General features: G+C 52.9%; 47 protein-coding genes, 5 tRNA genes, 1 other RNA gene, 1 pseudogene and 1 riboswitch. Of the genes and pseudogenes, 34 read left to right on the top strand and 20 right to left on the bottom strand.

Features of this window, described 5'->3' with window-relative positions; genetic code table 11:
* The first annotated feature begins 76 nt into the window (after window positions 1–76).
* The 12 genes from Q3F21_RS22795 to Q3F21_RS22740 all read left to right on the top strand — a co-directional run bounded on the left by Q3F21_RS22795 (window position 77) and on the right by Q3F21_RS22740 (window position 7,477).
* Window positions 77–153: transfer RNA gene (locus Q3F21_RS22795), tRNA-Asp, on the top strand.
* Window positions 154–334: 181 nt separating this feature from the next.
* Window positions 335–410 (top strand) — tRNA-Phe (locus Q3F21_RS22790).
* Window positions 411–416: 6 nt separating this feature from the next.
* Window positions 417–492: transfer RNA gene (locus Q3F21_RS22785), tRNA-Lys, on the top strand.
* Between the two features lie 8 nt (window positions 493–500).
* A tRNA-Gly gene (locus tag Q3F21_RS22780) sits at window positions 501–576 on the top strand.
* A 215-nt stretch (window positions 577–791) separates the two neighbouring features.
* Window positions 792–2,477: a tetratricopeptide repeat protein gene (locus Q3F21_RS22775; RefSeq protein WP_340258167.1), complete on the top strand. Its 1,686-nt coding sequence runs from the start codon at window positions 792–794 to the stop codon at window positions 2,475–2,477.
* 58 nt (window positions 2,478–2,535) lie between these two features.
* Window positions 2,536–3,495: a thioredoxin-disulfide reductase gene (gene trxB / locus Q3F21_RS22770; RefSeq protein WP_340258165.1), complete on the top strand. Its 960-nt coding sequence runs from the start codon at window positions 2,536–2,538 to the stop codon at window positions 3,493–3,495.
* A 238-nt stretch (window positions 3,496–3,733) separates the two neighbouring features.
* Window positions 3,734–4,615, top strand: coding sequence for an RNase adapter RapZ (rapZ, locus tag Q3F21_RS22765; protein ID WP_340258163.1), 882 nt, complete (start codon window positions 3,734–3,736; stop codon window positions 4,613–4,615).
* 83 nt (window positions 4,616–4,698) lie between these two features.
* A complete protein-coding gene (locus tag Q3F21_RS22760; RefSeq protein WP_340258161.1) occupies window positions 4,699–5,709 on the top strand; it encodes a uridine diphosphate-N-acetylglucosamine-binding protein YvcK in 1,011 nt (336 codons plus the stop codon).
* Between the two features lie 6 nt (window positions 5,710–5,715).
* Window positions 5,716–6,666 carry a DNA-binding protein WhiA gene (whiA, locus tag Q3F21_RS22755; RefSeq protein WP_340258159.1) on the top strand — a complete coding sequence of 317 codons (951 nt, stop codon included), beginning with the start codon at window positions 5,716–5,718 and terminating at the stop codon, window positions 6,664–6,666.
* Between the two features lie 53 nt (window positions 6,667–6,719).
* Window positions 6,720–6,977 carry an HPr family phosphocarrier protein gene (locus Q3F21_RS22750; RefSeq protein ID WP_003392520.1) on the top strand — a complete coding sequence of 86 codons (258 nt, stop codon included), beginning with the start codon at window positions 6,720–6,722 and terminating at the stop codon, window positions 6,975–6,977.
* Between the two features lie 126 nt (window positions 6,978–7,103).
* Window positions 7,104–7,277, top strand: a complete 174-nt coding sequence (locus Q3F21_RS22745) for a hypothetical protein (protein WP_340258175.1) — start codon at window positions 7,104–7,106, stop codon at window positions 7,275–7,277.
* A gap of 20 nt (window positions 7,278–7,297) precedes the next feature.
* Window positions 7,298–7,477 carry an H-type small acid-soluble spore protein gene (locus Q3F21_RS22740; RefSeq protein WP_340258157.1) on the top strand — a complete coding sequence of 60 codons (180 nt, stop codon included), beginning with the start codon at window positions 7,298–7,300 and terminating at the stop codon, window positions 7,475–7,477.
* Window positions 7,478–7,622: 145 nt separating this feature from the next.
* On the opposite strand, the gene Q3F21_RS22735 is transcribed toward Q3F21_RS22740, so the two are convergent.
* From Q3F21_RS22735 to Q3F21_RS22710, 6 genes are all read right to left on the bottom strand, one after another.
* Window positions 7,623–8,108 carry a QueT transporter family protein gene (locus Q3F21_RS22735; RefSeq protein WP_340258155.1) on the bottom strand — a complete coding sequence of 162 codons (486 nt, stop codon included), beginning with the start codon at window positions 8,106–8,108 and terminating at the stop codon, window positions 7,623–7,625.
* Window positions 8,109–8,116: 8 nt separating this feature from the next.
* Window positions 8,117–8,161: riboswitch (PreQ1 riboswitch) on the bottom strand.
* A gap of 145 nt (window positions 8,162–8,306) precedes the next feature.
* Window positions 8,307–8,903: an ATP-dependent Clp endopeptidase proteolytic subunit ClpP gene (gene clpP, locus Q3F21_RS22730; protein WP_340258173.1), complete on the bottom strand. Its 597-nt coding sequence runs from the start codon at window positions 8,901–8,903 to the stop codon at window positions 8,307–8,309.
* A 121-nt stretch (window positions 8,904–9,024) separates the two neighbouring features.
* Window positions 9,025–10,155 carry a hypothetical protein gene (locus Q3F21_RS22725; RefSeq protein WP_340258153.1) on the bottom strand — a complete coding sequence of 377 codons (1,131 nt, stop codon included), beginning with the start codon at window positions 10,153–10,155 and terminating at the stop codon, window positions 9,025–9,027.
* 1 nt (window position 10,156) lies between these two features.
* Complete coding sequence (locus Q3F21_RS22720; protein WP_340258151.1) at window positions 10,157–10,717, bottom strand: anti-sigma factor family protein; 561 nt, start codon at window positions 10,715–10,717, stop codon at window positions 10,157–10,159.
* Window positions 10,704–11,309 carry an RNA polymerase sigma factor gene (locus Q3F21_RS22715; RefSeq protein ID WP_340258149.1) on the bottom strand — a complete coding sequence of 202 codons (606 nt, stop codon included), beginning with the start codon at window positions 11,307–11,309 and terminating at the stop codon, window positions 10,704–10,706. Before Q3F21_RS22715 ends, Q3F21_RS22720 begins: the two co-directional genes overlap by 14 nt.
* A 123-nt stretch (window positions 11,310–11,432) precedes the next feature.
* A complete protein-coding gene (locus tag Q3F21_RS22710) occupies window positions 11,433–11,684 on the bottom strand; it encodes a hypothetical protein (RefSeq protein WP_340258147.1) in 252 nt (83 codons plus the stop codon).
* A gap of 480 nt (window positions 11,685–12,164) precedes the next feature.
* Between Q3F21_RS22710 and Q3F21_RS22705 the strand changes: the two genes are divergently transcribed.
* Window positions 12,165–13,406, top strand: a complete 1,242-nt coding sequence (locus tag Q3F21_RS22705) for a branched-chain amino acid ABC transporter substrate-binding protein (protein WP_340258145.1) — start codon at window positions 12,165–12,167, stop codon at window positions 13,404–13,406.
* Between the two features lie 254 nt (window positions 13,407–13,660).
* Here the strand turns inward: Q3F21_RS22705 and Q3F21_RS22700 are convergent, their stop codons facing one another.
* From Q3F21_RS22700 to Q3F21_RS22680, 5 genes are all read right to left on the bottom strand, one after another.
* Window positions 13,661–13,798 carry a DUF4023 domain-containing protein gene (locus Q3F21_RS22700; protein ID WP_340258143.1) on the bottom strand — a complete coding sequence of 46 codons (138 nt, stop codon included), beginning with the start codon at window positions 13,796–13,798 and terminating at the stop codon, window positions 13,661–13,663.
* Between the two features lie 66 nt (window positions 13,799–13,864).
* Entirely contained in the window at window positions 13,865–14,215 is a 351-nt protein-coding gene (locus Q3F21_RS22695; protein ID WP_340258141.1) for a hypothetical protein, read from the bottom strand.
* A 322-nt stretch (window positions 14,216–14,537) separates the two neighbouring features.
* A tRNA-Arg gene (locus tag Q3F21_RS22690) sits at window positions 14,538–14,612 on the bottom strand.
* A gap of 222 nt (window positions 14,613–14,834) precedes the next feature.
* Window positions 14,835–15,860 carry an ABC transporter substrate-binding protein gene (locus Q3F21_RS22685; protein ID WP_340258139.1) on the bottom strand — a complete coding sequence of 342 codons (1,026 nt, stop codon included), beginning with the start codon at window positions 15,858–15,860 and terminating at the stop codon, window positions 14,835–14,837.
* 40 nt (window positions 15,861–15,900) lie between these two features.
* Entirely contained in the window at window positions 15,901–16,923 is a 1,023-nt protein-coding gene (locus tag Q3F21_RS22680; protein WP_340258137.1) for an ABC transporter substrate-binding protein, read from the bottom strand.
* Between the two features lie 212 nt (window positions 16,924–17,135).
* On the opposite strand from Q3F21_RS22680, the gene Q3F21_RS22675 reads away from it, so the two are divergent.
* The 12 genes from Q3F21_RS22675 (at window position 17,136) to Q3F21_RS22620 (ending at window position 30,955) form a co-directional block, all read left to right on the top strand.
* Window positions 17,136–18,146 (top strand): FecCD family ABC transporter permease, encoded by a 1,011-nt coding sequence (locus tag Q3F21_RS22675; protein WP_340258135.1) that lies wholly within the window; start codon window positions 17,136–17,138, stop codon window positions 18,144–18,146.
* Window positions 18,139–19,179, top strand: a complete 1,041-nt coding sequence (locus Q3F21_RS22670; RefSeq protein WP_340258133.1) for a FecCD family ABC transporter permease — start codon at window positions 18,139–18,141, stop codon at window positions 19,177–19,179. Before Q3F21_RS22675 ends, Q3F21_RS22670 begins: the two co-directional genes overlap by 8 nt.
* Before the next feature lie 200 nt (window positions 19,180–19,379).
* Window positions 19,380–20,756 (top strand): RNA polymerase factor sigma-54, encoded by a 1,377-nt coding sequence (rpoN, locus tag Q3F21_RS22665; RefSeq protein ID WP_340258131.1) that lies wholly within the window; start codon window positions 19,380–19,382, stop codon window positions 20,754–20,756.
* Between the two features lie 8 nt (window positions 20,757–20,764).
* A complete protein-coding gene (locus Q3F21_RS22660; protein WP_340258129.1) occupies window positions 20,765–21,049 on the top strand; it encodes a glutaredoxin family protein in 285 nt (94 codons plus the stop codon).
* Window positions 21,050–21,401: 352 nt separating this feature from the next.
* Window positions 21,402–22,427 (top strand): sugar-binding transcriptional regulator, encoded by a 1,026-nt coding sequence (locus Q3F21_RS22655; RefSeq protein ID WP_340258171.1) that lies wholly within the window; start codon window positions 21,402–21,404, stop codon window positions 22,425–22,427.
* A 19-nt stretch (window positions 22,428–22,446) separates the two neighbouring features.
* Entirely contained in the window at window positions 22,447–23,808 is a 1,362-nt protein-coding gene (locus tag Q3F21_RS22650) for a Na+/H+ antiporter NhaC family protein (protein ID WP_340258127.1), read from the top strand.
* Between the two features lie 19 nt (window positions 23,809–23,827).
* Window positions 23,828–24,832 carry a type I glyceraldehyde-3-phosphate dehydrogenase gene (gene gap, locus Q3F21_RS22645; protein WP_340258125.1) on the top strand — a complete coding sequence of 335 codons (1,005 nt, stop codon included), beginning with the start codon at window positions 23,828–23,830 and terminating at the stop codon, window positions 24,830–24,832.
* Window positions 24,833–24,936: 104 nt separating this feature from the next.
* Window positions 24,937–26,121 carry a phosphoglycerate kinase gene (locus tag Q3F21_RS22640; protein WP_340258122.1) on the top strand — a complete coding sequence of 395 codons (1,185 nt, stop codon included), beginning with the start codon at window positions 24,937–24,939 and terminating at the stop codon, window positions 26,119–26,121.
* Window positions 26,122–26,135: 14 nt separating this feature from the next.
* Entirely contained in the window at window positions 26,136–26,888 is a 753-nt protein-coding gene (tpiA, locus tag Q3F21_RS22635; protein WP_340258120.1) for a triose-phosphate isomerase, read from the top strand.
* Window positions 26,889–26,900: 12 nt separating this feature from the next.
* Window positions 26,901–28,442: a 2,3-bisphosphoglycerate-independent phosphoglycerate mutase gene (gpmI, locus tag Q3F21_RS22630; protein WP_340258118.1), complete on the top strand. Its 1,542-nt coding sequence runs from the start codon at window positions 26,901–26,903 to the stop codon at window positions 28,440–28,442.
* Between the two features lie 126 nt (window positions 28,443–28,568).
* Window positions 28,569–29,855: a phosphopyruvate hydratase gene (gene eno, locus Q3F21_RS22625; protein ID WP_340258116.1), complete on the top strand. Its 1,287-nt coding sequence runs from the start codon at window positions 28,569–28,571 to the stop codon at window positions 29,853–29,855.
* Window positions 29,856–30,130: 275 nt separating this feature from the next.
* Window positions 30,131–30,955, top strand: a complete 825-nt coding sequence (locus Q3F21_RS22620) for a hypothetical protein (RefSeq protein WP_340258114.1) — start codon at window positions 30,131–30,133, stop codon at window positions 30,953–30,955.
* Between the two features lie 99 nt (window positions 30,956–31,054).
* Here the strand turns inward: Q3F21_RS22620 and Q3F21_RS22615 are convergent, their stop codons facing one another.
* From Q3F21_RS22615 to Q3F21_RS22600, 4 genes are all read right to left on the bottom strand, one after another.
* A complete protein-coding gene (locus tag Q3F21_RS22615) occupies window positions 31,055–31,261 on the bottom strand; it encodes a DUF4083 family protein (protein ID WP_340258112.1) in 207 nt (68 codons plus the stop codon).
* A gap of 184 nt (window positions 31,262–31,445) precedes the next feature.
* Window positions 31,446–32,297: an ABC transporter ATP-binding protein gene (locus tag Q3F21_RS22610; RefSeq protein WP_340258110.1), complete on the bottom strand. Its 852-nt coding sequence runs from the start codon at window positions 32,295–32,297 to the stop codon at window positions 31,446–31,448.
* Window positions 32,298–32,318: 21 nt separating this feature from the next.
* The gene (locus Q3F21_RS22605; protein ID WP_340258108.1) at window positions 32,319–33,356 is read right to left on the bottom strand and encodes a FecCD family ABC transporter permease; all 1,038 of its coding nucleotides are present in this window, start codon (window positions 33,354–33,356) and stop codon (window positions 32,319–32,321) included.
* On the bottom strand, window positions 33,353–34,363 hold the full coding sequence (locus Q3F21_RS22600) for a FecCD family ABC transporter permease (RefSeq protein WP_340258106.1): 1,011 nt from the start codon (window positions 34,361–34,363) through the stop codon (window positions 33,353–33,355). The genes Q3F21_RS22605 and Q3F21_RS22600 overlap by 4 nt, the downstream gene beginning before the upstream one ends.
* A gap of 217 nt (window positions 34,364–34,580) precedes the next feature.
* Here Q3F21_RS22600 and Q3F21_RS22595 point away from each other — a divergent pair, with 217 nt between their 5' ends.
* Together Q3F21_RS22595 and Q3F21_RS22590 are read left to right on the top strand one after the other, a co-directional pair.
* On the top strand, window positions 34,581–35,597 hold the full coding sequence (locus tag Q3F21_RS22595) for an ABC transporter substrate-binding protein (RefSeq protein WP_340258104.1): 1,017 nt from the start codon (window positions 34,581–34,583) through the stop codon (window positions 35,595–35,597).
* A gap of 222 nt (window positions 35,598–35,819) precedes the next feature.
* Window positions 35,820–36,071 carry a hypothetical protein gene (locus Q3F21_RS22590; RefSeq protein ID WP_340258102.1) on the top strand — a complete coding sequence of 84 codons (252 nt, stop codon included), beginning with the start codon at window positions 35,820–35,822 and terminating at the stop codon, window positions 36,069–36,071.
* Between the two features lie 53 nt (window positions 36,072–36,124).
* Here the strand turns inward: Q3F21_RS22590 and Q3F21_RS22585 are convergent, their stop codons facing one another.
* Together Q3F21_RS22585 and Q3F21_RS22580 are read right to left on the bottom strand one after the other, a co-directional pair.
* Entirely contained in the window at window positions 36,125–37,429 is a 1,305-nt protein-coding gene (locus tag Q3F21_RS22585; protein ID WP_340258100.1) for a YjgB family protein, read from the bottom strand.
* Window positions 37,410–37,943: an RNA polymerase sigma factor gene (locus tag Q3F21_RS22580; RefSeq protein ID WP_340258098.1), complete on the bottom strand. Its 534-nt coding sequence runs from the start codon at window positions 37,941–37,943 to the stop codon at window positions 37,410–37,412. The genes Q3F21_RS22585 and Q3F21_RS22580 overlap by 20 nt, the downstream gene beginning before the upstream one ends.
* Window positions 37,944–38,523: 580 nt before the next feature.
* On the opposite strand from Q3F21_RS22580, the gene Q3F21_RS22575 reads away from it, so the two are divergent.
* Window positions 38,524–39,015 (top strand): hypothetical protein, encoded by a 492-nt coding sequence (locus Q3F21_RS22575; protein WP_340258096.1) that lies wholly within the window; start codon window positions 38,524–38,526, stop codon window positions 39,013–39,015.
* Between the two features lie 217 nt (window positions 39,016–39,232).
* Here the strand turns inward: Q3F21_RS22575 and Q3F21_RS22570 are convergent, their stop codons facing one another.
* The 3 genes from Q3F21_RS22570 to Q3F21_RS22560 form a co-directional block, all read right to left on the bottom strand.
* Entirely contained in the window at window positions 39,233–39,979 is a 747-nt protein-coding gene (locus Q3F21_RS22570) for an ABC transporter permease (RefSeq protein WP_340258094.1), read from the bottom strand.
* Complete coding sequence (locus tag Q3F21_RS22565) at window positions 39,967–40,725, bottom strand: ABC transporter ATP-binding protein (RefSeq protein WP_340258092.1); 759 nt, start codon at window positions 40,723–40,725, stop codon at window positions 39,967–39,969. Before Q3F21_RS22565 ends, Q3F21_RS22570 begins: the two co-directional genes overlap by 13 nt.
* 108 nt (window positions 40,726–40,833) lie before the next feature.
* Window positions 40,834–41,229, bottom strand: coding sequence for a c-type cytochrome (locus Q3F21_RS22560; protein WP_340258090.1), 396 nt, complete (start codon window positions 41,227–41,229; stop codon window positions 40,834–40,836).
* 321 nt (window positions 41,230–41,550) lie between these two features.
* Here Q3F21_RS22560 and secG point away from each other — a divergent pair, with 321 nt between their 5' ends.
* The 6 genes and pseudogenes from secG to Q3F21_RS22530 all read left to right on the top strand — a co-directional run.
* Complete coding sequence (secG, locus tag Q3F21_RS22555) at window positions 41,551–41,793, top strand: preprotein translocase subunit SecG (RefSeq protein WP_340258088.1); 243 nt, start codon at window positions 41,551–41,553, stop codon at window positions 41,791–41,793.
* A gap of 134 nt (window positions 41,794–41,927) precedes the next feature.
* Window positions 41,928–44,402, top strand: a complete 2,475-nt coding sequence (rnr, locus tag Q3F21_RS22550; RefSeq protein WP_340258086.1) for a ribonuclease R — start codon at window positions 41,928–41,930, stop codon at window positions 44,400–44,402.
* A 248-nt stretch (window positions 44,403–44,650) separates the two neighbouring features.
* Window positions 44,651–45,124: an SsrA-binding protein SmpB gene (smpB, locus tag Q3F21_RS22545; RefSeq protein ID WP_340258084.1), complete on the top strand. Its 474-nt coding sequence runs from the start codon at window positions 44,651–44,653 to the stop codon at window positions 45,122–45,124.
* Between the two features lie 418 nt (window positions 45,125–45,542).
* Window positions 45,543–45,897: a transfer-messenger RNA gene (gene ssrA, locus Q3F21_RS22540) on the top strand.
* 151 nt (window positions 45,898–46,048) lie between these two features.
* Window positions 46,049–46,195: pseudogene (locus Q3F21_RS22535) on the top strand (TM2 domain-containing protein); the annotation flags it as partial.
* 33 nt (window positions 46,196–46,228) lie between these two features.
* The coding region (locus Q3F21_RS22530) for a TerB N-terminal domain-containing protein (RefSeq protein ID WP_340258169.1) at window positions 46,229–47,555 on the top strand (1,327 nt) is incomplete at its 3' end.

Below are 47,555 nucleotides of genomic sequence, written 5' to 3'. Positions count from 1 at the left end.
CGCGAAAACTTTTGAAGTTTGTGACGTCTTATGGTCTGGATCGAAGATATTTCTTTGAAAGAAGACCTGTTTCCATGGAGCTGTGGTGAAGTTGGAGTTCACGCCGGTCTGTCACACCGGAGGTCGCGGGTTCGAGTCCCGTCAGCTCCGCCATTTACAAAGAAGCAACGGGTCTCTCACCCGTAAACGGGTTTACCCTTGCAGAATGGACAGGAAGTATTGCTCGGGCACTTCAGATCTGGCTCGCAGGAAGCTTTTCGAGGCCGAGTCGCCAGTGGAAGCGAGTCCCGTCAGCTCCGCCATTATATTTTCATGTTCTCTGTGATGTTGATACGGCTCGGTAGCTCAGTCGGTAGAGCAGAGGACTGAAAATCCTCGTGTCGGCGGTTCGATTCCGTCCCGAGCCACCATATTGCGAGCCATTAGCTCAGTTGGTAGAGCATCTGACTTTTAATCAGAGGGTCGAAGGTTCGAGTCCTTCATGGCTCACCAGTGTTTACGCGGACGTAGCTCAATTGGTAGAGCGTCGCCTTGCCAAGGCGAAGGTCGCGGGTTCGAGCCCCGTCGTCCGCTCCATTCATATAGTTCGATAGATGACACCACTCGCTGTACAGCCAGTGGTGTTTCCTGCTTTTATCCCAAAATTCACCGTTTGTGTGAAAGACGTTAGCGATCTGGTGAGCGAGAGCGAATCCGGTGAAAGAAAACTTTAAAAGGGTGCATCAGCTTGTGGCGCAAGGGCGCTTCTGGTACGATACATGAAGGTACTGCCCTGTGATGCTGGAGGTTCTATGAAACAAAACAAGAGAATCGAGAAGTCGACAGTCGTACATTTTCAACAAGACGCCCGCTTTTTTGTGGAACGCGGCTTACGTTTTTTACATCGCTATGACTACGAAAAAGCTATTCGCAGCTTCCGCCGTGCAATCGAGCTGGAGCCGAAAAATGCTGAATACCGATGCCATCTGGCGAGTGTTTTGGCCGAAGTCGGCAATTTTGAAGCGTCCAATGACATTTTGTACGATGTGCTGGAAAAGTGCGAACCGAAAATCGTTGAAGTTTATTTTTATATGGCGAACAATTACGCCAACCTGGAAGATTACGAGATGGCGGAAGAGATGGCTATCCGCTATTTGCAGCAACAAAGCGACGGGGCGTACCGAGAGGATGCCGAAGAGCTGCTGGATTATATCTACTTTGAGCTGGACATGCCTCCCCGCCATTTTCTCACAGGCGAGCGCGAGGACGTATACAGCAAGCATGAACGGGCACGGCGCAGTTTGGAAGAAGGCCGCTTTTTGGAAGCGTTGGACATTTTAAAAGAGATCGTCGAAGCCGATCCTTCTTTTATGCCGGCTTGGAACAACCTGTCGCTGGCGTACTATTATATAGGCGATTTTCAACAGGCGATGGCGACGATTGAGGAAACGCTGGAGAGGGAAAACGGAAATCTGCATGCCCTTTGCAACCTGGCAGTACTGTTGTCGCACCACAATCGAGCCAAAGAGCTGGTGTCGCTGATCACGATGCTGAAAAAAGTCGTGCCTTACCATCCGGAGCATGCCTATAAGCTGGCGACGACGATGGGGGTTCTTGGTCAACACGAGGAGGCGTACCACCTCTACTCCAAAATGCTGAAGGCAGGCCGGACTCATGAAGCGTGCACCTACCACTACGCGGCGATTTCCGCGTACATGAGCGGTCACAAAGAGCAAGCCATCCGCTGGTGGCAAAAGGTGAAGCAGCTGGACCCGGATTCGGGAGTAGCCGACCACTACATGGAGATGGTAAAAGCAGAGAAGGACGGGCAGACTAAGCAGGTAATCCCATACCATTACTACCAGCCGCAGCAGGAGGTCTCCTGGGAGAAAGCTCCGGCCTCCGGGGTGGAAGAGCTGAAAAACGATCCGATGATCCGCGCTTCCTTGTTGTGGGCGCTGCAGCACGGACGCGATGAAGTAAAATTTGCTGTGCTGCAAACCCTCGCTCTGATCGGCGATGACGAAGCGGAAGCTGCTGTTCGTCAGTGTTACCATCAGACGGACGACCCCCAGCTCCAAAAACTCGCTCTGCTTGCCTTGGCTGATATGGGAGCAGAGATGCCGACGGCAAAGCCCAAGCGAAAAGCAAAGGAAAAAGCGGCAACCGTTCAGAAAATAGCACGGCCGAAGAACGGGGCGGACAATCAAACAGCAGGAAGCGTAGAAGACTGCATCGAATGTTTTCTTTCCGGGAGCGAGCAAAAGGACATGCGGGACTGGTGTCTCTCTGTCTGGAGACGCTTCTCGCAGTCTGGGCAGCTTCCTGTGCAGGTCCGCAAGGTAGTAGCGTGGGTGGCCGCACTCGAATACTTATACGGTACGGTAGAAAACCAAAAACAAACAAAGTCGCAGGCACAGATAGCGCAAAAATACGAGATTTCCGTCTCAACAGTGGCAAAGTGCGTAAAAGCGCTGCAGACCCTTGATTTGAAATAGATTCTCATTTTATAATAAGTATAAATAAGAAGGATTGCAGATTGAGGAGGCAGTGGATATGAGCGATCAAAAAATTTACGATGTGATCATTGCCGGTGCAGGTCCAGCCGGAATGACCGCCGCTGTATATACCTCCCGCGCAAACATGAGCACGCTCATGCTGGAACGCGGAATCCCAGGTGGACAAATGGCCAATACGGAAGAGATTGAAAACTACCCGGGCTTTGGCTCCATTTTGGGACCTGACTTGTCCACAAAGATGTTCGAGCATGCGCAAAAATTCGGTGCCGAGTATGCCTACGGCGAAATCAAGGAAATCAAGGACGAAGAACCGTATAAACGTGTCATTACCTCCGACAAGGAGTACCTGGCCAAATCGGTGATCGTTGCCACTGGCGCGGAGCATCGCCTGCTCGGCGTTCCGGGAGAAAAAGAACTCTCGGGCCGCGGCGTCTCCTACTGTGCGGTGTGCGACGGGGCGTTTTTCCGCGGCAAGGAGCTGGTCGTAGTCGGCGGCGGAGACTCTGCCGTCGAGGAAGCGGTATTCCTGACCCGCTTTGCTTCCAAGGTCACGATCATTCACCGGCGCGATCAGTTCCGCGCTCAAAAAATCCTGCAAAAGCGGGCATTTGACAATGAAAAGATCGAGGTCATCTGGGATACGGTGGTCAAGGAAATTCGCGGTGACGGGAAAGTCCAAAGCGTGCTCCTGGAAAACCTGAAAACGGGTGAAGAACGCGAGTTTGCGACAGATGGCGCCTTCATCTACGTAGGGATGGACCCGTTGACCGAGAGCGTTCGCAGCCTCGGCATTACCAACGAAGCCGGATACGTCCTGACTGACGACCAGATGCACACAAAAGTAAAAGGCGTCTTCGCGGCGGGGGATGTGCGGGAGAAAACGCTGCGTCAAGTGGTGACAGCCACTGGCGACGGTTCTATCGCCGCTCAATCGGCCCAGCACTACGTAGAAGAGCTGAACGAACGACTGGCTGAGCAAAATGTCACAATCTCTTAACCTGCTTGTAACATGAGTGAAATAATTGGGCGGTAAGATGAAGACAATGAATTGACCCCCTTATCTATACGAACCATTTTGCGTGGCTGCCATAGCCACGCCATTTTTTTTCTGCGGAGCATGCCGAAACGGCCGGAAGCGAAGCTTGTTGCCTCTACGGAAGCGTTACAAGTCTAAAGGGTGCGAAAGTGCCAACCGTTATGGTATGCTAATGTCAGAATCGTAGGAGGCGAGTGGAGTGACAGAAGTGGGAAATGAAAGAGCCGTTAATCTGTTGATCATTACAGGGATGTCTGGTGCGGGTAAAACCGTCGCCGTACAGAGCTTGGAAGATCTGGGGTTCTTTTGCGTCGACAACCTGCCGCCGGTTTTGATCCCCAAGTTTGCGGAGCTGATCAAGCAGTCGGGAGGCAATATTGAGCGCTTCGCCTTGGTGGTCGACCTGCGCGGCCGCGAATTTTTTGTAAGCTTGTCGGGAGCCATCGACAGTTTGAACCAGATGGAGGGGATCTCCTTCCATATTCTCTATCTGGATGCAAATGACCAGACATTGGTGTCCAGGTATAAAGAGACGCGTCGACGCCATCCGCTTTCACCTAACGGTTCACCACTGGAAGGAATCCATGCCGAGCGTCGGCTGCTTCAAGAAATGAAGGGGCGTGCCCATCAGATTATCGATACCAGCCAGATGAAGCCGGCACAATTGCGTGAAAAAATAATTAGCCAGTATACACAGCAAGGCTCATCCTTAACGATTAACATCCTGTCTTTCGGGTTTAAATACGGCACGCCGATTGATGCCGATCTTATGTTTGACGTACGCTTCTTGCCCAATCCGCATTACGTGGAAGAACTGCGGCCCAAAACCGGGTGTGACCGGGAAGTGGCCGAATACGTCATGAATCATAAGGAAACGAAAGAGTTTGTTGATAAACTGACTGACTTTTTGGCCTATACGCTGCCCCATTACCAGCGGGAAGGGAAAAGCCAGCTGGTGATCGGGATCGGCTGCACAGGAGGCAAGCATCGTTCGGTGGCGATCGCGGAGCATTTGGGCGAGATCTTCGGGAAGGACTTCTCGATTCGGGTCAGTCATCGTGACATGGAAAAAAACAAGTAAGCATAGGATGGCAAGAAAGATAAAACGTCATCCTTACTTGAACAGGGCCTTTGTATGTGTATCAGCATATAATGAGGTGACATATGCCGACGAGGAGAATGGGATCGCAGCCAGGCAACCGGCTGCGGATTGTCGTGATCGGCGGAGGAACGGGACTGTCCGTCTTGTTAAGGGGGTTAAAGCATGCGCCGGTTCACATCACCGCGATTGTAACCGTCGCTGACGACGGCGGAAGCTCCGGGAGGCTGCGGGAGGAGTTGGATATGCCGCCTCCCGGAGATATCCGCAATGTATTGACCGCCCTGGCCGATACCGAGCCGCTGATGGAAAAGGTCATGCAGTATCGTTTTTCCACAGGGACCGGATTAGCCGGGCATAATTTGGGAAATCTACTTCTTGCAGCGATGAACGAAATTACCGGAGATTTTGTCACAGCGGTAAAGAAGCTGAGCGATGTCCTGGCTGTCCGCGGGGATGTGCTTCCGGCATCGACACAGTCGCTTCGGCTCATAGCGGAAATGGAAGACGGTTCGATCATCGCGGGCGAATCGCAAATTCCTTTGACAGGCAAGAGGATCAAGCGGGTCTTTTTGGACCCGGAGGACGCTGTGCCATTGAGTGAAGCGCTGCTCGCTATCGAAGATGCAGATGCGATCTTGATCGGCCCTGGCAGCCTGTATACGAGCATTTTGCCGAATCTGCTGGTGAGAGGCTTGTTCGCTGCTGTAAAGAATTCGACAGCTCCGAAAATGTATATTTGCAATGTCATGACCCAGCCAGGCGAAACAGACGGGTTCTCCGCATCCAAGCATGTGGAAGTGCTGTACGATCATGTAGGCGGACCGTTTTTGGATACAGTAATTGTGAACTCTGCTGCCATTCCCGGCAGGACCTTGGAAAAATACGCCGAGAAGGGAGCAGCCCCTGTTGTTTGTGATGTAAAGCGCTTACGCCAGTTGGGACTGCACATCGTGGCAAAACCGCTGGTGGCGTTCGAAGAGGGGTATCTGCGTCATGATGCGAATGCGGTCAGCAAGCAGGTTGTCTCCCTGATCAAGCGGAGGCGCCGGACGCAGAAGAAAGAGAAGGAGTGAGAGACAATGTCATCATTCGCCGCACAGACGAAGAAGGAACTGACGATGCTGGAGGGGCCTGAGTGTTGCAGCCGAGCAGAGCTGGCGGCGCTGATTCGGATGAACGGCAGCCTGCAATTCGGTGCGGGTCGTCTGGTACTGGATGTGACGACGGAAAATGCGGCGATTGCCAGACGGATTTACACGTTGACGAAGAAAATATTCAATATTCATGCCGAACTGCTTGTTCGCAAGAAGATGCGGCTGAAGAAGAACAACGTATACATCGTAAGAATTCCCCACGGGGCCAACGATATATTGCAAGAGCTGAGAATCATGGACGAGAGCCTTTCCTTCGTGCGCGGGATTTCGCAGGACATTGTGAAAAAGTCTTGCTGCCGGGCCGCCTATTTGCGGGGAGCGTTTTTGGCGGGCGGATCGGTAAACCATCCGGAGGCATCCAGCTACCATCTGGAAGTCTTCACCTCGTACCAGGACTTTTGCGAGGCTCTGACCAAAATGGCCAATCGCTACAAGCTGAATGCCAAATGCATTGAACGGAAAAAGGGCTACGTCCTCTATATCAAGGAAGGGGAAAAGATCACGGAGTTTCTCAGCCTGATCGGCGCCCACCAGGCCCTTTTTTACTTTGAGGATGTGCGCATCGTCAAAGACATGCGGAACTCTGTAAACCGTCTGCACAACTGTGAAATCGCCAACATCAACAAGACGGTAAATGCCGCGGCCAGGCAAATGGAGAACATCCAGCTGATCCAGGAGGAAATGGGGCTGGAAAATTTGCCGAAGCGTTTGCGCGAGGTGGCCGAGCTTCGGTTGATACATCCGGATATCAATTTGAAAGAGCTGGGAGAAATGATTCCCAGCGGTGTAGTCAGCAAGTCGGGAATTAATCACCGTCTCCGGAAAATTAACGAAATCGCTGACAAATTACGAGAAAAACGAAATATTTCCGTGTAGAGACATGGTATACTAGACGATAATAAGAGATACTGAGCGAGGAGGTTCCACCCATGGTTCAACAGCAGGTTGTGGTCAAGCTGAAAACCGGTTTGCAGGCCCGCCCTGCGGCATTTTTCGTGCAGGAGGCCAACCGGTTTGCATCAGAAGTATTTGTGGAAAAAGAAAACAAGAAGGTAAACGCGAAGAGCATCATGGGAATTATGAGCCTCGCTATCAGTTCGGGAACGGAAATTACGATATCGGCAGAGGGCCCTGATGCGTCGCAAGCTGTTACCAGCCTGACCAATCTGGTGAGCAAGGAAGAATAGCTTTGACGGAAAAGACACTTTCTTTCAGGAAGGTGTCTTTTTTATATCGTGAACGCTTGCATGTTTCCATTCGGAACAGGGCATTGCTAACCTGTGTAAGATCGTCCAGATAAAGGGGGGAGCAGGGTGAGCACCGAACGCGATACGTATACCGAAGGTCGGGACAATTACGACATGGACATCGACAGGATGGTAAACGAAGGGCTTGGCGGGGGACAGGTAACCGATCAGAACGGCCTGATCGAAGAGACCACGACCGAAACGATGGCAGGAGACAGCACAGCTCGTGATGGTCGATGAACGAAAAGGGAGGAACGAGCATGGATGTAAATCGCGCACAGGAAATTATCCGCTCTGCGAGCAAGATCGAAGTCCAGTACCAGGGACAGCCGGTATGGATCGACGGAGTTGACGAGAAGACCTCGCAGGCCCGGGTCCATACAGAGGGAAATCCGGCGGAAAGCAAAACGGTGGACGTCGGTCAACTGGTGGAAAAATAGGCGGATACAGAAAAAACCGGGCCGTGTCAGAAGGATTTCCTGACAACGGCTCGGTTTTTTTATGAGAAAGCAAAAGGGCAGGGGCACTGTCCCTACACCTTTAGCAGATGCAGTACATTTTCACGGGGTGATCCAGACGTGCAAATCAAATTCGCTGTTCCAGGTTCAATCGTTTGTTCAGAACATACATGACTGGAGCCCCAATCAGCATAACGACAAACTCGCCAAGCGCAGTGGTCAGCCATGTAAAGTAAAAGGGCAGGCCGAACGCCAAATTCAGCTCAATCGCGATCAAAAACATCGTAATGGTGAAAACGATCGTGTTGAACATCATGCGGGCCCAGATGCCTTTTATAAAGCGCATCGATACAATGGCGACGAGCAAAGCGAGCACGGATTGGCCCACGCCGAATATCAGATCGTACGCAACCATGGGCGAAAAAAACAGATTCGTAAAAAAGACGCCGAGGACAATTCCGTACATGTACTTTTTGTTGAAAACAACGAGATGATTAAACATTTCGGAAACGCGGAATTGTACATTGGTAAAACCAAACGGCTGAATAAGCATCGAGACGGCAATGTACAGAGCCGCCAGGATCCCGTTGACTACAAGCGTTTTCACTTTCATATTCAATTAGCTCCTTAGTTTTTTATCGTGGGATGGTTTCGAACCACGTGAGCATAAAGATACCCAAGTCACTATACTAGCGCTTTATCCCAAGCGAAGTCAACCGAGAAATGCCGCCAGCGTGCTTTGGCTGATCGCTTCGGCAAAAAAGAAAACCCGCCATTTCTGGCAGGGTCGCGTGAATCAGTCGAAGCCGAATTATTTTTTCGCTGATGCCTCAGTCGAGATGACCTTGTCGATCAGGCCGTATTCCATCGCGTCCTGGGCGGAGAGGAAATTGTCGCGATCCGTATCCTTTTGGATGCGCTCCAGCGGTTGACCGGTACGCTCGGACAGGATCTGGTTCAGATGCTCGCGCATTCTCAAAATACGTTTTGCCGCGATCTCGATATCGCTGGCTTGACCTTGGGCGCCGCCGAGCGGTTGGTGAATCATGACCTCGCTGTTTGGCAGGGCATAGCGTTTTCCTTTTGTACCCGCCGCCAGCAAGAAGGCCCCCATGGATGCAGCCATCCCGATGCAAATCGTTGACACGTCCGGTTTGATAAACTGCATCGTATCGTAAATCGCCATACCGGCGGTGATGGAACCGCCCGGACTGTTGATGTACAGGGAAATGTCTTTATCCGGATCTTCCGCCTGCAAAAACAGCATTTGCGCTACGACAATATTGGCTACCGTATCATTGATGGGAGTACCGAGAAAGATAATGCGATCCTTCAGCAGACGGGAATAAATATCGTAAGCACGCTCTCCGCGGTTGGTCTGTTCAATAACGGTTGGAATCAAATTCATGTGCATTCAGTCTTCCTCCTCTCTTTGTAAGAATATCATACACAAAAGGTCAATAAAGGTCAAACAGATAACTGCAAGCCTCTTTCACCATAATTTCCAAAAAACGAGCGGCTAAACATGATCAGGCGTGGAAAGTTTTATTGGCTTGATGGACCGAACCGACCAACGCTCCAAAAAACGCAATCCAGACAGGAAGCGCAAGCAGCCAGCCGAACAGGGGAATGATCAGCAAGCATTGCAGCGCCACTACTCCGAGCAGTTCGGCCAAGAAGGGGGAAACCTTCCACTGAAAGCGTTCCGCCAATCGGATGCCGATCCAGGAACCGACGAATACTTTTGCCGTCCAGGTCAGGATCAGGTGCGTCAGCATCAGGGTGATCGAGACAGGGATCCCCACGACCGTAATCAACAGCAGCAGCGACAAGACAGGGACGCCCAGGACCAGACAAGTGCCCCAAGCGACGATCGAGCCTTTTCGCTGGTCCAACTGCCGGTAGACACAGGTTAAACCGGCCGGGAACAAGAAGCGAATCGCCAGCCAGAGCAGCAGCGTGCTCGACAGAGAAGAGAGGCCGAGCAAAATCGGTATATAGGAAAAGCCGTCGTCCGATTCCTCTGCCGGTTCTAAAGTGAAGCGTTCTTCTCCTTTGAACGTCACCCCAGGGCTAATGACGGCGCGCTGGGGGCTTGTATATACCAGATCGCCGCCGATCACGGCTGGCGCGTCGATATGCATCGTCCGGCTGTACATCAGGGAAATGCCTTCTCCGATGCTCCCCGTAATCCTCACATTGTCGACGCGGCCGTTTGCTTCCCGCGCAATTTTGCCGTTCAAATCCACATTGGTGGTAAACGTAAGCAGGTTTTTGCCGATACTGCCGTCACGGTCCAGGATCAGGACGTGCGACATGTTGGTAACGCTTCCACCCACCTTCCCGTTTACGAACAGGGTGTCCGTCAAAGTACGGATGTCGCCGTCTATTTCACCGGAGACGATGGTGGTCGTGGCAAACACGAGAAGATCCCCTGTGATTCGCCCTTTGATCTGCACATTTTCGCCAATTACGTACAAATCGCCGTCGACAACCCCCTCGACTATGACCTTGGGGGAGCTGACAACCATGTCGCCGCGATGAACAGTATCTGCCGGCAGGTGGTAGCTCTCGATAATGATTCCGGTAAACGCATAAGCGGTGGAGGTGACGATTAGCAAGCTTACAAACAAAATCAACCCAATCAGCTTTTTCCTCAACTCAATCCACCTCCCGTTTCGATAGTCGTGAGGGCGGGAGAGGCGAAAAACGGATATTCAGGATAAACAGCAGCCCGATCAGCAAGAAAAACGGCAGGGGAAGCGCCATGACATACGATCCTGGCACATGGAAAAATTCCCGGGCGCTGCCGTTCAGCCATAGGGCCGAGCTCCAGAAAAGATGGCTTTTCCACGATGTCCAGGCCGGCGATACCCATTCAAGCCAGATTCGCTGCCAAAACATCATGTAACAAGCGGCGACAGCCAGAATGCTTCCGCACAGCAGGATCATGCGCCACAGAAAGCGGCGGCGATTTCGCTTGTGCAGCATCGCGATCCCGTGAATTTGCGCGGAGGTCATCTCGTACAGCTCAAAAGACAAAGGAGGGAGGTCGTCGGAGAAAAAGCGGTCCGCCACTAGTCGCTTCTCCGCCATCATCCGCTCAAGCGAACTGCCGCAGTGGTGACAACCGGAAACGTGTTTTTGGACGGAATCCGCTTCTTCTTCAGAAAGTTCACCGTCACTGTACATCATCAAAGTAAACTCATCAATATGCGGCATCGGACATTCTCCTTTCCTCCCTGTGTTTATCCAGCTGCTCCTTCAGCAGTTTTCGCGCTCGGAACAAGCGGGTTCCGACCGTATTTTTACTCATGCCGACAATGCTTCCTATTTCATCGTAACTCATTTCCTGCACAAATCGGAGGGTTAAAATCAAACGATCGGTTTCGTGCAGGCAATCCATCAAGGCCGTCAATTCGGAATAGCTCTCTTTTTCCAGCAAAAACAGTTCCGGACTTTTCACAAGCTCGGAGGGGCGCTTGTGCACATGCTGATGCAGCTGCTCATCCTCAAGCGCTATTTCCCGCTTCTTTCGCAAAAAGTCGATACAGGCATTGGAGGCGATGCGATACAGCCACGAATGAAAGGGCAGGGCGGGGTCGTACTTATGCAAATTTTGCGCTACTTTTAGCCAAATTTCGTTGTGCAGGTCCTCGGCGTCGTGGTAGCCGGAGACCAGTCTTCGAATGATGCTCATGACACGGGGGGTAAATAAATTGACAAGTGCAGGAAACGCCCGTGACTGACCTTTGAGAAACTGCTGCGCAAGCCGGACGGCTTCTTGATTTGCCCGGGCCAACTCTTGCTCCATGTTGCATCCCCTCCTCCCCGTACTAGAATACGAAAAGCCGGCAGGAAAAATTTCACTGCCGCTTGCCCGTTTCTTTGACGTTTGAGAGAACGGGAAGTTGTGGAAAAAAGGGGAGGGAGTGGTTTACTTGTTTTCTTTGCTCTTGGCGTCTGCTGCCTCTGCCGCCGTATCTTCGTCCTCGTGCAGTTCCACAGCCAGACGCAGCGCCGCTTTCATTTTCTTTCCTTTAATAATGGTGTATTCCTCCACCTGCAGCGATTGGAGGCGGTTGATCGCCTCGGCCAGCTCCTGTTGGTCGTCGTAAGGCTGTATCGTCAGCAGGCATTCTTCATCGCTCGCTTCCTGATATATGAGGTAAAACCGGTCGGATGGCATCTCGAAATTCCTCCTCATCCACATTATCCACAGAATTATCAACAGGTTGTGCACAAAAACATTTGTTCGTGGAATAGACAAGAGGTTATCCACTGTTTTCTGCTGCTCCCGATAGTTTTGGCATGTTTCCGCCAACCTGTGGCAGGGAATTGGTTCCAGTGCCGCCGTTTTAACCAAGCGCATAACTCCCTGAAAAGAAAGATGGGCTGGCCCCGAATATAGCCAGGAAATTTTTTTTTGTCGAAACAAGCTCCAAGATGTCAGAGGAAAAATGATGTCTGTCGCCCTGGAAAGCAATGGAGGCAGCCGAAAAGCCGCGTTGGGACTAAGGTCCTTTATCGGGTATCAATATTTTTGATGAAAGATATAAGCTAAATCAATTTTGCCTATCTTTTTTTATGTTGCAAATTTTCATATTTATTTTACAATGGGAGAAGGTGACTCATTGTTTGTCCGTAAAGTAAAAGGGGGATCTTTCGTATGAAAAAACAGAAAACTATGGCTTTTCTTGCAACTGTAGTGGCGCTCGGAACAGCTCTTGCAGGCTGTGGCGGAGGAAATGCCGGCGGCGGAGGCGGACAACAGGCTTCTCCGCAACCTGGCGGCGACAGCGGCTCTTCCAATGGAGGCAGCAGCGGCAACCTGCAAAAGATCGTATTCGCAACAGTAGGACCGATGTCCGGTCAGTACTCCGACTACGGAAGCACGGCAAAGGCGGGTGCCGAGTACGCTCTGAAGCAAAATCAGGAGAAGTTTAAAGCGCTGGGCTTCGATGTTCAGATGCTGACACAGGATGACCAGGCCGATCCGAAGCAAGGCGTGGCCGTCGCGCAAATGCTGATTTCCAATCAGGACGTGCTCGGGGTTGTCGGCCACGTGACGACCGGCGCTTCGATTACGGCATCGGCGCAATACGAGCAAGAAAAGTTGGTCATGGTTTCTCCGTCCTCGACAGGCTCCAACCTGACTGACGAGGGCAAAAAGGTTGTTCACCGCATCTGCGCCCGCGACGACCAGCAAGGCTCCAGAGCCGCGATCTACGCGAAAAACCAGCTGGGTGTGAAAACCGCTTATATCGTTCACGACAAACAAGCCTACGGCCAAGGTCTGGCTGATGAAGTGAAAAAGCAGTTCGAGAAGGACGGCGTGACCATCGCAGGCTACGAAGGCATCACCGCCGGCGAGAAGGACTACAGCGCTGTAGTCAACCAAATCGTCGCGGCGAATCCTGAAATGATCTACTTCGGCGGTTACTATTCCGATGCCGGTATCCTGATCAAGCAAGCTCGCGAAAAAGGCTACAAAGGCGTCTTCATGGGCGGAGACGGCTACGACTCCGCCGACCTGGTGAAAATCGCGGGCACCGAAAACGCGAACAACGTAATCTTTACTTCTACTGTAGGCGACCTTTCCGCAACGGAAGAGGGCAAAAAGTGGATCGCCGACTTTGAATCCCAAACAGGCAACAAGGTAGGGATCTTCACCTCCTTTGGCTACGACTCCATGAACGTGATGCTGCACGGTCTGGAAGAAGCGATCAAGGCGAACAACGGACAAAAGCCGACTCGCGAGCAGCTCCTGGATGCCGTACACAAAACAAAGGATTTCCAAGGCCAGTTCGTAAAAGTGACGTTTAACGATAAAGGCGACAACGAATTTGCGTCCGTCTACGTGTACAAATACGAGAACGGTCAAAAGGTATACGTAGGGGAAGCGAAGTAACGACTGATGGGGAAGCGCCGGACAGGACATACTACGGTTGATTGCGACTACCTTTGAAAGGGGCAATCCTCATGTCCAACAACCGCAGCACCCAGTACGGAAACAACCAGGGACACAGCAGCAAAACGCAGACGTCCCAAAAGCAAAAGTCCGAAAAGGACAAAAACCTGAACAAACAGGATCCCCAGTAATCGGGTCTTGGATCGGGTCCATAAGGAAACGCCCTGGAGAGGAGCAATCTCCAGGGCGTTTTTTTAGCGGATGCGCTGCTTGCTGGGGAGACGCTTTTCCGGATGGCCGTAGCCATTGTGCTCCTTGTTCTCCTGTGCATGGGCCTGCGCTTCGCGAACTTTGCCGACGAACTCTTTTGTGCTCATCTTGGTAAAATCCATGCCGCACCTCCCAAATTTGGCATCGCACTTTCTTACTATGGCCTAGTTAAACCGACGCTAATCGTTTTACATGGGGCCTACATTGAAATGGAACCTTTGGACGGTCATGCCGCCGTAGAAAACATCTACGGTGTAGTAGCCTGTATGCGACGCAATCACTCTTCCGCGGGAGTCGATGCTGATCCCGCCGGGTGTCGACTCGTAGGAGATTAAGCTTGTGTAGCCGGGGCTGGTGGGGAGACCGTCGTAAATGGGGTTTTGATAAAGATCCAGGTTTACGTAAACATCAAGATTGTTTGCCAGGTCGACTACAGCTTGCGAGGGCGCGTTCAATGCTTCGGCACTGGCAACGGCTTGTCCTACCAGGAGCAATGGAATTGCAAGCAAACTCGACTTGATTAGATTCAATTTCTTCATCACGGCTCACTCCCTTGTTTTGAATGTCCTAATAATAGCACAAATTCCATTTATTTCAAGTTGCTTCTTTGTTAAAAAAAATAAAGCTTCTCACAACAATCTTGCGAGAGGTACAAAATCCTTCGAGACGCCATTGGGAATAGGCGTTGGAAAAAATATCGGCGGCTTCAAAGCGGCTTGTCCTGCAATCGATATGTAACCGCTGCATAAAGAAAAGCCGCTCCCCGATTGAATGGGAACGGCTTGTTTACGTTGGTTGGGCCCGATGCGATCAGTACTTTGCCAGGCCTATCACATCGTATATCAAAGCGTAAAAATGGTATGGTACGCCCGAGAGGAGTCGAACCTCCGCACGCGGTTCCGGAGACCGCTGCTCTATCCACTGAGCTACGGGCGCATAATGTGACAAATTCAATTATAAAAGATCAGGCAGACAGATGCAAATGAAAAATGAAAAATGGAAGTTATTGCGTCAAGGGGAGAGGAATGAAGAAAGCGGACGGGGCAGTATAGGAAACGATCTTACCCGATACTGCCCGTCTGCTGCTGATCGCAAAGTTGCAAACAAGGATGTTTTGACTTGTCCGCACCAAAGAGCTATTGCTTAGGCAGGGCCAAGTTAGATACCTTCGACTAGCTTCACCAGTTCATCGAGCATCAGCTTGGCGGAAAGAATGCCGCCTGATGTATTCCAGATGGCATCGCTCACTTCATGCACCTTGTTTTGCTTGGCTACGCTCAGATTTTGCCAGAGCGGGTCCTTCATCCATTCTTCGGCTGTTTTCTTTCCTTTGACCTCGCCGGCATGATCTTCCCAGACGAAGTAGAAGAGGATGTCTCCGTCCATTTCGGGGATTCTTTCCTTGGTCACATCATCCGCCAGTTTGTCTTTCTGCTGCGATTCCGGACGGTTGAATCCGAGCTGATCAAGCAATTCTCCAGAGAAAGAGTTTTTGTAGTAAATGCGGGCGCCTTCGGGCAGGAAGCGGACCATGGAGACTTTCATCGAAGTTTTGTCGCCCAGTTTCTGTTTCGCGCTGGCAATGCTTTTGTCAAACTCGTCCAGCAGTTTCTGGCCGTCTTCTTTTTTGCCCAACGCTTCGGCATAGAGAGAGAAGTTGGTCTTCCAATTGCCGGAGAAGGTCTCGGAAAAGACGGTGGGGGCAATGCTTGCAAGCTGTTGGTACACCTTTTCCTGGCGCACCTTGCTGCCGATGATCAGATCAGGCTTGAGGCTGGAAATAAGCTCGATGTTGGGCTGCACCTCATCGCCAACGACAGTAACTCCGTCCATTTGCGCCTTGATATGATCATACCAGGGTTCTCCCATCCAGGATTTGACTGCTCCGATCGGTTTGACACCAAGAGCGAGCAAGGCTTCCGTCCCTTCATTGGTCAGTACGACGACGCGTTCCGGTGTGCCCTTTATCTCCGTTTCGCCCATCGCGTGTTTTATTTTTCGCACGTCGCTGTTTGCTTCAGCCGAAGGAGCCGGGGCTGTCGCACTGGCCTGGGAATCTCCGGCAGCTTTGTTTTGCCCGCTGCTATTGCTGGCGGTATTATTGCCGCAGCCTGTCGCGATGAAAAGGACTGACAGGATGACAGATAGCAAAAAAATGGACGATCTTTTGTTGATTTTGAACATGGTGGCCTCCTGAAATAAAGAAATGAACGAGTCAAGGAAATCAGTTGGTTTCAAAGTGTTTGACGATTTCGTCCAGCAGCAGATTGGCGGAGAGAATGCCGCCGCCCGTATTCCAAATCACTTCATTCACTTGAAAAGCTTTGTTGTTCTTGGCGACGTTCAGATTTTGGTAGAGCGGGTCTTTCATCCACTCGTCCTTAAATTTGGCTGCTGCCTTCTCGGCGTCGTAGTCAGATACCCAGTAGAAGAGCACATCTCCGTCCATGTCTTCCATACGTTCCTTTGAGATCACTTCCATGAATTTATCCTGGTCCTGTGCAGCCGGACGGGCAAACCCAAGCTGATTGAAGAGAACACCGGCAAACGTATCTTTCATGTACAGACGAACTTTTCCGGGCAGGAAGCGAACTAAAGACACTTTGGTTTTCGTTTTGTCACCCAGTTTGACTTTGGCTTCCTCGACTCTTTTGTCAAAGTCGGCCAGAAGCTTTTCGCCCTCAGCCTTTTTGTTGACGGCTTCAGCGTAGAGAGCAAAGTTGATTTTCCAGTTGCCGACCAAATCTTCGCTAAAAACGGTGGGGGCAATTCCGGTTAGCTGGGAGAATACTTTTTCATGACGTGTCTTGTTTCCGATGATCAGGTCGGGCTTGAGGCTGACGATCAGCTCAATATTGGGCTGGCTTTCCTCGCCAAGCTCCACGACACCTTCCATCTTGTCTTTGATGTGATCAGTCCAGGGATTTCCGAGAACGGACTGGACAGCTCCCACTGGCTTTACACCCAGGGCGAGCAAAGCTTCGGTACCTTCTCCGGTGAGGATGACGACACGCTGCGGGGTTCCTTTGATCTCTGCTTCACCCATCGCGTGTTTTACTTTTCTGACATCATGATTTGCATCCGTCGAAGGAGCAGAAGCTGGCTGTTCAGATGGTGTCGCCTGATTGGACCCGGACGGAGCGGGGGTTGACGCTGTATTCTGGCTGCCACAGCCCGTGACGATCAGCATCAGGGAGAGGATGACAGTCAGGATAAGCGCAGAGTAGCGTTGCTTGCGTAAAAACATGAGTAGGTTCCTCCTTCAACATCAATAGGGGGTGAATTCGCCAACCCGCAATATTGAGATTGATTATCATTATTTCTTTCAATCTTTCAATAATGTAATATCTGGAAATGTCTCTGTCAACGATTTTGTGATAATAAAAATCAATCTCATTGACGTGATGCCCTAGTCAGATTACAATAGAACCAATTTACGGAAAGAAAGGAAGGGGACATGTGCGTTCTCTTTTGACCGGCCGCCTTCAAAAATGGGCTGTTCTGTTAGCAGGCCTGGTACTTTTGGTGCTTGCGATGATAGCGAGCGTTTTGTTCGGGCTGCAGCATTTTCGGCTATCCACGGCCGTGGAAGCATATACCGCATTTTCGGGCAGCAATGAACATTTGATCATTGCCAATACGCGCGTCCCCCGTTCTGTCACGGCAGCGGTCGCTGGCAGCAGTCTTGCCGTAGCCGGGGTTTTGCTGCAGGCGCTCACGAGAAATCCGCTGGCATCTCCATCATTGATCGGAGTAAATGCAGGGGCTGCTTTTTCGATCGTGCTGATGCTGTATCTGTTCGGCTCGGTCTTTACGTTTACGCAGATGATGTGGGTAGGTTTTATCGGAGCGGGAGTGACCGCTTGCATCGTTTATCTGCTTGGTTCGGCTGGGCGAGGGGGGATGACGCCGATCAAGCTGATCCTCGCCGGATCGGCTGTGGCCGCTTTCGCTTCCTCGCTCACCTCTTTGTTCATGCTGATCGACAATAAGGCGCTGGAAGAAGCGCTGTACTGGCTGGTCGGATCTGTGTCCGGCCGCGATCTGAAGCATGCCGCAATGATCGTTCCTTACCTCGCCTGCGGCTGGGTGCTTGCCTGGATGCTCGCGGGTCCGCTCAATTTGATGGTGATGGGCGATGATGTCGCAAAAGGCCTCGGGCAAAATACGCTCTGGGTAAAAGCAGGCGTGATTCTGGTCGTCGTTCTCCTGGCTGGCGGGAGTGTGGCTCTAGCCGGTCCGATTGGCTTTGTCGGCATCATCATTCCGCATGTGTGCCGTTTTCTCGTAGGGATTGATCATCGCTGGCTGATTCCTTACAGTGCTGTGCTGGGTGCCGTTTTTTTGGTGCTTGCCGACCTTTTGTCACGCTTTTTGCTGATGCCGCAAGAAGTGCCGGTCGGCGTGGCGACGGCAGCGATCGGGGTGCCGTTTGTTGTAGCGCTGGTCAGGAGGAGGGCGTATGAATAAATACATTGTTTTCCGCAGTCAAAAACCGTTGTCTTCTTTTCACATGGACAAACGGGCCTTGGCCGTCATCCTTGTGCTGTTCCTGGTGCTGGCGCTCGGGATCGTGCTCAGCATCGGCATAGGTAGTGTGCACATCTCTGTCCCGGATGTGCTTCGTTCGTTGGTGGGGATGGGAGAGAGCGCGCATCAGATCGTGGTGCTCAATCTCCGTTTGCCCCGCATCGTGGCCGCGGTAATAGTCGGGGCGGCGCTTGCCGTATCGGGAGCCATCCTCCAGGCGCTTGTTCGCAATCCGCTTGCTTCCCCCGACCTGATCGGCACGACGACCGGGGCTACCGCCGCAGCCGTGGCATTTATTTCGTTTACCAACGGAGCGTTCAGCATCCACTGGCTGCCGCTGGTCGCGCTGGTCGGCGGCTTCTTTTCCGCTTCGCTTACCTACATGGCTGCATGGAGGCGCGGCATTTCACCATTGCGGATGGCATTGATCGGCGTCTCCATCTCCTCGGCCATGTCCGCGCTGACCGTCTTTTTCATGATCGCCGGTCCCCTGCATCTGGCAAATCAGGCGCTGGGCTGGATGACCGGAACGATATACGGGACATCGTGGGAGCATGTTTTTGTCCTGCTTCCCTGGGTTTCAGGCTTTCTCTTGCTCACCTTCCTGCAGATCAGGTATTTGAACATTCAGGAGCTTGGGGACGATATGGCCAAAGGAGCAGGCGTAAACGTGGAGAAAAAGCGGCTTACCCTGATCGCCATCAGTGTAGCTTTGGCCAGCGCTGCAGTCGGCATCGCGGGAGGAATCAGCTTTGTCGGACTGATGGCACCGCACATGGCCCGAAAGCTGGTGGGCACGGGGTATGGAAGTCTTTTGCCGGCATCGGCCATTTTGGGCGGAATGTTTGTCCTCCTGGCTGACTTGATAGCGCGGACGCTTTTTGTGCCCTTGGACATCCCCGCAGGCGTGTTTACGGCGACGATTGGCGCTCCTTTTTTCATGTACCTGCTGTATAAAAGCCGCAATCGATGAGCATTCCCTTCTGCTGCCCGAATGCTGCGAGCTGGGGTTTTCAATTGAAGGACGGCGGTTCCTGTCACAGGAGCCGCTTTTTTCTTTTTTCGCAAGTATTCAGATATTGGCAGGAAAATTGCATGAAAAAGAGAATATAATGAAAAAAGACGAAAAAACCGCAATCATTGACTGCATGAAAAAGGGGGGGGCGGACGTAAATGAACATGGGGCTTGGGCTTTATCAAGAACAAACGTTGAAGCTTGTCATGACGCCGGAACTGAGACAAGCGATTACCATTTTGCAATACTCGGCGGTCGATCTTGTTTCGTATTTGCAGGAGCAGGCCAACGAAAATCCCGTGTTCGAGTTGCAGGAAGCAGTAGTTGAGGTGGCGCCGGCCAAAATGGAGAAGCAATTGCCGGAGATTGACTGGAAGGAAATTGTAGGAAACCGGGCAACGGGCGAATATTCTGCGGGAAAAAATGAAAGCACTTACAATCCGCTTGATTTCGTTCATCAGGGCACGGTTACCTTGTATGAGCATTTGGAGAGACAGCTCGGATATATCAAGAGCTTTACACAGCCGCAGCGGAGAATGGCGCAATTTTTGATCGGAAATCTGGACGAAAAGGGGTACCTGGAAATATCCCTGGAGGAAGCCGCTGAGCGATTGGGCGCAGACCCCAACGAAATGGAGGACGTCTTGACGGTCCTGCAGCATTTCGATCCCGCAGGGGTTGCAGCGAGGAGCCTGGAAGAATGCCTGTTGCTGCAACTGAGACATCAGGGGCAAGACGACGACCATATCGTTCAGGTGGTATCCGAGCACCTGCAGGATCTGGCCGACTGCCGATACCAGCGCATTGCTGACAGGGTGGGCTGTACGGTGCAGGAGGTTCAGGCTGTGGCCGATCTCCTGCGGACGCTGAACCCACGCCCGGGCGCTGCCTTTTCCCAAGCGGAGACGCGCTATGTGATCCCCGATGTCGCCGTAGAAAAGGTCGGCGACGAATATTTGGTTCTGGTCAACGACGTGGCTACGCCCCGTTTGAAAATCAACAGCTTTTACGAAAAAATGCTGAGCCAGCAAAAGAGTCAGGACGAAGCGAAGCAGTTTATCCACGAAAAACTGAACGCCGCGATGTGGCTCGCCAAAAGTTTGGAGCAGCGGCGCCTGACCTTGATGCGGGTGACGCAAGCCATCGTCGAGATGCAGCGGGATTTTTTTGATCATGGCGTTCATTATTTGAAGCCGATGACGCAAAAGGAAATCGCCGAGCGGGTAGGGCTGCACGAATCGACGATCAGCCGGGCGACAAGCAACAAATACGTGCAGACGCCGCGGGGAATTTTCGAGCTGAAATACTTTTTTACCTCGGCGCTTTCCACAGCGAGCGGGGAAGCGACTTCTTCAGAAAGCGTCAAACGCAGGATCAAGGCGCTGATCGAGCAGGAAGACCGGAAGCAGCCGCTGTCCGATCAGAAGCTTGCTGAGATGCTGCTGCAGGAGGGAATTGAAATCTCCCGCCGTACAGTGGCAAAGTATCGCGAGGAGATGCTGATCCCATCCTCAGCCAAACGAAAGAGGTTCTAATAGATCCGATGAGTACCAAGCCATTTCAAATCGTACTGTACGGTCGCCCCGGATGCCATCTTTGCGACCAGGTGGAGCAGTTGCTGCTTCTGTTGCAGGAGGAGTTTCCGCTGGAGCTGCGGCTTGTCAATATTGAGCAAGACCCCGCGCTGCATGAGCGGTACATGTTTGTCATTCCCGTAGTGGAGATCGACGGCGAGGAAGTGTTTCCGTCGGTGACGCATGTGGTTACTATGGAGGAGCTGCGTGGTGAGCTGGCGAAGCGCGCGGCCCGAAAAAACGGGGATGCGTGAAGAGGAAAAATAGATAGGCGAGGCAGAAAGAAGAGGACAGAACGGCGAGGCAGAAAGGCAAGGCAGTAGAAGAGGCAGAACGTCGATGCGGAAAGCCGAGGAATCGCCGCGCTTCTGTCCCCGGTCCTCAAGCGTTCCTGAGTGCAGCAGCCGAGAGTCGAACATTATAATATAGTGTCTTTAAAATCCCTCTGCAATTTCAGCGGAGGGATCTTGCATGTTATTTACATTTGTGCTACATTCGAAGATAAGTTGACGTTTATTTTTTTGTTCTGAGCGGGACCGAAAATGTATGTATAGGGACAAAAAATGTCCCGGAAAGAAAAACGTTGGCAAAAAGGACGTACAGATGATGCGGCGATTTATCGACATGCAACAAAAACTGCTGCCTGACCTGATCGAGGTCATGCGCGGCCGCTACATGCTGCTGCGCTCTGTTTACCACCTGCAGCCGATCGGGAGAAGGGCTTTGGCCCAGGCGATACAAAGCACCGAGCGGATCCTCCGGGCCGAAGTCGAGCTGTTGAAGGAAACCGGTCTTTTGCACGTGACCGCGGCAGGCATGAGCCTCAGCGAAGAAGGCCAGCGCGTATTGGAAGAGATGGAGCCTCTGATGGGCGATCTGTTCGGACTGACCGAGCTGGCCGAGCGCCTGCAGCATAGGCTCGGCATCCCGCACGTGATCGTGGTGCAGGGAAACGCCGACCACTCTCCCTGGGTAAAGGAAGAGCTGGGGCGGGTCGGCGCCCGGATGCTGAAGCAGTACATCCGCGAAGGGGACATCGTGGCCGTGACGGGGGGAACCTCGATTGCGAGCGTAGCTCATCACCTCTCGCCGGCGCCGTCTTTTCGCGGCGTGCAGTTCGTCCCGGCGCGCGGCGGTCTGGGCGAGCGCGTAGAGCTGCAAGCAAATACGCTCGCTTCAGCCATGGCGGCCAAGACAGGCAGCTCGTACCGGCTGCTCCACGTCCCTGACCGGCTTCACCCTGATGCCTTGCAAACGCTGATGAAGGAGCCGCAGGTACAGGATGTACTCTCGCTTTTGCAGCATTCAAGGATTGTGATTCACGGGATCGGCGATGCGCTCGCGATGGCGAAGCGCCGCAACTACTCGGAAGCCGAGCTGGAGGAGCTGAAGGAAGCGGGGGCGGTATCGGAGGCGTTCGGCTACTACTTTAATGCAGCCGGGGAAACCGTGCACCGGATGCCGACCATCGGACTGCAGCTAGAAGACGTGAAGCGGGCCGAAACCGTTCTCTCCATCGCCGGTGGGGAAAGCAAGGCAAAAGCGATTCTTTCCTTTGCCAGACAGTCGTGCCAGAATGTACTTATTACGGATGAAGGAGCCGCACGTGCGATTTTGTCCGAACGACTGTAACGCAAAGGAAGTGCGCTTGATGAAAATCCTGACGGTACTGCCCGTCGTCTCGCTGATTGTCGGCATTGCGCTGAGTTTGACATTCGGTTTTCCGCTGTTTCTGGGGATTGTTTTCGCAATCTTGGTCACACTGGTTAGTGTAAAACGTCTTGGATATTCCTGGAGGGAGCAGTGGGCATTTGGCCGGGAGGGAGTTTTGCAGACCAAGCCGGTCCTGACCATCCTGTTTCTGGTGGGCCTGCTCATCCCGTTTCTGATGATGGGCGGCACCATCCCGGCGATCATTTACTACGGCCTGTCTGTAGTCGATGTGCGGTACATGCTGAGCCTTGCTTTTTTGCTCGCGGCCGGGACCAGCTATCTCTTGGGCACCTCGGTCGGCACATTGAGCACGGTCGGACTGGCGCTGATGGGTATCTCGCACACGGCGGGCATTTCTCCCGCGATGACAGCGGGCGCTCTGATCAGCGGAGCGATGGTGGGAGAGCGGTTTTCTCCGATTTCCAGCAGTCGGCTCCTCATCCTCAGCACCCTTGGCGTGACGGAAGACGAGGATCGCAAAAGCAGTCGGCCTGCCTTGCTGGCGGTCGCGATCGCCGCGCTGATGTTTCTTGGCCTTGACGTCTTTCGGCAAGAGGCGGGCGAGACCGGGATGATCGAGCAGTATCAAGGACTTCTGCGGCAGTTCTTTTCCATCGGCTGGCTCCCGCTCGTGCCGCTGCTTGTGCTGATCGGAGCCTTCGCGTTCCGGGTGAAGGCGATCCGGGCGCTGCTGTACGGCCTCGTCGCCGCGGTTGTGCTGGTCATCGCCACTGTGCCGCTGCAGTTTGCGGAGATGGGACGCTCGATCCTCTACGGCTACGAGCTGCACAGCGGCACAACGCTGGACCAGCTCGTGCACGGCGGGGGAATGATCTCCATCCTGGAAGTGCTCGTGCTGATCACGCTGGCCGGCTTTTTGAACGGAATCCTGAACAGGGCAAACCTGCTGGCGCCGCTGGTGGAAAAAATGATCGGGAAGACGCAAAACACCGTCGTCCTGGCGGGCAAGGCGGTGCTTTTGTCCCTGCTGGTCGTGATCATCAGCTGCAACCAGACGATCCCGATCCTGGTGATGGGCTCGACACTGCTGCCGCGGTTTAGCCGGATGGACAAAGGAAGCGTGTTTTTGGGACGAACGATGCTTGACTCGACGCTGGTCATGCCTGTGCTGATTCCGTGGAACGGCCTCGCGATGGTCATGTCGGTGACGCTCGGTATCCCCACTTTAGATATATTGCCTTATTTATTCTTCTCGTTTGTTTTGCCTGTACTGACGATAGCAGCTGCCCGAACCTTTCAGGCGCCGGGCAGTCTCCAACCACACAAAAATGCGATATAGAGAGCAGGAGGTATTTTTTATGGTAAAAGTAGGGATCAACGGATTTGGACGTATCGGCCGCAATGTATTTCGCGCAGCGCTGAACAACCCGAACGTGGAAATCGTGGCGGTCAATGACCTGACAGACGCCGCTACGCTGGCTCACCTTTTGAAATACGATTCCGTGCACGGCGTGCTTCCGGTTGAAGTCGAAGCGCATGAAAATACACTGATCGTAGACGGCAGGGAAATCAAGGTTCTGGCGGAACGCGACCCGGCCGCTTTGAAATGGGCGGATTACGGCGTAGAGATCGTCGTTGAGTCCACCGGCCGTTTCACCAAGCGCGAGGACGCTGCGAAACATCTGGAGGGCGGCGCGAAAAAAGTCATCATTTCCGCACCGGCCACAGGCGAAGACATCACGATCGTCATGGGTGTAAACGAAGACAAATACGATGCGGAGAAGCACACCGTCATCTCCAACGCCTCCTGCACGACCAACTGTCTGGCTCCGTTTGCCAAAGTGCTGCATGAGAAGTTCGGCATCGTGCGCGGTCTGATGACCACCGTTCACTCCTATACGAACGACCAGCAAATCCTCGACCTGCCTCACAAAGACCTGCGCCGCGCCCGTGCAGCGGCGGAAAATATCATCCCAACGTCTACTGGAGCGGCAAAAGCGGTTGCCTTGGTGCTTCCTGAGCTGAAGGGCAAGCTGAACGGCTTTGCGATGCGCGTGCCGACGCCAAACGTCTCTGTCGTGGACCTGGTAGTCGAGCTGAAGCAAGACGTAACCGTAGAAGACGTAAACGGCGTACTGAAGGAAGCCGCTGAAGGACCGCTGAAAGGCATTCTCGGCTATTCCGAAAAACCGCTCGTCTCTTCCGACTACAACGGCAACCCGGATTCCTCCACAATCGACGCGCTCTCTACGATGGTCCTCGAAGGCAACATGGTGAAAGTGGTCTCCTGGTACGACAACGAGTGGGGCTATTCCAACCGCGTCGTAGACCTGTGCCATTTTGTTGCGCAGCGTGGCTTGTAACACGTAAAATAGAACTGTTGTAAAAAAGGGAGAGCAGCCTCTCCCTTTTCCCATATGGGGATGTTAACATTTTCGGGAAGCCATTCTACTGGGGAGGATCGTTCATGAACAAGAAGTCTATTCGCGATACAGATCTGGCAGGAAAACGGGTCTTTTGCCGCGTCGATTTCAACGTGCCGATGCAGGACGGCGTGATTACGGATGATACACGGATTCGCGCTGCCGTGCCGACGATTCAGTTTTTGCAGGACGCAGGAGCCAGAGTGATTCTGGCCAGCCACTTCGGCCGTCCAAAGGGACAAGTGGTCGAAGAGATGAGGCTGACTCCGGTCGCGAAGCATTTGTCCGGACTTTTGGGAACAGAAGTAAAGAAGCTGAATGATTCGGTCGGCCCAGAGGTGGAAGCAGCCGTTGCGGGAATGCAAAACGGCGATGCCATCCTGCTGGAAAACGTCCGCTTCCATGCCGGCGAGGAAAAGAACGACCCAGAGTTGGCGAAACGCTTTGCGCAGTTGGCTGACCTGTTTGTCAATGACGCTTTTGGCGCCGCTCACCGGGCGCACGCGTCCACGGCAGGCATCGCAGATTACATACCGGCCGTTGCCGGGCTTTTAATGGAAAAGGAAATCCGCTTCCTCGGCGGCGCGCTGTCCCGTCCAGAGCGGCCGTTTACAGCGATCGTCGGCGGCGCGAAGGTGAAGGATAAAATTCCCGTGATTGAAAATCTGCTCACGAAAGTCGACCATTTGATCATTGGCGGAGGCATGGCGAATACGTTCCTCAAAGCGCAGGGCTACGGAATCGGCGCATCCCTTTGCGAGGATGACAAGCTGGATCTGGCCCGCACGCTGATGGAGCAAGCGAAAGAACGCGGCGTACAGCTGCTGATGCCGGTCGACGTGGTGGCGGCGGATCGGTTTGCCGCAGACGCAGACAAGCAGACCGTTTCCATCGATGCCATTCCGGAAGGCTGGATGGCGCTCGATATCGGTCCGAAAACTGTCGAGCTGTATCGCAAGGTCATCGTCGACTCCAAGACCGTCGTCTGGAACGGACCGATGGGCGTGTTTGAAATGGACGCGTTTGCAAGTGGCACGATTGGCGTGGCAAAAGCGATGGAAGCATGCCAGGGCACGACGATCATCGGCGGCGGCGATTCGGTGGCAGCTGTCGAAAAAGCGGGCGTAGCCGAGCGCATGACGCATATTTCTACCGGCGGCGGCGCATCCCTGGAGTTCATGGAAGGCAAAGAACTCCCGGGCGTGGCTGTGCTGCAGGATAACGAATAGGAGGGAGATTCCTCTTGAGAACCCCGATAGTTGCAGGAAACTGGAAGATGTTTAAAACGATTGCGGAGGCAAAGCAATTTGCCGATGCTGTAAAGAGGCAGGACGCGGTGGCAGGCGTGGAGCAAGTCATCTGCGCGCCGTTTACGGTACTCGCGGCATTGGCGGAAGCGTTGAAAGGGACTGATGTCGCCCTTGGCGCGCAAAACATGCATTTTGAGGAGCAGGGCGCATTTACGGGTGAAATCAGCCCGCTGATGCTGAAGGAAATCGGCGTTCGCTATGTGATCATTGGACACTCGGAACGCCGCCAGTACTTTAACGAAACAGACGAGAGCGTAAACAAGAAGACGCTGGCTGCCCTGAAGCACGGCCTGCGTCCGATCGTCTGCGTCGGAGAGAGCCTGGAAGAGCGCGAAGCCGGAAAGACCGCCGACGTCGTCCGCAAACAGACGGAAGCCGCTTTGACAGACGTTTCCACAGGTCAGCTCGCGGACGTGGTCATCGCCTATGAGCCGATCTGGGCGATTGGAACGGGCAAGTCCTCGACGGCGGCGGATGCCAATGAAACGATCGCGATTATCCGCAGCGTGATTGCCGAGCGCTTTGGACAGCAGGAAGCCGATAAAGTCCGCATCCAATACGGCGGAAGCGTAAAGCCGGAGAACATCGGCGGCTATATGGCCGAGAAGGACATCGACGGCGCGTTGGTCGGCGGCGCAAGCTTGGCGCCGGAAAGCTTTTTCGAGTTGGTCAAAGGCGCCAGATAAGGAGGAATCACCATGACACAACGTCCGAAACCGGTAGCCCTGATCATTTTGGACGGATTCGCCCTGCGGGAGGAGACGTACGGAAACGCCGTGGCGCAGTCCAAAAAGCCCAATTTTGACCGCTACTGGAATCAGTACCCGCACGCAACCCTTCAGGCGAGCGGACTGGCTGTCGGTCTGCCGGAAGGGCAGATGGGCAACTCCGAGGTCGGCCACCTGAACATCGGTGCGGGACGGGTTGTTTATCAGGACCTGACCCGGATCACGAAATCGATTCAGGAAGGCGACTTCTTTGAGAACGAAACATTGGTGAGCGCGTTCCAGCACGCCAAACAAAACGGCAAGCAGGTGCACTTGTTCGGACTTCTGTCCGACGGCGGCGTTCACAGCCACATCAACCACCTGTTCGCGATTCTGGACCTGGCGAAAAAGCAGGAAGTGGACCGCGTTTTCATTCACGGCTTTCTGGACGGGCGGGACGTGGCCCCGGACAGCGCGGTTCGCTACATTGAAGAGCTGCAGCACAAGATCGAGGAGCTCGGCGTAGGCCGCATCGCGACGGTGCAGGGCCGCTATTACGCGATGGACCGGGACAAACGCTGGGAGCGGATCGAAAAGGCGTACCGCGCCATGGTGTACGGGGATGCGCCAGCCTACACCGACCCGATCAAGGCAGTGAAGGAATCGTATGAGAAGTCGATCATGGATGAATTCGTCATGCCGACTGTGATCACGGACGATCAGGGCAAGCCTGTTTCCACGATCCAGAGCGGCGATTCGATCATCTTTTTCAACTTCCGTCCGGACCGGGCCATCCAGATCTCGCAGGCCTTTACCAACGAGGACTTCCGCGGATTTGACCGAGGAGAAGGGCGGCCGAGCGACCTGTACTTTGTCTGCCTGACCCATTTTTCCGAGTCGGTCGACGGTTACGTGGCCTACAAGCCGACCAATCTGGACAATACGCTGGGCGAGGTGCTTTCCCAGAAGGGGTTGAAGCAGCTTCGCATCGCCGAGACGGAGAAATACCCGCATGTCACGTTCTTTTTCAGCGGCGGCCGCGAGCAGGAGTTCCCGGGCGAGACCCGCATCCTGATCCCGTCGCCAAAAGTGGCTACGTACGATCTCAAACCGGAGATGAGTGCCCCTGAGGTCACGGAGGCGGTCGTGAAAGAGATCGAGGCGGAGAATTTTGACGCGATCATCCTCAACTTTGCCAACTGCGACATGGTCGGTCACTCGGGCAAAATGGAGCCGACGATCAAGGCGGTTGAGACGGTGGACGCCTGCCTCGGAAAAGTGGTGGACGCCATCATCGCCAAAGGCGGTGTGGCCATCATCACAGCCGATCACGGCAACGCTGATCTGATGCTGGATGAGGCGGGACGGCCGATCACCTCGCACAGCACGTACCCGGTTCCCGTGATCGTCACACGAGAAGGCCTGACGCTGCGGGAAGACGGCATTTTGGCCGATCTGTCCCCGACGATCCTTGGGCTGCTGGGCGTGGAACAGCCTGCCGAGATGACGGGCAAGCCGCTACCTGTGAAATAATCTTTATACAGAAAACGATTTTTGCGGACATGATGGCTTGACCGATCGAGGCTCGAATAGGTATGAATGTATGTGTAGCGGAAATGGTTATACATGAATAGCGAATAGAAGGAGATGGATGGCAAAATGGCGATGATTACCGATGTTTATGCACGCGAGATCATGGACTCCCGCGGAAATCCGACAGTAGAGGTGGAAGTGTATCTGGAAGACGGCTCGATGGGCCGTGCCGCAGTGCCGTCCGGTGCTTCTACCGGTGCGTACGAGGCAGTTGAGCTGCGCGATGGCGACAAATCCCGTTACCTCGGCAAAGGCGTTTTGAAAGCGGTCGAAAACGTGAACGAGATAATCGCTCCCGAGCTGATCGGCATGGATGCCATGGATCAGGTCGGCGTCGACATGGCGATGATCCAGCTGGACGGAACGCCGAACAAAGGAAAGCTGGGCGCAAACGCGATCCTCGGCGTGTCCATGGCGGTAGCGCGTGCGGCGGCAGAGTCCCTCGGCGTTTCCCTGTACAACTACCTGGGCGGCTTCAACGCGAAGACGCTGCCTGTGCCGATGATGAACATCCTCAACGGCGGCAAGCACGCGGACAACACCGTCGACATTCAGGAATTCATGGTCATGCCGGTAGGCGCTCCGTCCTTCAAGGAAGCGCTGCGCACAGGAGCGGAGATTTTCCACTCCCTGAAAAAGGTATTGAACGAAAAAGGCCTGAGCACCGCTGTGGGCGATGAGGGCGGCTTCGCGCCAAACCTGAAATCCAACGAAGAAGCGATCACCACCATCCTGGAAGCGATCAAAAATGCGGGCTACGAGCCGGGCAAAGACGTCTTCCTCGCGCTGGACGTGGCCGCTACGGAAATGTACAAGGACGGCAGCTACCACTTTGAAGGCGAGGGCGTCGTGAAGAGCACGGACGAAATGATCGCTTTCTACGAGGATCTCGTGAGCAAGTATCCGATCATCTCCATCGAGGACGGCCTGTCCGAAGACGACTGGGATGGCTGGAAAAAGCTGACCGACCGTCTGGGCGGAAAGGTGCAGCTCGTCGGCGACGACCTGTTCGTGACCAACACCGAGCGTCTGGCCCGCGGCATCGAGTCTTCCACAGGCAACTCGATCCTGGTGAAAGTAAACCAGATCGGTACGCTGACCGAGACCTTTGACGCCATCGAAATGGCAAAACGCGCAGGCTATACAGCTGTCATCTCGCACCGTTCCGGCGAAACAGAGGATTCCACCATCGCTGATATCGCTGTGGCGACCAACGCGGGTCAAATCAAAACCGGTGCTCCATCCCGTACCGACCGCGTGGCCAAGTACAACCAGCTGCTGCGCATCGAAGACGAGCTGGGCGATACCGCTCGCTTTGGCGGCCGCGCTGCTTTTTACAACTTGAAGAAGTAGGGACTGCGATTCTCCTTACAACTTGGGAAAAATAGGGACCCCTATCCGCAGTTTTTTGGAAGAGCTTTCTCCTTTAACAGGAGGAGGCTCTTTTTTTGGATGACGAGAGAGACGCTCTTGCTCAAGAAAACGAGGAACAAAAGAAGGTAGGAGAATGCAGAATAAAGGAGAATAGGTAGGGAAATAGTATGACGTTTTCGCTAACCGGCAGCATGGCGAAATCGAGGAAGAGACCAAACGATGGCGGGTGAACAGCCATTTCTGGAAATTATTCGGTGTTTTTGCAAAAGCTGATTCAGTGGGAAAAAGAGATAGCGGATCAGGTCCCTTATTTAGAAACTCCTACGAATTTATTTTTAGGGATTGATGATGCCCACAAAGCTGGCTACTCTTGTACTCCCATTGATGCCATCCCGTTTGCCTGGACTGGGCAGGATGGCATCCATTACGCCTTTCTTACCGATTTCGGGACAGCAAACAGTTTAGACGAGGCTCCGATTATCCGCGTATCGCCGATGGATTTTGGCGAATGCGTACGCTTGGTGGCCCGCAATATCCGGGACTTTTTTGCGATCCATCTCTTTGACAATGGCAGCCTGCTCTTGAATGAATTTGCAAGTGAGCAAGCTTACGTCGATCATATGCGGCGTTTGGAGGAAGAGGAAGAAGCCCTGGAATACTTGGATGTCCAGCGCTGGAAGACGGAAACGAATTTCGTGGCAGAAAGGGCGCAAGAAGCATTTCAGCTCCCTTTGATTGACAATCCGTATCATTACATCCAGGAAATCCGCAGGGACCGGCTGAGGCAAATCGTGCTGAAGACCAAGGACGGATTGGGAGTCATTCCGGTCGGTGACAAACGGCAAACGTACGAGCCTCATCCCTGGAGCAGTGTGGAGCCAGATCATACCCATTTGGATAAAGGCGTGTTGCAAGCATTCTTCAACCATGCAGAATATGAGACGAAATTGGCTTTCATTCGTGACTTTCAACAGCGGGCGATGGACGATACCGAAGCGAATGAATGGTTATGCGGAGAAATCGTCAAAATGGGGCTGGCGTTGGAAGCGAAAAACCTTCGTGGACGGATGATGGCGTAAGATGTAACAAAAATCAGGTGCTCCTATGGCAGTGGGAGAAGCACCCGATTTTTTCTCAGGATAGGAACCTGCAAAGATTTTACGCAGTGGCGGAAGGTATTATTTTTTCTGCTCGTGGTCTTCCTTGCCCTCCTGGAGCTCGATCAGCCGATCAAGCTTTTCCTCGATTTGTTTCAACCCGTCGTTGCGCTTGCTCGAGTTTCGGAGCAGCTTGCGGATAAACGCGGCAAGGGAGATGACAAAGAGTACGAGCAGTATGACGACGATCAACATGACAATGAGACCGGGAATGCCGAAACTGTGCAAGGATAGCAGCTCCTTTCAGTGGGTTTATAGGAAGGATTCTCCATCCGGTATGGTTTTCCTTGTACTTTCATAAAGTTTACGTAAACGAAATGAAGCAGGCATAAAAAAGGCTCCGCCGTAATACGTGCGAAGCTATGCTTATTTTTGCCAATCAGTGTTGTGCGTTGCTCGGGTGATTCACCGCTTAGGCGTGTACCGCGATTTTCTGCTCCGCTTTTTCGGCTTTCGCCCCTGCACCTGCAGCCGCACCCAGGCGGCTTTTGCTGAAAGGAATGCACATCGGCGTGTCGTAAATCGGATCGCGGGTGATCTGGCACTCCATCTGGAAGACGCGGCGGACCAGCTCTTCGTTCATGACGTCATGCGGATTGCCCTCGGCGAAGACGCTCTGGTTGTGCACGGCGACGATGTGGTGAGCGTAGCGGCAGGCGAGGTTCAGATCGTGCAGCACCATGACGATCGTCCGCTGCTCGGTCTGGTTGAGATCGTACAGCAAGTCGAGAATTTCGATCTGATGGGACATGTCCAAATAGGTGGTCGGTTCGTCCAGCAGAATCGTTTCGGTCCCTTGGGCCAAGGTCATGGCGATCCATGCGCGCTGGCGCTGGCCGCCGGAGAGCGAATCGACGGCGCGGTCGGCCAAAGCGGTGAGCTGGGTCGCCTCCAGTGCTTTAACCACCATCTTCTCGTCCTCTTCGGACCATTGCTGCAGCCAGCTTTGATGCGGATAGCGCCCTTGCTTGACCAACTGCAGGACCGTCAGCCCCTCGGGCGCAACCGGGCCTTGCGGCAGGATGGCGAGCCGTTTGGCCACTTCTTTGGTGGGGCGCTTGGCGATCGCTTCTCCGTCAAGCAGGATAGCGCCTTCCTTTGGCTTCAGCAGCCTGGCGAGCGACCGAAGGAGCGTGGACTTCCCGCAGCCGTTGCTGCCGATAAAGACGGTAATCTTTCCCCGCGGTATGGTCAAATCCAGCGACTCGATAATATTCCGTTCTCCATACGACAAAGTGAGTTGACGGGTCTCCAGAGCATGCACGCTGAACCGTCTCCTTTCGATTTAGCGATTTCGGTTTCTGTACAGCAGGTAAATGAAAAACGGTGCGCCGACAGCGGAAGTAAACACGCCGACCGGAACGTCGATAGGTGTAAACGCCATGCGGGCGATCAAATCAGCGATCAGGACGATGAGCGCTCCGATAAAGGCGGAGAGAGGCAGCGCGCTGCCAAATGACGGCCCGATCAGCTGCTTGGCGATATGCGGAGCCAGGAGAGCCACGAAGCTGATCTCTCCGCCCACAGAGACCGCCGTACCGGTCAGGGCTGCGCAGATCAGGAGCAGGAAGAAGCGGTCGCGCTGCACCGTGCTCCCGACGCTCATGGAAATATCGTCGCCCAGCTGCTGGATGTTGACCCGTCTGGCCATCAGCCCTGCGAGAAGAAGCAATCCAATCGTCCAAGGGAGGATCATCCGCGCGTCCGCCCAGGACACTCCGTAAATGCTGCCGGTCAGCCAGAGAATGGCCTTGTTTTGCAACAGGAACGGACTAAACATGATCAGCATGGTGACGACGGCGCTCGCCGCGATCTTGATCCCCACGCCGATCAGGACGAGGCGGAGCGGTGTCACGCCCTTTTTCCAGGCGAGAGCGTACAGCAGGAACATGATCAGCGTGGCCCCGAGAAACGCTACCGGTGGAAGCCACTTGATGCTCACCGTCTCAAAAAAGAGCAGGAACGCAACCGCGGCTACGGATGCTCCCCCGGAAACGCCGAGGATGTCAGGAGCGGCCAGGGGATTGCGAACGACCCCCTGCATAATGGCACCGGCTCCGGCGAGGGAAGCGCCGACCAGCACGCCGACGACGACACGCGGCATGCGAAACTGCTGAACGAGCAAAGCGCTTTGCTCGTCGCCCATGCCGACCAGCACCTTGAGGACATCCAGCGGAGAGACTTTCATCTCTCCCATCCCCAGGCTGATCACCGCGACAGCCAAAGTGGCGATAGCGGCAACCGCGGTCACCCATATCGATTTTTTGTGCAAATGAAAAGAAGAAAAGCGCTTACCGGGGCGCAGAGTCAGGTAGCCTTTCATCCTTTGTCCAGCCCCTTTCGTGCGACGTAGATGAAGAACGGAATGCCGATCAGGGCGGTCATAACGCCGATAGGCACCTCAGCCGGCTTGGCGACGAAACGAGCGCCGATATCGGCAGCCAAAAGGAGCGCCGCTCCCAACAGGCCGCTGTACAGCATCACCCAGCGCGTCTCGATCCCGACGAGAAAGCGGGCCAGATGGGGCGTGACCAATCCGACAAAGCCGATCGGACCGGCTACAGCGACGGAGCTGCCCGACAGCAGGACGATCGTGGCGCCTGCGGCCAGCTTTACCATTACCGTGCGTTGGCCGAGGCCTTTTGCGACGTCGTCTCCCATCAGCAGGGTCTGGATCGGCCTGGCCAGCAGAAAGGCGGCGATCCAGGCGACGATCATATAAGGAAAGAGTGCCGTCAAAAATTCCAGCTTCCGTCCGCCGACAGACCCTGAGAGCCAGAACAGCACTTCATCCACGGATTTTTCATTTAAGACCATCATGCCGTGACGGGCGGAAGCGGCCAAAGCGGTAATGGCTGCTCCGGCCAAGGTAAGCTTGACAGGCGTCATCCCATCCCTTCCGAGAGAACCGAGCAGGTAGACCACTACGCCGCTGACGGCAGACCCGAGAAAGGCGATCCATGTAAACTGCGTCAAAGAACTGATGCCCAAAAAAGTGATGGCCACCACAACAAAGAAAGCGGCCCCCGCATTTAGCCCGAACAGTTCGACATCGGCGATCGGATTGCGGGTCAAAGCTTGCAGCAGCGTCCCGGCAATCCCCAGACACATCCCTACAGCCAAAGCGTTGAGGACGCGAGGGACACGCACTTCCTTGATGACGATATGTTCATTGGAACCATTAAACTGCGTAAAGGCCTCGATTGCTGTATGCCAGCTTGTTTCCACAATGCCAAAAACGAGACTGGCGTAGCTCAAGTACGCAAGAAGCAAGAGGAAGAATCCCACTCCCAAAATCTTCAAATAGGTATTGGATAGCAAGGCTTTCATAGAAGGTTTTCATCCTTAGGTTGTATTGTCTCTATAAGCTGCGTACAGCGTATCCAAAGATAAGTGTAGATGTAGGAATTTTTCTTGTCAATGATTTTGAGAGTCATTATCAATTTGTTGTTGACTTCCTCCCGGGCTTGGTTGTAGGATATTCAGTGTCAGTGATACACATTCTCATTCTCATTGATTCGAATACAACCCGAAGGGAGTCATCATCATGTTTCAACGTACATACAAGGGGATCAAAGGAAAGATGTTCTTTTCCGTTCTCATGGCTCTTCTGCTGATTGTCACTGGCTGCGGCGGCCAACAGGCGGAGCAAAAACCGGCGGACCAAACGCAACCGGCCGGACAAACCTCCGGCAGCGCAGGCGGGAGCGGTTCCGATAAGGAATACATAGTGAAGCACGCCATGGGCGAAACGACTATTAAAGGAACACCGCAGCGCGTCGTCGTTTTGACTGCGCAGGGCGTAGAGACTGTAGTGAAGCTTGGTGTGAAACCGGTGGGGGCCGTTGGTTCCTTTACCGATCCGACCCAGTTTTATGAGCCGGTGAAACCGCATCTGGAAGGCACCAAAGCAGTAGGTTCCGAATCCCAGCCAAACCTGGAAGCGATCATGGCGTTGAAACCTGACTTGATCCTCGGTATGAAATTCCGTCATGAAAAAATCTACGAGCAATTGAAAGCGATCGCTCCTACTGTATTTGTAGAAGAGCCGCGCGGCGACTGGAAAGCGAACTTTATGCTGTATGCGGAAGCCCTGAACAAGAAAGCCGAGGGCGAACAGGTTCTTGCCGATTGGAACAAACGAGTCGAAGACTTTAAAGTAAAAGCCGGCGACAAGCTGAAGACGGAAGTGTCTGTCGTTCGCTTCATGCCTGGACGCGTACGCATTTACTACAAAGACACGTTCTTGGGCGCTATCTTGAAAGACTTGGGCGTAGCCCGTCCTGCCGCTCAGGATAAAGACAAGTTTGCAGATGAGGTAACGAAAGAGCGCATCCCGGAAATGGACGGCGACATCATGTTCTACTTCTCCTACGAAACCGGGGATGGACAAGCGAGCAAGCTGGAACAAGAGTGGACAAATGATTCGCTTTGGAAAAACCTGAAAGTCGTGAAAAACAACAAAGCTTTCAAAGTGGACGACGTTGTTTGGAACACCTCCGGCGGTGTCATCTGCGCGAACATGGTGCTGGATGAGCTGGAGAAGTACATTATCGGTCAGTAAACTGGTTCAAGGACAAAGAGGCGGCACGGCGTATGCTGTGCCATCTCGTTTTAAAGAAGAAGTCACCAGCTGTCAGGAGATGTTTCCTGGCAGCTTTTTTGTTGAGTATCGGAGGAAATGCGGAATGGGCGAAATACGTTACCATAATATGCTAAAATGTAATGTCGGGAGCAGGACAATCACCATGACGAGAAAGAAACCCGAAAGAGTGGGGGATGGAGAATGTCGCAAGCGCGTGCCATGTTCCTCATTTGTATCGCTGGCATCATGATGGTATTTGCGTTCTTAGGATTATGGGAGTCATATCAGCCTCGTGTCGGTCCTGTTGGAAATGGTCCCAACTATCAATGGACCTGGACCTGGTTTATTTTGCAGTTGTTCAATTCCGGGTGTTTTTTGACCTTGGGCATAAATGGTTTATACACGAGTAGGAAAAAGGAGCAGGAGAAATACGCTCAAACAAAAACCGCATAAAGAAGCCGCTCCCCGTAAAAGTGGGAAGCGGCTTTGTGGCAAAGAACTTCTCGTTATTGTGCCATTATATTGACGGCGCCTTTCGGATAAAAGACGTTTACGTGATCGACAAGCAATTTGTTTGCGTTTTGGCCGGTTGCCTTTCCGGAAAACACGAATTTCAATTCGTACTTGTCGGTTGCTTTATAGGTGTAAATCGTTTGACCGGACACGACGGCAGAAACGTCTGGCTTGCCGAGGGTGGATGTCACATCAGTGAGCGACAGGTCCTGCAAGCGGGTATCGTAGCTGCGAATATCGACAAGCTGCATTCCTTTGTTAAAGCCGAAGACGACTCCTTGCGTCCGGTAGCTGGCATACGTAATGCCGTTAACCCCGCCAAGCCTGTCGGATCGACCCCAGTCCTTTTCCACGGTGTCAAAGACGCTGGTTTCCACAGGGTATTCCACGCCGTACAGTCGGCCCTCTTTCGCAAGCTCTCGTATGCTTTGCACCAGCTCTGGCGTGGTGACGGCCTGCATCAGATTGACGGTTCCCCGAGGGTAAAACACATCGGTGCGGACAGCGCGGAGTTCGTTTTTGCCGTCATCTTCTCCCTGGTAGACCATTTTTAATTGGTATTTGTCTGTGACGTTGTAGATATGAATCGTCTGGCCTGCCAACAGGATGGCGCGATCCGGCTCCCCGAGCACGCGCTTTACTTCTGCCGAGGACAGGTAGTGCAGCTGAGAGCTTTTGCTGCGGATGTCAACGATCTGCATGCCCTTGTTGTACCCCAGGACAACCCCTTTTTCTCCGTATGTCGCATACGTGATGCCATTGGTGTAATCGGTGCGGTCTGGCTTGCCCCAAGCCTGCTCGATTTCGTCGTACATGGATTTTTCCAACGTGAGGTCCTGGATGAACGATTGTCCACGAACGGCTTTTTCCTGAATCGTGCGGATCAGGCTCTCTTCCTTGTCGTTCGATGCGATTGGAGCGCCCTCCCCTGTGCCGGTCTCCGTTCCCGTGTCGTTCGGGGCTCCATTCCCTTGGGACATGCCCCCCTGATGGGAACTTCCGGCTGGCTGCTGATTGGGGGCCGGGACAGTCGAATCTGGTGTCGCCGATTGCTTCCAGGTGATCAGTTGACTGCCGAGCCAAACGGTGGCGGCCAGCAAAGAAAAGGCGGCTGCTGTCCTGCCCAGCGTCGCCAGGCGATACGAGCTTTTTTGTCCATGACGGGAGCTTCTTTTTCCGATACTTGTATCTGTTTCGCGAATGGCGTTCATAATCTTCTCCTTTTGTTGTTGATTCAGTTTGATGTCGGGCAGATTTCGCAAATCGTCCAACCATTGATCATCGTACTTTGACGGCATTGCCGAACCCTCCTTTTTCCCTGAATTGCCATATGTCTTTCATCGCTTTCAAGGCTCGGTGGTAGGTAACATTGACCTTGCTTTCGCTCCATTGCAAAATGTCGGCCGTTTCCCTGGCAGACAGCTCTTTGATGCCGCGGAGGATCAATACCTCGCGGAAAGCAGGCTTCAGCTGCTGCAGGGACCGATAAAGCTCGCGCTGCTCCTCGTGAAGGTCCAGCCATTCCTCCGGCGTTTTCCGCTCGTCGCGGACGTCTCCCAGCCAACTGTCCGGCAGCCATTTGCGCAAGCGCTGTTTGCGCTGGTGGTCTATCGCGGTGTTGCGGGCGATCGACAGCAGCCAGGTTTTGGGCTGGGCTCTTCCTTCAAACAGGTCCAGTGCTTGCAGGGCCTTGATAAAGACCTCCTGGACCAAATCCTCCACATCAGCGGTGCCTGTGTAGTACACGAGAAACTTGTATATCTCGTCACCGTAGCGCAGGAACCATTGTTCGATGAGTGCTTTCTTGTCCACGTGTTCCCCACCTTTTACGGTTCTTGTATGTGTAATTGGACGATGCAGCTTTTTAAATCTTACAGTTTTTTTGGAGAAAATTTTGGGATCATCTTCAGCTTTTCGCTTTGAACGCGGTTTTGTTGTGGTTTGGCTTGGGCCGAGCTTTGGCGGAGGAGATGAAAAAGGAGAACATGCTCAGGGTGCGGTGGGACACTTCTCTGGGGTCGGCCTGTCCGGCTCCCGTTCAAAAGGGGAACCGCGTCCAAAAACAGCGAATTCAGGAAGTGTCTCAGGGTTGGACGCTAAAAGCGTGTTCCCCTTTTGAACGGGAGCCTGGGTTGGTGTCCCAAAGACCTTCGCATGTTCTCCTTTTTCATCTCTACCATCTTTTTGTTTTTGTCGGCAAAGCAAAGAAGAGGGGGCAGCGAGAGGGAGGAAGGAATGTTGAAATCTTGCTTCCTTAGCATTGGTGATTATTTGGAAATGTATCAAGCAACTTTCTTTGGATGATTTTAATCGGGTCTGCTTACTTAAATGGAAGATTTATGAAATAATAAACGAGATTGTAAATTCGGTAAAGGGAGGTGTTTATGAAAGGATGCTGAAAGAGATAGCCGTTCTCCGTTTGCTTGGCGTAATACTTGCTACGGGCCCCGTTTACGCGGCGATGACTTCATCTGGGTCTCCTGTTGCGATTTCCAGTGCTGATTCTTCAAGCGATAACCCAGTGGATTGGAAAATGGTTGAGAAGAAGCCGGAAATGAATGTGGAGATGCTGAAACAGTTGGATGCGGATGAGGCACAAGCGGTACGTATCATTGCCTATGATACCGGAATTGATCTTTCGGAATACAAAGCGGTGAAAAAGACGCTAATTTTCCAAATGGACCGTGCTTTGTTTGAGGAAGTACAAGCAGTTGCAAACATCAAAAATCTGAAAGGTGGAGATATGATACCAATCATCTATCTTCACGATTCCCATGAAAAACTGTATGTTCTTGAGAAAAAGCATAGCGGGGAAGGGATTGCGACTGCGTTTGTCTTGAAGGATGGCAAATGGGAGAAAACAAGAATAGAGGCAAAAGGATAAGCAGTAGCGCCTCTTGCGTGTATATGAAATGGAAAAAGCAATCGGGCCCATAGCAGAGGCCCGATCATTTGCCGTTTATTGCAGAGCCCGAGCTTCCATGTTCGGGCGTTTTTGATGTGCGGGATGCCGCGCTCCGATGGGCCAGACGAGCGGAGACACAGGTTTCGGCCGGAGCATGAGCTGAAATCAGATTTGAACGGTTTTTAGAGCCGCAGACTCACGGCCGAAGCATAGACTCGCGGGTGAACCACGAGGAATAGGCGAGCGCGCTGATCAGGGCGGCCGAGATGGCCGCGGACGAGGAAAAGGCGAACATGATCAGGATCTGGTAGCGAACCGCATCCAATGGGTTGGCTCCAGCGATAATCATTCCGGTCATGGTACCGGGCAGCTGGACCAGGCCGATGGTTTTCATCGTGTCAAAGGTGGGGATCATGCTTGCCTTTACCGCTCGTTTCAACACCTCGTGGATCGCTTGGCGCTTGCTTGCACCCAGGCAAAGCAAGGCTTCGATTTCCCCCCGGGCGGTCTCTGTCTCGCGTTTCATGTGGCTGAGAAACAGGCCGGCGACGATCATCGAATTCCCGATGATCATGCCCGTGATCGGGATCAAATACTGGGGCGTCGGTTTGATCAGACCCAGCACAAGCAGCAGGCTCATCGTCAGCGTCGCTGTCACGGTCAGGGAAGCGGCGACGCGCCACAAGATTCCCGGGAGGCCGTCTCCGCGCCGGGATGCGTTCCAGGAGGCTACGCCGATCATCATCGCGATTACCAGCGCTTGGTAGATCGGGTGGTCGGTGTGGAAGACGAACTGCAGCACGTAGCCGATCGCCAGCAGCTGCACGGCGCAGCGCACCGTTCCGACGGCAATTTCCTTTTCCAGGCCGAGCTTTTGCCACATGGACAGAAACAGGGCGATCACGACAAAGGTAAAAGAAAACCACAGGCTCATGGATGACATGGCGCATCCTCCTTTTTCGCAAGGTGAACGGCTAGAAACTCCTGGGCCTCCGGTGTCTGCGGTCCCTGAAAGAAGCGCTCGGCTGGAGAGTCTTCGAGAAGCCGGCCGCCAGCCAAAAACCAGATGCGCTGACCGACTGAGCGGGCTTGTTCCCAGTCGTGCGTGATCCACAGCAGAGTGGTGCCTTCGCGGCGATGGAGGTCTACGAGAAGCTCCTCTGTAGCCCGCTTGCTGATGGCATCGAGAGAAGCTGTAACCTCGTCCAGCAGCAGCACGGCGGGATGCAGCAGGAGAGACCGCACCAGTGCGACACGCTGCCGCTCACCCCCGGAAAGCTGTGCCGCCTGCTTGCTCCAGTCCATCTCACCGAGGCCCACGGCTTCCATCCATGTCCGGGCCTGTTCTGACTCGAAAGGGCGTTTGTGCAAACGGCTGACCGCCCGCAAATTGTCTTCCACGCTGCCGGGCAGCATGACCGGGTGCTGAGCGACGTAGCTTACGGACATTCTCCATTTTTCCGGTCCCCACTCAGACGGGGTTTTGCCCAAATGGCGGATCGTCCCCCCGTCTGCCATGTCCAAAAGTCCCAGCAGACGGAGGAGCGTGCTTTTGCCTTGACCGGATTTACCCATGATCAGCGTAATTTCAGGCGAAGCTATGTCTGCGGTTATATCGGAAAACAGCCAGGCATGAGGCGGTGTCGGGAGCCGTTTTCCCAGATGGTCCAGGCTCAAAACGCTGGTCATGAATACTCCTCCTTGGCGAGGTGTTCAAACAAAGGTTGCAAAAAACGAGAAAAACACCGAAGACGTGCTTGCTTCGGTGTTTTGTCAGGTGGCAGGATGACTTATGTACTATTTATGTTCGGACAGCCACTGTGCAACCGCTTGAATCTCCGGTTGTTTTTTCAGAAGGCCAGGAGGCATGCCGCCTTTACCCTCTTTAATGATTTTTGCGATTTCGTCGGCACTGTACTTGCCGCCTACCGTGGTCAGATTCGGCCCTGAAATACCTTCAAGGTTCTGGCCGTGACAGGAGGAGCAGTTTTGTTTGAACACGGTTGGCGCGTCGATGTTGGCAGTCGGTGCTTCGCCACCATTGGCTTGTTCTCCGTGTTGCGGCGGGAAAATAGCAGATCCTACGAGTGCGATGAGGAATACAAGAAACAAGATGCCAAACGAAGCAAAAAAGGCCTTCGCGGAATCAACTACGTCATTTTGATTCATGTCTTTTTTGTTCGAACCAGCCATCTGACAAAGACCTCCTAAGGCGAGTATAGCAGTACACATGCAATTTTACGGCAAAATCGTGACACATGCAAGGAAACCCGAAAACAGACAAAGAAAGTACACAATTATTAATAGAAACAATCTAAACGGGAAAGCAGGTTGCTGATCGCGCTTGTTTATGATAAAGTAGTGATGCTGGTCTTCATTTTATCTGCCGTATCTGCGGCATATGAATGAGTAAAACCGGACACGCTTACCCAAAAGGCTTAGCAACATTCTTTCATAGAATGTTCAACAATTGCAATTCTTACGCCTTGGAAATATGTCTTGAGGTGAATAAACATGGCATTGGCAGCAAAAATTTTGCTTATAATCGCAAGTATCGGCTTGATTATTGTCGTCCTGCTTCAATCCGGCAAAAGTGCCGGCCTCTCCGGCGCGATCAGCGGCGGCGCGGAACAAATGATGGGCAAACAAAAAGCCCGCGGGATTGACGCATTGCTCGGAAAGCTGACCGTTATCTTTGCAGTGGCATTCATGGTGTTTTCCATCCTGCTCGGTTATTTCTTGAAGAGCGGAGCATAAAGCACGATTTGTCGAAGACAGCAAGGCTACCTTGCTGTCTTTTTCTCTATTTGGTTTGCCGTGAGCGCGAGCGGCGAATACTACATAGTAAGAGAAGCTGGCGAGACACGTATTCGCGGCAGAGGAGGTTTAGAATGAAAGAACAAGATATACTCGCGTTCATGAGGGAGCAGGCGTACCATCCCATGACGGTGGCCGAGCTGGAGGCAGCATTCGGGATCACGGACTCCGACGATTTTAAACAACTGGTGAAAACGTTAAACCAGCTGGAGGATCGCGGGGAGATCATACGAACGAGGACCGACCGTTACGGTGTGCCTGAAAAAATGAATCTGATCCGGGGGAAACTGCAAAATCATCCCAAAGGTTTTGGGTTTGTCATAACCGACACACCTGACCAGAACGATATTTACGTACACGCCAACGACATGAATGGCGCTATGCACGGGGACACCGTCCTGGTGAGGATGGAAAAAATAAGCGGCGGAAACCGCGCGGAGGGCAGAATTATCCGCGTGGTGGAGCGGGGCATCACCGAGGTAGTGGGGACGTTCCAGGATGAAAACCATTACGCTTTTGTCATTCCGGACGAAAAGCGGATCGGGAAAGACATTTTTATTCCGAAAGAGGCGTACAACGGAGCGGTGGACGGACACAAGGTCGTGGTCAAAATCGTCCGTTACCCGGAAGGACGGGTCAATCCCGAGGGCGAAGTGGCGGAAATTTTGGGCCACAAAAACGACCCGGGTGTAGACATTCTTTCCATCATTCGCAAGTTTGGATTGCCGGAGGCTTTCCCGGCGGATGTCATCGCGGAAGCGGAAGCGGCGCCGGACCAAATCTCCGAAGAGGAGATCAAGGGAAGACGCGATTTGCGCGACCGCATGATGGTCACCATTGACGGAGCGGACGCCAAGGACCTGGACGACGCCGTTTCCATAGAGCTATTGCCCAATGGCAACTACCGGCTCGGCGTCCATATCGCGGACGTCAGCTACTACGTGCGGGAAAATTCGGCGCTGGATCAGGAAGCGTACCGCCGCGGCACCAGCGTTTACCTGGTGGACCGGGTCATCCCGATGCTGCCCCATCGCTTGTCCAACGGCATTTGCAGCCTCAACCCGAAGGTGGATCGCTTGACGATCAGCTGCGACATGGAGATGGACGCGGGGGCCAACGTAGTCAAATACGATATTTTCCTGAGCGTGATCCGCACCAACGAGCGGATGACCTACGCGGATATCCGCAAGATCCTGGAGGACAATGACGAGGAGCTCATCGCCAAATACGAGGAGCTCGTCCCGATGTTCCGCAAGATGGAAGAACTCGCCCGCAAGCTGCGGGCGAAACGAATGGCTCGGGGCGCGATCGACTTCGACTTCCGCGAGGCCAAAATTTACGTCAATGAAGAGGGCACCCCGACAGACATCGGTTTCCGGGTACGCTCCATCGCGGAAAGCATCATCGAGGAATTCATGCTGGCCGCTAACGAAACGGTGGCCGAGCATTTCCACTGGATGAAGGAGCCGTTTATTTACCGGATTCACGAAGATCCGAAAGAGGAAAAGCTGCAGGCCTTCATGGAGTTCGTCACCAATTTCGGCTACTCGGTTCGCGGAAAAGGCAATACGGTGCATCCGCGCGCGTTGCAGCAGCTTTTGGAAGAAGTGAAGGGGACGCCGGAGGAAGTCATCATCAGCACCGTCATGCTGCGCTCGATGAAGCAAGCGCGCTACGAAGCGGAAAGCTTGGGCCACTACGGGCTTGCGACGGACTTCTACACGCACTTCACGTCCCCGATCCGCCGGTACCCCGACCTCATCGTACACCGCAGAATCCGCGAATCGCTGGAGGGAGGGCTGTCCGAAAAGCGGCTGGCGCATTGGCAGGAGCATATGCCGCTCATCGCCGAGCATTCTTCCCAGCGCGAGCGTCTGGCCGTGGATGCCGAACGCGAGACGGACGACCTGAAAAAGGCGGAATACATGCTGGAGCGCGTCGGCGAGGAGTTCGAGGGCGTCATTTCGGGCGTCACCTCGTTCGGGATTTTCGTCGAGCTGCCCAATACCATCGAGGGCTTGGTCCACGTCAGCTTTTTGACGGATGATTACTACCATTACCATGAAAAAGCGTACGCGCTTATCGGCGAGCGGACAGGCAAGCAGTTCCGCATCGGCGACGTGGTGCAGGTACGGGTTTCCAACGTCAACGTCGACGAGCGTGCTATCGACTTTGAAATCGTCGGGATGAAAAAGTCGGGAGGCTTCCGCGGCCGCGAGAGAGGACCAAAGGTCATCGACGGCAGAGGCGGACAGCGTTCGGGCAGAAAATCCAAGCAGGAGCGCTCCGCAAAGCAAAAGCCGGAAGCGAAAAGAGAGCTGCACCCGGCAGCTTTCCGCAAGAAGCTCAAAGAACGAGGGCAAAAGACATACCGGCAAAACGTCAAACCGCAAGCGGACCTGGAAGGTGCGGGCGAGGTTGTCGCGCTGGGAAGTGCCGAAGGAGAGCAAGGAGCTCCGCGCGAGAAAGCGTTTTGGGAGGACTTTGTCCGCTCCAAGAAAAAGAAGCGCAAAAACGTAGCTGGCCAGGCGAAGAGGAAACGGCGGTAAAGCACCGCCGTCTCTTTGTTTACCGGGCTGTCAGAGCAGCTCAAAGCCGCTCATCTGTAAGCTGCCAGAATCCCTGGAATCTGCTGGAATTCGCTGAAAATCCCTGAAATCTACTGGAATCCGCTCAAAGCCACTCAATTCCGCTCAAAACAGCTGTCACAAGGAAAATGGTATTGCTGTATTAGGCGTTTTTTGCTATACTAACAGATACCATATTTTTTCATCCGGTACCAAGCGAGGTGATCTCCATGTCAAAACCGAAAACAGGTGTAAAAACGCTGGCTCAAAACCGCAAAGCGCGCCACGACTACCATATCGAGGAAGTCTACGAAGCAGGCATCGCCCTGACGGGGACGGAGATCAAATCCGTGAGGGCCGGACGCATACAGCTCAAGGACAGCTTTGCCCGCATCCAGAATGGCGAGATGCTGTTGTACAATGTCCACATCAGCCCGTATGATCAGGGCAACCGCTTCAACCACGAGCCGGAGCGTACGCGCAAGTTGCTGTTGCACCGTCTGGAAATCCTCAAGCTGAACAGTCTCACCCGGGAACGCGGCTATTCGCTCGTCCCGCTCAGCATCTACCTCAAGGGCGGCTGGGCCAAGGTGGAGCTGGCGCTGGTCAAAGGGAAGAAGAACTACGACAAGCGCGAGGATTTGAAGAAGAAGGATGCTGCGCGTGAAGTGGAGCGTGCGCTGCGGGAGCGGCAGAAGGTGTAGGAAGCTGTTAGGGAAGGCAGTATTGCCGGGCAGCGGGGGCCGTCTCGGTTTGAACCGCAGCAGGTCGGGCGATAGGACCGCAGCTCTTGCCTTCGAAAGACCGACGCAACGTGGCTGTGTTTTATGTAAGCCAAGCTGGCGCACACTGGCAAGGTTGCCACCAATATGGCGTTGAGAAGGGTATCGTTCATGTGCTATAGTAAAAGAGCAATGAGTGATGCCAAATCAAACGTCTGGGTGTGGAACCGTTTCCGTTTTCGCCTGGGCTTTTTTTATCTCGGCAAAGCTTGGCAAGGCGAGCTCTTGCTGTTAGACGATTATTCTCTGTTTTTAAAAGTGATTTGTTATAGAAGGCTCTCATTGCCTTTTTGACAACCATCGTCGCTTGCCTGATCGGCGGCGCGATCTTTTCCATCCTGGGGGCGTTCTGGATTCGACGGGGATGGTAGAGCATAAGAAGCGAGCCGGGGGGTTGCGGACCTCGTCATCAACGCAAACGCCATTAACTGGCAACAAACAACTTTCTCTCGCTGCTTAATAACCAGTGAGGCGCTACCATTCCATCGCCCATGTGGCATGACTAGCGCTCAACTTTAGTGGGATACGCCGGAGGTCTCCGCCTGGGGCCAAAGGAAGAAGAACAATCAGGCTAGGTCTTCAGCTGGCGTGTCGTTTCGCAGGTTGTTGACCGAAATTCTATAAAGCGACTGCGCTCGGAGATGCTTATGTATCGCTGTTTTCGGACGGGGGTTCGAATCCCCCCGCCTCCACCTTACTTATGCGAGGATACCACCTGTTGAAGGTGGTTTTTTCGTTTTTCGACGGCATCCTTGCGGAAAGGTAGCTACGCCTCAAAATAGGTTGTTAAATATAGGTAAATGGTAGATAATTGTCCTAGAGAATATTTCTCATTGAGGTGAAATAATGAATTCACGGAAATCAACGAGTGCAGCCTACATATTAGCAATTTTTTTAGGAGGCTTAGGTGCACATTTGTTTTATATAGGAAAATACAAACGAGCTGTATTTTATCTAATCTTTTGCTGGACCTACATACCATTATTCCTAGGTTGGATAGATTTGTTATTTATTAGGAAGTGGGTAATGGAGAAAAACAATTCTATAGAGAACTCCCCCATAGTTCCTATAAACTCCCATTTGAAAGCGCAAGAGAACAGATTAGAGAGTAAAGTATCAATAGATAATGGTAAGTTTATAAAGGAAAAAATGAACAAGTTGAAATTATTTTACAATGAGAATGAAATTATTCTCGATAAATATGCACATCTGAAGACCCCACAACACATCCTCGATGATATTAGAAATGTACTTCATTCAAAGAAGAAGAAACTTGAAACAGGGTATGGGATTACATTTGAAATTTCATACTCGAATAGTTCTATAGACTTTCTTAAAGACTCAATAAAATATGCAATTGAAGAAGGAAAACCTGCAGTTCACCAATCACTCATGGCATATTGGACTACGTTTAATCAATTAGATAAGAAACAAAAAGAATGGTATTTTTATTGGAGAAATCAGGTACTCCATAGAAATTATCTTAACACGGATTTAAGTTATCTTATTCTTTTTACATATGAGTTAATCAACTACTCTTTTAATCAAAATGCTGCCTTTAATGTTTCCATGATGGTTAGATTGCTTGAGGCTTACAAGGAAAGAAACTCCAAAGTGGAGCATTATCTGAGATCTTGGATACATGATTTTCTTATCGAATTGGATGAAAAAGAACTTGCTAAAGAGTGGGACAGTACAACAGTCAGAACAAATTCACTATATGACCGTCTATTAGAAAAGTCCGTTTCTTTAGAAACTATATCCATCACCCTTTGGAAGCAATATATCAATGGATATCGTGAGACTGAGTTCTTTAGGGCGAATAAAAGTAAAATTTACAAAATATTTAAGGAAAGCATCCCCTTATTACGGGAGGCATTTGAAGAACAAGGTATCTCGTATATGGAAAGGTGGTTTAAAGAGGTTAAGGGGACACAAAGCAATTATCTCTTTGGGAGCGCGGTAATCGGACGGAATATCTCACAAAGAGAGTATTTTATAGAAACCGTAGAGATAAGACCAACTCAAGAATTATACGATGATGTAACTACTCTTTTTAGGCTAGCTGAAAATGTTACAAGAATTGTTAAAGGAGAGAAGAGACAACTCAAAGTGAACGAGGAGAAGTTGCCAGAAGGACTAAAAGAGAGAATGGTTGATAGGTTTTCCAAGATTTCAGCATCTAAAACTCGATTTAAAAAGGTTCAAGACAGAAGTTCTCAATCCGAAGGAAGTAAAATTCCTCAACCGGAGACAGAGAACACACCACAAAAAGCATTTGTATTAGACTTCGAGCGTATCCAACAACTACAGCAGGAGAGCAAAGAACTTCAACAACTCTTTGAGGAAAGCC

Origin of the sequence: Brevibacillus borstelensis, assembly GCF_037834415.1 — a bacterium.
Lineage (GTDB): Bacteria > Bacillota > Bacilli > Brevibacillales > Brevibacillaceae > Brevibacillus > Brevibacillus borstelensis_A.
This window is presented reverse-complemented; position numbering and strand designations above follow the sequence as displayed.

What these genes read in the sequence shown, in the direction of transcription:
- Q3F21_RS22670 (WP_340258133.1), top strand. Translation starts at nt 18,139, where the DNA reads ATGAATAAATACATTGTTTTCCGCAGTCAAAAACCGTTGTCTTCTTTT.
- Q3F21_RS22735 (WP_340258155.1), bottom strand. Translation starts at nt 8,108, where the DNA reads ATGAAAGTGAAAACGCTTGTAGTCAACGGGATCCTGGCGGCTCTGTAC.
- trxB (WP_340258165.1), top strand. Translation starts at nt 2,536, where the DNA reads ATGAGCGATCAAAAAATTTACGATGTGATCATTGCCGGTGCAGGTCCA.
- Q3F21_RS22560 (WP_340258090.1), bottom strand. Translation starts at nt 41,229, where the DNA reads ATGGCTGGTTCGAACAAAAAAGACATGAATCAAAATGACGTAGTTGAT.
- smpB (WP_340258084.1), top strand. Translation starts at nt 44,651, where the DNA reads ATGTCAAAACCGAAAACAGGTGTAAAAACGCTGGCTCAAAACCGCAAA.
- Q3F21_RS22720 (WP_340258151.1), bottom strand. Translation starts at nt 10,717, where the DNA reads ATGCCGCATATTGATGAGTTTACTTTGATGATGTACAGTGACGGTGAA.
- gpmI (WP_340258118.1), top strand. Translation starts at nt 26,901, where the DNA reads ATGACACAACGTCCGAAACCGGTAGCCCTGATCATTTTGGACGGATTC.
- Q3F21_RS22605 (WP_340258108.1), bottom strand. Translation starts at nt 33,356, where the DNA reads ATGAAAGGCTACCTGACTCTGCGCCCCGGTAAGCGCTTTTCTTCTTTT.
- Q3F21_RS22740 (WP_340258157.1), top strand. Translation starts at nt 7,298, where the DNA reads ATGGATGTAAATCGCGCACAGGAAATTATCCGCTCTGCGAGCAAGATC.
- Q3F21_RS22600 (WP_340258106.1), bottom strand. Translation starts at nt 34,363, where the DNA reads ATGAAAGCCTTGCTATCCAATACCTATTTGAAGATTTTGGGAGTGGGA.
- Q3F21_RS22570 (WP_340258094.1), bottom strand. Translation starts at nt 39,979, where the DNA reads ATGTCATCCATGAGCCTGTGGTTTTCTTTTACCTTTGTCGTGATCGCC.
- Q3F21_RS22685 (WP_340258139.1), bottom strand. Translation starts at nt 15,860, where the DNA reads ATGTTCAAAATCAACAAAAGATCGTCCATTTTTTTGCTATCTGTCATC.
- Q3F21_RS22650 (WP_340258127.1), top strand. Translation starts at nt 22,447, where the DNA reads ATGAAAATCCTGACGGTACTGCCCGTCGTCTCGCTGATTGTCGGCATT.
- Q3F21_RS22585 (WP_340258100.1), bottom strand. Translation starts at nt 37,429, where the DNA reads ATGCCGTCAAAGTACGATGATCAATGGTTGGACGATTTGCGAAATCTG.
- clpP (WP_340258173.1), bottom strand. Translation starts at nt 8,903, where the DNA reads ATGAATTTGATTCCAACCGTTATTGAACAGACCAACCGCGGAGAGCGT.
- Q3F21_RS22775 (WP_340258167.1), top strand. Translation starts at nt 792, where the DNA reads ATGAAACAAAACAAGAGAATCGAGAAGTCGACAGTCGTACATTTTCAA.
- Q3F21_RS22660 (WP_340258129.1), top strand. Translation starts at nt 20,765, where the DNA reads ATGAGTACCAAGCCATTTCAAATCGTACTGTACGGTCGCCCCGGATGC.
- whiA (WP_340258159.1), top strand. Translation starts at nt 5,716, where the DNA reads ATGTCATCATTCGCCGCACAGACGAAGAAGGAACTGACGATGCTGGAG.
- Q3F21_RS22700 (WP_340258143.1), bottom strand. Translation starts at nt 13,798, where the DNA reads ATGGATTTTACCAAGATGAGCACAAAAGAGTTCGTCGGCAAAGTTCGC.
- Q3F21_RS22760 (WP_340258161.1), top strand. Translation starts at nt 4,699, where the DNA reads ATGCCGACGAGGAGAATGGGATCGCAGCCAGGCAACCGGCTGCGGATT.
- Q3F21_RS22705 (WP_340258145.1), top strand. Translation starts at nt 12,165, where the DNA reads ATGAAAAAACAGAAAACTATGGCTTTTCTTGCAACTGTAGTGGCGCTC.
- secG (WP_340258088.1), top strand. Translation starts at nt 41,551, where the DNA reads ATGGCATTGGCAGCAAAAATTTTGCTTATAATCGCAAGTATCGGCTTG.
- Q3F21_RS22565 (WP_340258092.1), bottom strand. Translation starts at nt 40,725, where the DNA reads ATGACCAGCGTTTTGAGCCTGGACCATCTGGGAAAACGGCTCCCGACA.
- eno (WP_340258116.1), top strand. Translation starts at nt 28,569, where the DNA reads ATGGCGATGATTACCGATGTTTATGCACGCGAGATCATGGACTCCCGC.
- Q3F21_RS22590 (WP_340258102.1), top strand. Translation starts at nt 35,820, where the DNA reads ATGTCGCAAGCGCGTGCCATGTTCCTCATTTGTATCGCTGGCATCATG.
- Q3F21_RS22595 (WP_340258104.1), top strand. Translation starts at nt 34,581, where the DNA reads ATGTTTCAACGTACATACAAGGGGATCAAAGGAAAGATGTTCTTTTCC.
- Q3F21_RS22750 (WP_003392520.1), top strand. Translation starts at nt 6,720, where the DNA reads ATGGTTCAACAGCAGGTTGTGGTCAAGCTGAAAACCGGTTTGCAGGCC.
- Q3F21_RS22680 (WP_340258137.1), bottom strand. Translation starts at nt 16,923, where the DNA reads ATGTTTTTACGCAAGCAACGCTACTCTGCGCTTATCCTGACTGTCATC.
- Q3F21_RS22715 (WP_340258149.1), bottom strand. Translation starts at nt 11,309, where the DNA reads ATGGAGCAAGAGTTGGCCCGGGCAAATCAAGAAGCCGTCCGGCTTGCG.
- Q3F21_RS22640 (WP_340258122.1), top strand. Translation starts at nt 24,937, where the DNA reads ATGAACAAGAAGTCTATTCGCGATACAGATCTGGCAGGAAAACGGGTC.
- Q3F21_RS22695 (WP_340258141.1), bottom strand. Translation starts at nt 14,215, where the DNA reads ATGAAGAAATTGAATCTAATCAAGTCGAGTTTGCTTGCAATTCCATTG.
- Q3F21_RS22710 (WP_340258147.1), bottom strand. Translation starts at nt 11,684, where the DNA reads ATGCCATCCGACCGGTTTTACCTCATATATCAGGAAGCGAGCGATGAA.
- rnr (WP_340258086.1), top strand. Translation starts at nt 41,928, where the DNA reads ATGAAAGAACAAGATATACTCGCGTTCATGAGGGAGCAGGCGTACCAT.
- rpoN (WP_340258131.1), top strand. Translation starts at nt 19,380, where the DNA reads ATGAACATGGGGCTTGGGCTTTATCAAGAACAAACGTTGAAGCTTGTC.
- Q3F21_RS22655 (WP_340258171.1), top strand. Translation starts at nt 21,402, where the DNA reads ATGCGGCGATTTATCGACATGCAACAAAAACTGCTGCCTGACCTGATC.
- gap (WP_340258125.1), top strand. Translation starts at nt 23,828, where the DNA reads ATGGTAAAAGTAGGGATCAACGGATTTGGACGTATCGGCCGCAATGTA.
- Q3F21_RS22575 (WP_340258096.1), top strand. Translation starts at nt 38,524, where the DNA reads ATGCTGAAAGAGATAGCCGTTCTCCGTTTGCTTGGCGTAATACTTGCT.